The following is a 52,371-nucleotide window of genomic DNA, read 5'->3' on the forward strand; positions in this document are numbered from 1 at the left end:
CAACTTCTTTCTTTTATACTCTTCGAAAATCTCTTCAAACCACGTCAACTCTATCTGCAACCTCAAAACAGTGTTTTGAGCTGACTTCGTCAGTTCTATCTACAACCTCAAAGCAGTGCTTTGAGCAACCTGCGGCTAGTTTCCTAGTTTGCTTTTTGATTTTCATTGAGTATAAGATAAAAGCAAAGGGCTATCAAGTGATGTAGCCCTTTTGAGTTATACAAGCAAATTACCATGCAAAAGCTGTCGTTGGAGCATTGAGCGCTTCTAACCATTGCTTATTTTTTACAGGGCAAAGAGTTACGGATATACCTGCCATATCTAGACTGGTCATAAATGTTCCTGATTTTATAAAGGTAATAGTGACTCCTTCAATTTCTAAGAGTTGAAGGATGTCATTGATAAATATGCCCATTTCTAGGTTGGTAGTAGTACCTAGATTATTTACAAGCAATATAAATTGATCACCCTTTTTCCAATGATAGTGCAATCTTAATTTACTTATAATTTCATTTGCAAGGATTTCCGATGATTGGAATGGGACGATACGATAGCCTTCTTCGCCATGTATCCCAATACCATAAGAAATATTTCCTTCTTCCAAGTTAAATAGTGGAAGGGGGGCTTGGGGGAGACTAGCAGCTTTCGTTGCAAAGCCAATTGTTGCGATTTCGGGAGCAAGTTCATGACCTAAATCAGTTAGTTGCTCTATGTCGGCACCATTTTGAGCTGCATATCCTAGGATTTTATGAAGTAAGATTGTCCCTGCAAGTCCCCTTCCTCTAATTTGAAATCTATTGTGAGGTTCAATAGAAATATCGTCGTGTGCTAGACTATAGCCGACTTTAATTCCTTCTTGTCTAGCGGTGTTAATGGCCCAGCTAAATTCTTTGATGTCTGCTTCGAAATTTTTTACAATGATGAAGACACCGTGACCATTGTTTAAAAAACGAATGGACTCTAAGATTTCAGTTCTTGTAGGTGGAGTAAATAATTGGCCATAGATAGCAGCAGTAAGCATTCCTTCTCCCACATATCCAATATGCGCAGGTTCGTGACCGGAACCTCCACCCGACAAGATTGGAACCTGATGAGGATTTCGATTTTTTTGATAGACTAATGGTAAAGTAGGGTGTTTTTCTAATTCGGGATGACTGCTAACAGTTGCTGAAATGTAACTTGAAATAATTTTCTGTTTATGATTTGAAATAAATGTCATTGTGGTCTCTTTCCAATAATTGTCATGATTAGAAAGTCTGGTTGTGGAACTGGACTTTTTTTATTGACGTAAGCCTTCACGATTTCTGCTAGAGCATGTGAATGATAGTCTAACAAAAAACAAGTATAAGCAGATGAATCGATATCAATCTGACCGTATTCTCTTAAAATTTTTGATACAAGCAAGCGACAGTAGCTGATAAAGTGGTCATAGAAGTTATTTTGCCCTTGAATATCAAAAAGTTGAATATAAAAGTCACGCTCTTGTTCGAAATAAAAAAATAATTCTTGTAATAGTTTTTGGCCTGAAATAAAGTCCAAGTTATTGGTGATATACTCGGTTAAGTCATTTTCAAATATCCAGTCGAGCAGTTCATATTTGTCAAGAAAGTGATTATAAAAGGTCTGTCTACGAATGCCAGCTGATTCCATAATATCTACAATAGAGATTTTGTCAAATTCTCTAGTAGCTAATAGATCTCTAAATGCCTTGGCAATCCGTTTTTTTGTAATAAGTGATGATGCCATAGGAAACCTTTCTTTTACTTCCTTCATTTTACCAAAAAAATGTTTGAAACGGGTTTAAAAGGGGACAAATAATAGAATCTGTCCCTTATCAGCCAGCGATAAAAAATATATAATGAAAGCGAAAATAAAGGTAGATGCCGAAAGGAGTTTCTCATGAAAAAAATTATAAATGAACCGACACAGGTTGTTGATGAAATGTTGCAGGGGTTGTCATTCATGCATGATGACTTGGTTCAACGCTTAGATGGTTTTGATGTTATCGTTAGAAAGGCAGAAAAGACAGGAAAAGTTGGACTCATTTCTGGTGGAGGTTCAGGACATGAACCAAGTCACGCTGGATTTGTAGGAGATGGAATGTTGTCTGCTGCTATTTGTGGAGCAGTCTTTACCTCACCTACTCCCGACCAAATTTTAGAAGCCATTAAGGCAGCTGATGAAGGTGCTGGGGTCTTTATGGTCATCAAGAACTATTCTGGTGATATTATGAACTTTGAAATTGCACAAGAACTTGCTGAAATGGAAGGTATTGACGTAGCAAGCGTTGTGGTTGATGATGATATCGCTGTTGAAAATAGTCTCTATACCCAAGGTCGTCGAGGTGTTGCGGGTACTATTTTAGTCCATAAAATTTTGGGGGCTGTAGCTCGTTCTGGTAAATCATTAGCTGAAATAAAGGATTTGGCAGATAAACTTGTGTTAGAAATTAAAACAATTGGTCTTGCCTTGTCTGGAGCAACTGTTCCTGAAGTTGGCAAACCAGGATTTGTTTTAGAAGATGATGAATTTGAATATGGAGTTGGTATTCACGGTGAGCCAGGGTATAAGAAAGAGAAAATGCAGCCTTCCGCACAATTGGCATCAGAATTAGTTGAAAAATTATCTGAAGGTTTCCAACTTAAAACTGGTGAACGATATGGGCTTCTCATCAATGGTTTAGGAAGCACGCCTCTTATGGAACAATATGTATTTGCAAATGATGTGGTAAAATTGCTCCATGAAAAAGGTGTTGAGTTGGCATTTAAGAAAATTGGAAACTACATGACTTCAATCGATATGGCTGGATTGTCATTAACATTGATTCGATTGGCAGATGATGAGTGGTTGGATGCTCTAAATGCACCTGTTACTACACCAGCTTGGTAAAACTCAAGGAGGAAATATCGAATGAATGCTGAACAAGCTCTTGAATGGATGAAGCTTTTTAATGAAAAGATTCAAGAACAGAAAGATTATCTTAGTGAGCTAGACACTCCTATAGGAGATGGAGACCACGGTGGAAATATGGCGCGTGGAATGGCTGCAGTTATGGAAAACTTAGAAGGAAAGCAATTTGAGACCAGCAGTGATGTGTTTAAACTTGTCTCAATGCAACTACTGAGTAAGGTAGGCGGTGCTTCTGGTCCCTTGTATGGCTCTGCTTTTATGGGCATGGCCAAGGCTGATTCAAATTCGAAATTAGAAGAAATCTTACAAAGTGGTTTGGATATGATTGTCAAACGCGGGAAAGCAGAAGTTGGAGAAAAGACAATGGTTGACGTTTGGACTCCTGTTATTGCTGCCTTGTCTGATGGCCAGTTGACTCAAGAGGTTATTGATCAGGTAGTGAATGCTACCAAAGATTTACTTGCAACTAAAGGAAGAGCATCTTATGTAGGAGAACGATCTCTCGGACATATTGACCCTGGATCATTTTCATCAGGATTACTCTTTACTGCTCTATTAGAAACTGGGGTGGTTTAATGGGAAGCATTGGTCTTGTTATCGTTTCACATTCCAAACACATTGCACAAGGTCTTGTTGAACTGATTAGTGAAGTAGCTAAAGATGTTCCGATTACTTATGTAGGAGGAACCGAAGATGGAGGAATTGGAACGAGTTTTGATCAGGTAGATAGGGTTGTTTCTGAAAATCAAGCAGATACTTTACTAGCCTTTTTTGACCTAGGTTCTGCTAAAATGAATTTAGAAATGGTGGCTGATTTCAGTGATAAGAGTATCATCATCAACAGTGTTCCAATTGTAGAAGGCGCCTATACTGCAGCTGCTCTTCTACAGGCTGGGGCAGAACTATCGGTTATTCAAACACAGTTGGCGGAGCTTGAAATCAATAAATAAGGAATCTTCCTATTATTCCTTTTTAGGTGAGTTATTACTTATCTCTACTATCAAAGTTTAAGTAGATTATTACAAAATCAGAAAGGGATTGCTTGGGCAGTTCCTTTTTAATTTAACAGAAGTAAAGCCATAGAGTTTCTAAATTGTGAACCATTCAAAACTAATTGTAATGGGATTATTCTAGCTTTAGAATCCTTCAAAAATTTAGATTTAAAGCAATCAATGACTTAGAAGAGTACGAAAACATTTAGTTTATAGGAATTTTAGTCCTAGAATTACATGGATATTTATGAAGTTGAGTTGTTCGATAGCTAGAATTGTTCTATTCTGAAAGATTTGGGCTGTCAATTGTATAGGATAGTGTTATTCTATGTTAGATTCCAGTAAAAATGATTGGATAAATAATATTAAAGAAAAATCAAAATCATAATTTTGTTTAATATGGTATAATATTTCTAATAATTTAAATATAATGAGGTAGTAATTTATGGATGAAGTTTTATTTTTTGGAGAAGATGACTTCGATATTCTTGATATTGATGGTTATGAACTAAAACCCTCATCGTTTTTTAATAAGTTACCAGAAATAGCCAAACCATTAGTCAAAAATGCAAATAAAATCTTATCTGAAGTAGAAAAAATGTTATATTCTGCTCCAGCCTTTATCAATGTTGTCCAATCTAGTATACCTGAAGAGGTTTTTCAGGCAATTCTTTCTCCAGAACAACGGGAACAAATTGCTCAAGGAGTGTTAAAATTAATGACCAAGAAAGATGGCTCTCTTTTGGCGGTATTAGTAGATACTAATACTAATAAAGTCGTTGGAAATGTACCATTGAAATCTGTTAAGTTGGCACCAGAATTAAATAAAGCGCTAGCCGATTATTCGTCACAAATTCAAATGGCTCAGATTGCAGAGGAGATTCAGAATGTACAATATGCTATCGAGGACGTCAGAAAAGGACAGGAGTCAGATAGACTCGCAATAGCCTATAGTTGTCAACAGAAACTCTTGCAAGCTAGAGAGATATCAGATTCAAACATTAGAACAATGATGTTACTGCAAGTTATTTCAGATGCAGAAGATAGTAGAAATCTCTTAATACTTAGTCAAAAATCAAATGTAAATTTTATCAAAGAACAACCAGATTCTACTTGGGGTAAGTTATTAAAAGGGGATAAACCAGATAAAATTGAAGCTCGTATGAATGAGATTAGAGATGGATTAGCAGCTGTAAATATCGTTTCACTATCAGCAGCAATAGCTTATAATGAGTTGGGCGAGAAAAAAGCTGCTCAAAAAAGTTTGGATTACTTTGGGAAATTTATTAACGAAACTTATCTCAGTTCTCAGAAATTAGTAGAGAGACTTGATTTACTTGATCCTTCGCCTACAAATTACTGGACAAAAGAATTGCCAAAAATTGAAACTTCGATAATGAAATTGCCAAATAAAACAGATTCTATTGAGACAGAGGTGCTAGAATGAAAGAAATAAAAAAATGCAAGACATGTACTAGGGATTTACCATCAAGTTATAAGCACAATAAGTGCGAATCGTGTAGAAACAAAAAAATAGATGAAGCAAAAAAGATACTTAAAGTTGTTGGACAAGTTGGAAGTGTGGTTACTCCAGTTGTAGTTGGTATGTTGATGAATAAAACTAAGAAAAAGAAGAAATAAACTAATCTATTAAATACCTAGAAAGGAAAACTCTCAAATTGTCCCACAAATTTCTACTTTTCGACCTTGACCACACTCTTCTTGATTTTGATGCTGCTGAGGATGTGGCTTTGACGCAACTCCTAAAAGAAGAAGGAGTTGCAGATATTCAGGCATACAAAGATTTTTACGTTCCCATGAACAAGGCTCTATGGAAGGACTTGGAGCAAAAGAAAATTAGTAAACAAGAGCTGGTTAACACGCGCTTTTCTCGTTTATTTGCTCATTTTGGACAGGAAAAAGACGGTAGTTTTCTAGCCCAGCGTTACCAATTTTACCTTGCCCAGCAGGGACAAACTTTTTCAGGCGCTCATGAACTCTTAGACAGCCTCATTGAGCGAGATTATGAGCTGTATGCTGCGACAAATGGAATTACTGCCATTCAGACAGGGCGTTTGGCTCAATCTGGTCTAGCACCTTATTTCAATCAAGTCTTTATCTCTGAACAGTTGCAAACACAAAAGCCTGATGCTCTCTTTTATGAAAAAATCGGTCAACAGATTGCAGGTTTTAGCAAAGAAGAGACGCTGATGATTGGAGATTCCCTAACCGCCGACATTCAAGGTGGCAATAATGCTGGGATTGACACGATTTGGTACAACCCTCATCACCTCGAAAATCATACACAAGCCCAGCCAACTTATGAGGTCCATTCTTACCAAGACTTGCTGGATTGCTTAGATAAACTGTAAAAAGTGGTTTCCATAGCCACTTTTTGCTATAATAGAGGCAGTAAAAATGAAGGAGTTGGCTATGGAACACTCGTCTTGGCATGCTTTGATTAAGGCGCAATTACCTGAGGGTTATTTTGGGAAAATCAATCAGTTTATGGAGCAGGTCTATTCTCAGGAGACTGTTTATCCGCCCAAGGAAAAGGTTTTTCAGGCTCTCTTGACAACACCGCTTGAAGAAGTTAAGGTGGTGATTTTAGGGCAAGATCCCTATCACGGGCCAGGTCAAGCGCAGGGCCTGAGTTTTTCTGTACCGGACTCTATCCCAGCTCCGCCTTCCTTGCAAAATATCTTGAAAGAATTGTCAGATGATATCGGGGTTAAGAAATCTCATGATTTGACAGCTTGGGCTGAGCAAGGAGTCTTGCTTCTTAATGCTTGTTTGACGGTTCCTGCTGGGCAGGCCAATGGTCATGCTGGGCAGATATGGGAGCCTTTTACGGATGCTGTGATTCAGGTGGTTAATCATTTAGATAGACCAGTTGTTTTTGTACTCTGGGGAGCTTATGCACGCAAGAAGAAGACCTTGGTTACCAATCCTCATCACCTGGTTATCGAATCAGCCCATCCCAGTCCTTTGTCGGTTTATAGAGGATTTTGGGGTTCCAAGCCTTTTTCCAAGGCCAATGCATTCTTAAAAGAGATAGGACAAGAGCCAATCGATTGGCTTAGATAAGGAGAAAATATGCCTCAGTTAGCGACGATTTGCTACATTGATAACGGGAAAGAACTGCTTATGCTCCACCGCAATAAGAAACCCAATGATGTCCATGAAGGCAAATGGATTGGTGTGGGTGGCAAGCTAGAGCGAGGTGAGACCCCTCAGGAATGCGCGGCGCGTGAAATCCTCGAAGAGACGGGACTGAAAGCCAAGCCAGTTCTAAAAGGTGTTATCACTTTTCCAGAATTTACGCCAGATTTAGACTGGTACACCTATGTTTTTAAGGTGACAGAGTTTGAAGGGGACTTGATTGACTGCAACGAGGGAACGTTAGAATGGGTTCCCTATGATGAGGTTTTGAGCAAGCCGACTTGGGAAGGTGACCATACCTTTGTTGGGTGGCTTTTAGAGGATAAACCCTTCTTTTCAGCCAAGTTTGTTTATGATGGGGATAAATTGTTGGATACCCAAGTCGATTTCTATGAATAAAGGAGAAAGTAGATGCTACTAATCAAAAATGGTCGTGTAATGGATCCCAAGTCTGGTTTGGATCAAGTGTGTGATGTCTTAGTTCAAGATGGGGAAATTATCAAAATTGCACCTGAGATTAAAGAAGAAGGAGCAGAGATGCTTGATGCTAGTGGTCTTGTAGTTGCTCCTGGCTTGGTCGATATTCATGTTCATTTCCGTGAACCTGGACAAACCCACAAGGAAGATATTCATACAGGTGCCTTAGCAGCTGCGGCAGGTGGTTTTACAACGGTTGTCATGATGGCTAATACTAGTCCAACCATTTCAGACGTGGAGACTTTGCAAGAGGTTCTCCAGTCAGCTGCCAAAGAGAAGATTAATGTTAAGACGGTTGCGACCATTACTAAGAATTTTAATGGGCAAGATTTGACTGACTTTAAGGCACTTTTAGAAGCTGGTGCGGTTGGTTTTTCTGATGACGGTATTCCGCTTGAAAGCAGTAAGGTTGTAAAGGAAGCCATGGAGGAAGCCAAAAAACTCAATACCTTTATTAGTCTCCATGAGGAAGATCCAGGATTGAACGGTGTTCTTGGGTTTAATGAAAATATTGCTAAAGAACATTTCCATATCTGCGGTGCGACTGGGGTGGCTGAGTACGCTATGATGGCGCGTGATGTCATGATTGCCTATGCAACTAAGGCCCATGTTCACATCCAGCATTTGTCTAAGGAAGAAAGTGTTAAAGTAGTTGAGTTTGCTCAAGGTTTGGGTGCGCAAGTCACAGCAGAAGTAGCGCCACAGCATTTTTCTAAGACCGAAGCTCTCCTTTTGACACAAGGAAGTAATGCCAAGATGAATCCGCCGCTTCGTTTGGAATCAGACCGTCGTGCCGTGATTGAAGGTCTCAAGTCAGGTGTCATCACAGTTATTGCGACTGACCATGCGCCTCATCATGTAGATGAAAAAAATGTTGAGGATATTACCAAAGCGCCATCTGGTATGACTGGCTTAGAAACCTCTCTGTCTCTCGGATTGACTTATTTGGTCGAAGCTGGTGAGTTAAGCTTGATGGAATTACTCGAAAAGATGACATACAACCCAGCCAAGCTTTACAACTTTGAAGCAGGTTACTTGGCTGAGAATGGTCCAGCGGACATCACTATTTTTGATGCTAAAGCTGACCGCCTTGTGGACTCCCATTTTGCTTCCAAAGCAGCTAATTCACCATTCATCGGTGAAACCTTAAAAGGGCAGGTTAAATATACCATCTGTAAAGGACGAATTATCTATCAAGCTTGATAGGAGTTGGAATATGAATTATTTTCGAAAACGTAGGGAGAGAAAAGCAAAATCTAATAGCGGAATTTACTGTCCCGCATCTAATCGTTCTAAAATTCAATATGAAACTAAAGAAAAAGCTGATCATGCGGTTCAATATGATAATGGAGGTTTAGTTAGAAGCTATTATTGTCGAACATGTGCGTGTTGGCATACTACTTCAAAATCTAATAACCCTCCGCTAAGTTTGAAAAACTATGGTCTGAAACTCTTTGGTTTAGATAAATCAGAATAGAAAGAGAAGTATGTATAAGACAAAGTGTTTACGAGAGAAGTTAGTATTATTTTTAAAAATTTTCTTCCCAATCCTGATCTACCAATTTGCCAATTATTCTGCCTCTTTTGTTGACACTGCAATGACAGGTCAATACAATACTATGGACTTGGCTGGTGTGTCTATGGCAACCAGTATCTGGAATCCTTTCTTTACATTCCTAACAGGGATTGTGTCAGCCCTGGTGCCTATCATTGGTCACCATCTTGGTCGAGGCAAAAAGGAAGAGGTTGCGTCTGATTTTTACCAATTCATCTATCTGGCCTTGGGTCTATCTGTGGTCTTACTGGGACTGGTACTTTTCTTGGCACCTCCTGTCTTGAATCATATAGGACTAGAAGCTCCTGTAGCAGCAGTAGCGGTTCGCTATCTTTGGTTTTTATCTATCGGGATTATCCCCTTGTTGCTCTTTAGTGTCATTCGTTCCTTGCTGGATTCGCTGGGCTTGACCAAACTGTCCATGTACCTCATGCTTTTGTTACTTCCTCTCAATAGTGGATTTAACTACCTCTTGATTTACGGGGTCTTTGGTGTTCCAGAACTGGGAGGTGCTGGTGCTGGTTTAGGAACATCCTTGGCCTACTGGGTCTTGCTGGGGATTTCTGTTCTGGTTTTATTTAAACAGGAGAAGCTCAAAGCCTTACACCTTGAGAAACGCATTCCGCTTAATATGGATAAAATCAAGGAAGGAGTTCGTTTAGGTCTGCCTATTGGGGGAACTGTCTTTGCGGAAGTAGCTATTTTCTCCGTGGTTGGCTTGATTATGGCTAAGTTCTCATCCTTGATTATTGCTAGTCACCAGTCAGCAATGAACTTTTCAAGTCTCATGTACGCCTTTCCTATGAGTATCTCATCTGCTATGGCTATTGTTGTTTCCTATGAAGTGGGAGCCAAGCGATTTGATGATGCGAAAACCTATATTGGTCTAGGAAGATGGACTGCCCTTATTTTTGCGGCCTTCACCTTATCTTTCCTTTACATTTTTAGGGGAAATGTGGCCGGTCTTTATGGGAACAACCCAGAATTTATCGATTTGACAGCACGTTTTTTGACTTACAGTCTTTTCTTCCAGTTAGCAGATACCTTTGCGGCACCGCTTCAAGGAATTTTACGGGGGTATAAGGATACCGTTATTCCTTTTTACCTTGGTTTGGTTGGTTACTGGGGGGTGACACTTCCAGTAGCTATGGTATTCGACTCTCTAACAGATTTTGGAGCTTATTCTTACTGGATCGGTTTGATTATTAGTCTAATCGTGAGTGGGGCTTTCTACCGTTGGCGTCTAACTGTTATTATGAAGAGATTTGAATCCAGAAAAGCTTGATTTTTAGGATTCATACAAGTAAAAAGATCCTTCCTTATCTGCATTATTTTTGCTATAGTTAAATTAGTAGTAGGCAAATGAGAATTTCAAAAATATAGAAACAATTGATATTCCACGCTACTTTACTAGTATCAGATATAAAGAAAAAGAAGTTGCTTATTTTTAGCAGCTTCTTTTTTTGATAAATATTTTACATAAGTTATATTACGTAAAATTATAAACTATCCAAGGCATTTTTTTGTTCATCATTGACGATATGGGTATAGAGGTCAGTGACTTGTGTGCTGGCATGTCCTAGCTGGTGACTGACCAAAACTTGCGATTTAGTGGCATCATAGAGTCTAGTTGCTAGGGTATGGCGCAGTTTATGGGGTGTTACACGGACTTTGAAGTCCTCTGAGTATTTAGCAACCATTTTCTCAACGCTGGAAGCGTCAATACGATTGGGAACACCTCTATAGAGTGTCAAAAAGAGGGCTGTGTCTGTTTTTTCCGTCTTATAGCGTTGATTTCGAATGGCCAGATAATTCTCTAAATAAGGCTTAGCAAAGGCAGCAACATTGACCGAATCGCGTTTGCCACCTTTTCGAGTGACATCAATAACCATCATTTTTAGATTGAGATCTCTTAAATCCAGATTAACAGCTTCAGATAAGCGAACACCCGATGCCAAGAGAAGGGCAATAATGGCTAAATCTCGTTCTTTATTTTTGTTGAATGATGAGAGAGCTCGATTTGAAAGCTCTTGTGGGTAATCTTGGTCGATATAAGTTAGAAAACCTTCTGTTTCATCACCTAGAAAGAGTTTTTGCTTGATGTTTTCAGCTCTGGCAGCAAGGGTTTCTTTCTTTTTCTTGGTTGAAACTTTTTTCATTACATTACGATAGAAATAAGGTTCTCCCTGATCGTTTTCAACTTCCTCAGTCAAATACTTATAAAGACTAGAAAGTGCTGACAAAGTCCGATTGATGGTTGTCTGAGAAACTCCTTGCTTGGTTGTATTAGCATTCAGCAAGGGACGTTCACGTAGATAAATGATAAAAGATTCCATGTCTTTCTTTGACATATTTTCCAAGACAGATAAGGGAATATCGGACATTTTATCAGCATTTGAAATCCCAGACTCTAAAACCCAGCTGAAAAATCGATCGTATTCCTTAAGGTATTCGTACAGGGTTGTAAAACTGTAGGGCACAGCCAGCTTAGATTGGTAGTATTCCAGTACATACCAGGGCATGATTTGTTTTAGTTTGTCAATTCGTTCCAGTAAAATCTCACGTTTCATGTATTTTCTCCATAAATAAGTCTACTAGTAGTATAGCATAGACCTATTTATTTTTCAAGAAAATTATAGTTTTTCGGAAAGATGTTATAGAGATTTTTAAAAAAGACTTAGACCTGAGTAAAACAGATCTAAGTCTTTGGAGTTTCTATTGAGAATCATTAGCTAGTGTTTTTTCTAGTTTCCAAATACTAAACCAGAATGAAATAGTCAACAGAATAAGGAAAATAATAAGGAGTTATGAGATACAAAATACATTGTATAATCGCTATCGTTTTCTTTTTCATGATTTTAATCTTACTGTACAGATTTGATACAGTAAACTCCTTTCTAGCTTTATGCTTTTTTATGCTTTATCGTTCAATTATTTGTATGAGAAATATCTTATCTGTAAAAAATAACCGATCTCATTGCTGAGAATCGGTTATTTAAATAAATTAAGTTGATATTTACATAATATAAATTATGTAACAATTATACTACAACAACAAATCTTTGACTTTCCCAATTTCGCTTTTTGGAATAACCAGGTGAATCATATCACCCAGATACATTCTGGTTGAGCCGTTAACTGTTTGGCTCTTTCCATTATGCACTTGGGTAGTGATGAGGACGTTGTGTGGTAAGTTGAGTTCATGAACTTGTTTCCCAGCAATTTTATCAGAAACTGGTATTTCGATAAGTGTAACTTCTCCTTCGCTGGATACTTCTTCTGGAAGCATTTTTTCCAGCATGGCTTCATAGACTGGTGCACCTTTGAGTAGGTCCATAATGATGTAGGAGACCAAGGTTACTAAACCAAGTGGCATGAGGTTGCGAATATCTCCTACCATCTCAGTCACGAGTATCATAGCAGTTAAGGGAGCTTTTGATATGGCTCCAAAATAGCCACTCATTCCTAGAATGACAAATATAGGGAATTGCTCTTGACTGACAAGTCCAAGATTGACACAGATAACACCAACTAGGGCACCAAGCAAGGAACCGAGAGCCAAAATAGGTAGGAAAATCCCTCCTGGAAGACCACTTCCATAGCTAATCATGCTCCAAACAAAGCGAATCAAAAAGTAAACTAATAGAACTTGGAAACTAAAATCTTGCTCAGTTAAGGAAAGAACCAGCTGATTTCCACCACCAAGGATTTGGGGTAAGAAGATCCCGACTGGTATGATGAGAATGAAAGCCAGAATTGGATAATAAGCTCTATTCAAACGGATTTTTTGACCTATCCAGTCATAAACTCTACCGACATTGAGTACAGCTTTTTCATAGAGAAAACCAGAAAGTCCAAGAAAAACTCCCATAAGGAGGTAAATCCAATACTGATCTAGGGTCATGAGTGGGATGTTGTCTGGCATATCCAGTACGGGTGTTAGACCAAATATAAGCAGAGAAACAAAGTTTGCTACGAGACTAGCTGCTAGAGTTGAGACCCAGAAAAAGCGCGAAAAATGGTGATAGACTTCTTCTACAACAAAGAGAAGTCCTGCAATCGGTGCATTAAAGGCTGCAGCTAGACCAGCGGCAGCTCCACTCGCAATCAAGGATCGTTCCTCTACTGGACTGGATTTAAGCCATTTGGCAATACCTTTACCACCAACTGCTCCTAGTTGAATACTTGGCCCTTCACGCCCCAGCATAAGTCCGCTGGCAATAGCCAAAATTCCTAGAATATATTTTTTCCAAAGTACGCCCCACCAGTTGAGGGTCATGAGTCCTTTCAGTTCGGCTTCGACTTGAGGAATTCCTGAACCTTTGATATCTTTTTCTGATCGAGTTAATTTCGCACTGAGCCAGCAAACCATTAAATAAAATAGACCAATGATAAAAAGATTGCGCAATAGGTGCGCTTGATCTTGATAAAGTCCTTGTATCAGGTGGAAGCCTTTTTCGATTGAAAACCGAAAGGAGCCGACGATGAGTCCGACGACGAGACCAACAATGATTCCTCGTCCAACTTGGGATAATATGGTGCTTGAGGCAAAGGCAAATTCTTTCTTGGAACTGAGTGTTTCTGACTGTTCCTCCATAATCATTCCTTCTAACTTAACTTTCTTTTTCTACTGAAACCAGTGATTTAACAGGTTCAAAGCTGGTTCGGTGAATTGGGGTAACTCCTAGTTTTTCAAGTCCTTCTAGGTGTTTAGCAGTTCCATAACCTGCATTAGTAGCGAAATCATAGCCAGGAAATTGCTGGTCGTATTCCTTCATCAATTCATCACGTGTCACCTTAGCTACTATAGATGCTGCTGCAATCGAGAGGGAATTGGCATCTCCTTTGATGATGGAAGTTTGTGAAATGGGCAAATCCAGTTTCATGGCATCGATCAAGAGATGTTCGGGTTGCGGACTGAGCTGGGAGATAGCTTCCTGCATGGCCAGTTTGGTTGCTTCATAGATATTGACTTGGTCGATGACCTGATTATCCATGATACCAATCCTGATTGACAAGGCTTTGTCTTGAACTTCTTGAAAAATCTCCAGATGTTTCTTTTTTGGAATTTTCTTGCTGTCGTTGAGACCTTTAATCTTACAATTTTTAGGTAAAATAACGGCTGCAGCGACTACAGGTCCAGCCAGAGGACCACGGCCGACCTCATCAACACCAGCAATTAAGGTCAATCCTTGCTTATAAAGTTCTTTTTCATAGGAAAGCATAGATTCCAAACGAAGATCCTCATCCAATTCAGCTTGAATGGCTTTCTTACGCTTGCTGATTTCCTTTTGAACTCCAGAGCGAGTATCCTTTTCAAGTTCTAAAAAAATAGGGCTTTCTAAATCCTTGACTGTTGCAAGGAGTTCTTTTATTTCTTTAATCGTCGTCATCGAGGTCTTCCAATGTATCTAAGGTATAGTTACCGAGTTTGCCATCGCGGACTTCCTTCACGAAGAGACTGTAAAAACGATCATAGTCATCACGGAAACCGAGGGCACGGGTCATATCCATAATAATAACAGGAGCTTCTTCTTCAATTTTCATTTGTTTGAAGCGTTCAGCTAGCTTTTCTGGATAATGTTTTTTGAAATAATTAAGACCAAAAATTGTCACCTCGTCCATAGGAAGCAACTGGTCCTTAATAGCTCCAGTCAAGGCTAGTTTAAGAGCAACAGTTTCGTCTTCGAATTTAGGCCAGAGAATCCCCGGTGTATCCAAGATTTCCAGGTCTTTATTGGTTTTAAGCCATTGTTGTCCCTTGGTCACACCTGGTTTGTTACCGACAACGGCAATCTTCTTACCAGCCAAACGGTTCATCAGAGTTGATTTACCAGCGTTTGGAATCCCGATAATCATGGTACGCAAGGTTTCAATCTTGATACCACGTTCCTTTTGGCGAGCAATTTTATCAGCCATGAGCTTCTTGGCCGCATCTGTTACAACTTTTACAGTTACTTGTTCTTTGGAATTGATAGCCAGCGTCTGGATTCCCTGTGATTCAAAATACTGACGCCATTCCTTGGTCATTGTTGGATCAGCCAAGTCCGCCTTGTTTAAAATCAAAAGTTTTGGTTTATCACCAACAATCTTGGTCAACATAGGATTTTGACTAGATAGAGGTAAACGTGCATCCACCAAAATAGTTACAAAATCAACAAATTTTAAATTTTCCTGCACCTGTCGACGCGCTTTAGACATGTGACCAGGAAACCATTGAATAGTAGCCATTGAGTTTTTTTCCTTTCGTAGCAAGGGTTTAGAGACCCTATTTTATTTTACTATCGTTTGAACATAAAGGGTTCTCAAATGAATGATGTTCAAACAGTTTTTTGTTTTATGACATAGAAATCTACCTTATATTATATCATGCCTTCTTTATTTTGTCCGATGATAGCCTTTCAAGTACCCTATATAGAAAAAAGCCATCAAATGATGACTTTTCAGAGGGAGCAAAAAACTGTCCTCTTTATGTTTTAAACATTTAAATGTCTTTTTTAAACAGTTGGTTAAAGAAACCGTCTGTGTTTTTAAGAAGGGCTTTGAAGATCTTAGATTTAAGAGCAACAGTGTGAGAGAAGTCATCTGGTTTCTTCAAATCTTCTTCAACTGCTTTAACAAAGATATCCTTCAATTGTGTATAGTTGGTAATTTGTTTACCGTCAATTTCAATAGCAGTAAATCCTTGTTCTGCTTTAGCTTTAACATCGTGATACCAATGTCTCTTCCACTCTTCAAGTGTCTTGAACTTGTCTCCAGAAACTTTCTTAATAATGAAATCATCACCTAATCTACCCTGATTTTGTTTATCAGCTTCACCTTGATATTTGCTAGATACATAACTAGTGAAACCTTTGTCATATCCATAATAACCCCACATACGGAAGGCATTATGTTTGAATGATAATGAACCTGGGGCACCTTTACTTGTATTACCACCATAAATACCAGCCATCATTTGAACATTAACATATGCTGAATTAGGCCTAAAGTCCTCTGGTCGGAATATACCATTACCTGGATTATTATGTTTGGTCATAAAGTTATTATCAACCAAATCATCGATACTTGCTAATGATTTAGCTTTCTCTCCATCATTTAGGTCACGAACTTTATCCCATTGGTGTGGAGCGGTTAATTTATTTAAACCATCAACATGTCTATCGACTCTGTCAATTTTCTTGAACCACTTGCTATTGTTACCATTTAATCGTGGAAGTACGGCGTCTGCTTCTACATGATCTAGCATCATCAGTGCTTCATTATAGTTTTTCATATATCGATCGATGTCTTCACGAGTTTGTAACTTGTCAGGATTATAATTGTACCATTGGTCACCATCATTTTCACGATGATAAGCCATGTTCAAACCTAAAGCACCATATTCACCATTAGTTGTTGATTTATCAGGTGTTTGCAACATACCTTGCGCATAGGCTTCGACGTCTGTACCTTGACGATGCTTATGACCACCGAAGTAAAGCATTCTATCGTTTACGTGTGTTGTTTCGTGAGTAAATGCTGAAATGCCAAACTGACTAATCATATCAGTTACCATGAAATAAACTTGGTCATTAGGGTTAGGATTAGGGAATATTGACGCCATAGCTCCCATATACCAGTTGGTATCATGGAATTTCCAAGTTGGTCCATATAATTCACGAATAGGTGCAATTGGTTTATTATTCTTATCATAACCCATACGATTTATGCCTTTTATACCGCTATAGTTTTGGTTATCCCATACAGGTGTTGGAACCATATTTTGACTCTTAAGTAATCTATCACGAACATTAGATAATGATAAACGTGACCAGAAATCTAAATAAGTTTGTTGTGCGTGAGCAACTTCTTTAATTTTATCTTTAAATGCTTCTCGTTCAGTTTCTGTATACTTACCATATTTCTCAAATGAGCTATAAGCCATTGTATTGTATGTTGAAATTAAGAACATATGAGCATTCTTAAGCGTTAATAAAGGTAGAATCATACGATTATGGACACCGTTGTTCAAACCATCAAATGCGCGATGTCGTTTGTTAACAAAATCTGGGTTCGTTGTTTTAGGCTCCACAACGTATACATTCTTAGCCGCATGGATAAACCAATCATTTAAATCAGTATCGTTAGTGAAGAGACGCATGTTGTAATCTAAGAATCCATGTAATTCAGATTTACCAATAGTTCCACCAATCATATCACGATAAGCATCCAAAGTTCTGTCACCCTTGATATTTCTCTCACTTGATCCAATTCGAATCAAGAAATCAAGAAGGTCAACTGATTTACCATAGAAATCAGGTTTAAACATCATCAAATTCTTGATAGTCATATCCCCATACTTGATATCATAGTAACGATTGAGATAAGTCAGAGCCATCATGATTTTAGCTTTATTTTCATCCACCTTATTAACAAGTGCTTTCATAGCCGCTTCGTCACTATTTAATTGATGGTCAGCATTTTCAATCAAAGATTTGACCAATTTATCAAGATTAGCTTTCGTTTCAGCAAAACTTTCTTCGAGATAAAGGTCTCGGATATAACCGTTTTTACGTTCCTCTGTATTTTCTTCAGCTCTATCCCGATTACCCATCAAGGAACGTACTTCAGGAGAAATTAATTCAACAGTCGCTAACCTATCTTTAATGTCTTTAATCAATTGATCACGATTTTTATCAACCATGTTTGGTGTATAAACAATGTCACCCAATCCATCGATACTATACTCACGAACTTGCGCTACTTTAGACTCTTTTTGATGAACAGCTTTGATTTCTTTAGTCTTATCTGAATAGTGAATCATCACATGATCAATATCTGATAAATCGGTCACGAATTGACCATCCTTCATCCCCGTAACAGAAAGGACTTCTTTCTTAGCTAAGTTTGAATCTTCTGCAAGTTTGTTACCTTGGTTGACAATCCACTCTTTGTTATAAAATGGTTGAAGTTTCTCAATATTACGATAAGCTAAATCACGTTCGGATTTGTAATCTTGCGTTGATTTGTATTCCTCTGATTTTGGTGTTGTAAGGTTAAGCGTATCTTCAGGAAGAGTACTAATTTCAAATCCACTAGCTGTTATATTGTACCCTTCAATTTTCTTATTAGCTTCTTCTAAACTAATTTCTTTAACACGTTTAGAACGTTGATATGAAGAGGCTCCTGTACTCATATCACGAACAACGAAATCTCTATTCAATCGATTTCCTGAAAAATAACCGTCTTCTTCGTCAATGTTCCTAGAACCGTAGAAGATTTCACCTTTGGTAACTTTCATCATAGAAACGTTGTCTTCTAGTAAACCTAGAACCCAGTTCGAACTGATAAATCCACCAACTTCAACAGGATTTTGAATATCAATCGTACCTTTTGCCACAGAATGGCGAATTGAACCTTCTTTACCAACAGTGTTGTTATCCATACCGTTATCGGTTGTTGCTGCAATACCACCAGCTTTAGCTTTATTACCTGTAATATCAGCTTCAACATAGGCTTTATCTACGTTACCTTTCCAGATTTCACCAACAATACCAGCTACTTTCCAACCTTTGTTACCGAATGAATGTATTTTACCAATGAAGGCAACGTCATTTAATTTACCACCTTTATCGAGTTTGTTAATAATACCAGAAACATTGTTATTGCCAACAACAGAACCTGTAACTTTAACTTTTTCAACAGTAGCATTCTTAACCATATTAGCAAGAGGTGCTACATTATCAGCCCAAGGCATATTGACATCAACATTACCCAGATTAATGTTTTTAATTGAACCATTTTCAACACGATCAAACAACGGTCGAGCGATGTTATGAATCGTGTATTGCTTACCATCGACACTTGATAAATGACCTTGGAATGTACCAGGTACATATTGTTTACCAGCAGCAGGAACATTTGTAGCATTCAAATCGGCACCGATTTTAAACGTACCTTTCATGTCCGCTCTCATCGCCTCAACCAACTCTTTAAAGTTGTAGTAAACATTATCCGTTTTTGGTACAGGTTTTTCGAGGTAGTGAATATACTGATTACGAACCTTAGATGGGTCAACATGTTGAATCAAATCTTGAGCAGTTGCTGTAATTTTATAAAGTTCTTTTTCTTTTTCAGTCACCAACTCAATCTTATCAACTGCTAAACGTGTTACTTTATTATCACGACTAGTGATTTTTAAGTACATTTTCTTCACATCTTCATCTGAAGGTTTTTCAGTCATGAAATCACTAGGTGTTTCAGTACCATCGTCATTTACCTTCACTAAATTAGTAGATGAAATATTTTTAATTTCAACTTTTTTCAAATCCAAGCGAAGTGGTTTCTCTTCTAATGTTGCAGTTTCTTCTCCCTTACCACGGTCATAGGTCATAGTGGTTTCTATCTTATAGTCCATGTAGAATTTTAAATCTTCTACCTGCTTATCTAATTGCTCTGAAGTCAAATCTACTGTTTTGACAATTTCATTTCCATCTTTAATTGTCGCAGTAATTTTATTGATCTTGACTCCATCTGTATTAACCAAATGATAAGAAAGATTTGCGGAGCGGTCTAATACATTTGTATCTGTTCGGTCCAAAGTCAAAACAGGAGCCGTTTTTTCTTTAGGCTTTTCTTTTGTACCTTTTACAAGAATTTCAGGCTTCATTTCTTTCAAGATAGTTACTGTTTCAACTGGTTCACTAATTTTTTTGCCATGTAACTCTTCATAGCTAGTAATAATTTGACGTTCGCCATCCTCACCAATTTGTTTAACAGAATCATCGCCTATAAATTTGGTAGGATCAGATTCTTCTATAGTCGTTTTAGAAATAGTCTCGGTCCGGATATCGGTATGTAAAGAAGGCAACTCTTCTCTTTCTGATGCAACTTCTGAAACTGTAGATATTGGTTCAGTATACTCTGGAATGTCGTTAACAGGTGGCTCAATCAAGTTTCCATTTTCATCTACTCCTGTTGCACCTACTGGTTCCGTGTATGCTGGTTTTTCGCTAACAGGTGGTTCAATCAAGTTTCCATTTTCATCCACTCCTGTTGCACCTACAGGTTCAGTATATTCTGGTTTCTCAGTTTTAGGCGCTTCATCTAGAACTGTACCTACAGGAGCTGTGTACTCAGTTTTCTCTACTTTAGGAGCCTCGTCTGGAACAGTACCTATAGGTTTAGTGTATGCTGGTTTTTCATGAACTTCTGGTTCAACTAAATTACCGCCAATTGGAGCTGTATATTCTGGTTGCTCATGAACTTCAGATTCTACCAGATTACCACTAGCTGGTGCTGTATGTTCTGGCTTCTCAGCTTTAGGCGCCTCGTCAGGGACTGTGCCTACCGGTGCAGTGTACTCTGGCTTCTCTGATTTAGTTGTCTCGTTTGGAACGGTGCTTACAGACTCTGGATTTTTAGGTTTTTCTGCTTTAGGCGCTTCATTATGAACACTTTGAATTTCAGACTTTTCTGACTGAGTAAATGATGTGTTTATTTCGCTTTGAATAGAACGAATCATCGTTTTATCTGGCGCTAGAATATCCTTTGTCCCCTCATCCTTATGTTGAATTTCTGAAATTGCATCATCATTAAGGGGTAGGTATCCAATATAACGATATCCAGCAATTTGAACTACTCCTTCATTACTTGGAGCTTTCAAAGGATTGCTTATATCGAGTGCTTGCATGCTAGAAAGACCGATTAGTCCAATCGTAGTAACTAAGAACAGACTAGCAACTTTTTTCTTTTTATGAACTAAAAGAACTAAACTACCAATAGCTAATAGACCTAAAGCTGTAAGCACAGAAGTCGATGAACCTGTTGCAGGAAGAGTTTCCTGCTGATAAATAAGAGCATAAGTTTTCTCATTATCAGTAGGAATTCCTGCCTGAATCTTTGTTTGTTCTTCTTGTGTAAGAGAGCTTTTTTCAATGTAATGATAGGTAGAAGCATGAATGATTGACGGTGCAACCAAGATACTTCCGAGTAAAACAGAACCAACAATCCCACAGATTTTTCGGATTGAAAATCGTTCTTTTTTAAATAATGACAAGCGTAATCACCTTCTTTAATTTTATTTCCTAATAGTAAACACTATTTTTTATTTTCAAAAATTGAACTTCTAAAATCATCAGTTTGGTCAAGATAAGCTTTAAAGATTGCTTTTTTCAGTTTAAGAACTCTACTATATTCAGGATAAATATTTACACGTTCATCCTCTGCATCAGCTTTGACAGCAGCAGTTATCATACTTTGAAGATCTTCTATATTTTTTATTGTCACTCTATCTTTTCTGAACCAATTTCCATTTGGGTTAATGAAGCTAATGCTCATTAATTTATTAAATTTAGCTTTTCGCTCTTCATACATTGCTTTTTTAAATTCTACCCAAGATGAGTAACGATTATTAAATATTTTTTGAAGTACTAACTCATCAGTTACATTACCAACTTCCTTACCATATGACTTAATCACTTTACCTTTAGCTTTTGCTTCTTCTGCGTATTGATTAGAAATATATGGTACCATTCCATCTTTAAATCCTTTTGCAGCTAACAACTCGAACGCCATACGACGTCCCATTAAATCACCCGGAGTTCCTTTATCATTACTTAGAGCAGAATATATTGGTGAAAATAGTTTAATTGTATAATAGCCATTTCGTTTAAAGGTATTATCATTGTCATTTTCATATCCTCTTCTTGTAATAACATCATTTTCAATTAGACTATTAAATGTCGTTAATTTGCTAAGTTCACTTTCATTTAAGTAACGAATAGTATTAGTTGCATATACTTTACTTCCGTCTGGATCCGGTTCAAATTTATTTTCTATTTTTCTCAACAACTCATTTTTCTTAGAAATATCTAAGTTAACAACAGCATTACCTTCTAGATATTCTAGCATATAAATTACATCAAACATATTATGCATATATTTTTGCAAATCTTCTGCATTATTAAATCGTTTTGTAGGATCTTTCACCTGAAGTCTAGTTGGATCTTCTGATTCTTCATACTTCAATATAGAGTTAATCGTAATAGTAGGATCATTTGGATGATCCGGAGCTTGTAATAATCCTTTTGCATAAAATTCTGGTCCAAGTCCATTTCTTCTTCCATAGCCTCCAAGATAAATTTCTCTATCTGAGTTATGTGTCATTTCATGTGTATAAGTTACCGCACCATCTTTATCAAGCATACGATAAGCCATATAATAGAATGCATCCCCTGTAGCGTATGCTCCATTAGAATTATGAACAACATTATTTCCTGCCGGACCGAAGAAATGTTTTATTGCTGGATGATTAGTTTCAAAAGTTGCTTGGTATGTATCTTTTTCGCCTTTATCATCTGTACCAAATCTAAATGCATCATAAACTAGAACACTTCTATATAATTTTTCTTTATTTTCATTATCTAGAATTTTATACCAATAATCGTAGTGATCTCTAAATCTAGCAGCCGCTTCTCTTGCTTTTGTTTCAACATAGTCATTTAAATTAGTTCCTGCTGGATGTTCTTTGCTTCTATATCTATCATAAGCACCGAAACCTATAGTCGAAATGTTGGATATAATAAACACCGATTTTTCAGGTAATGTTAATAGCGGCAACACCATACTTGGGTATTTCCAAGATGGGCTAGTTAATCTATCATATACTCCAATTGAATATGGACTACCAGCTATTGATTGCTTATCACTTACCTCTTTAATTGTAGATTTTTCTTCTACAATATAGGCTTTAGTTTGTTCTTTAAACCACTCGTTATTTGTTTTATCTGGTACAAAAGCTTTTCTATATTTTTCTAATGCATCAAATAAATTATTAGTTTTATAATTTTTTGCTAATAAAACGTTATAAGTTATAACATTATTTTTCGCTAGTAAATTATTAAATCCAGATTTACCTAATTCGATAACATTATCTAACGCTGAACTATTTGATTTACCAAAGAAATCCAAGTGGTACATAACTAAATCTTTCGCTTTTGTTTCACCATATTTGAAATTGTACCAACGCACTAAGTATGTTAATCCTAGAAGTAATGCTTCCTTATTGTTTTTAATTTTTTCAATTACATAATTATCTATTACCTTATTGTTATTTTCTGCTATTGCAGCATCTGCAGTAAGAAGTTTCGTCAAACTATCTTTCAAATTAGTTTTTGTAGTATTGAATTGATCTTCTAAATATAACTCCGTTAAGCTAACATCATTAGAAACATCTAATACTTTTCTAATTGCGTCTGATTTGTATTCTACACTATTTAATGCTGGTAAAACTTCTCCTAAAATATTATTATAATTGCGAAGTAATGTATTCGGTGTGTAAATTAAATTTGTACCGCCTATTCTATACTCTGCTACACTTGAAAAATCACTTTGATATTCTATATTTTTTGTCTCTGATGTATTGTCCGTGTAATATAGTAACAGTTTATTTATACTTTCTTTGTTTTTGTTAATATCACTAATTACTTCATTATCTTTCATAGGAACCACTGACAATAATTCTTTATTATAAAGATTACTACTTGTCTCTACTAAATTCCCGTACTTAACTATCGTTTCTCTATTATAGAATGGTAATAGTTTTTCTATATTTTTATATACTTTTTCTTTTGATGAATCAGCATTCTCAAGACTTCTATAGTCAGTTACATATCTAGAAGAGAAGTTAAAATCTTCTGTTTTAGTAGTATTTTTAGATACAAAAGCAGCTTTTTTCTCTCTAATTTGTGCGTCTTCTAATACTTCTCCTCTTTGAACATCAGAATCCTTAGTTAAGATTTCATCATCTTCTTGTACTACGTTTACAACCTTATTATTTTTGTTGCTATATACATGATTTGCTTTCATGTTAGTGAAATCTTTTCCAGTTATAGCATTACCGTTTGTAACATTAACGTCGCTTAGTACATTAGAAAGTCGACCAGATTTTTCTAATCCTCCAGCTGGATCCCAAAGATTACCAACTACTCCACCAACGTTTGCAAAACGTTGAACATTATTAAGATTTCCTTCAGCATAACTATTACTAATTAGTGCACTATCTTCTACTGCACCAACTATTCCACCAATAGATTGATCACCTTTAGTTGCGTTTGATGCTAAATCAATTGATGCGAACGACTTATCTATTAATCCCCTCGAACCAGAAAGTTTACCTACTAAACCTCCGATTTGATAACTAGCAACTGTTTTATATGTATTAGTTATTCTACCTGTATAGCTACTGTTAGAAATAGTAGAATTATTAACTTGTGATACTAATCCTCCAATTCCATGTTCCCCAGCTATTGCTCCATCAGCATGAACATTATCAATATGGGTATTGCTATTCGCTTCTTTTGCAAGTGTTGCAGCATCTTCTTTTGCTGAAATATTGACATCTTTTAGTGAAAGTTTTTCTACTGTAGCACCATTTAATCCCCCAAATAATGGTTTTTTCAAATTATAAATAGCGTAATATTTCTCATTATTTGTTCCTACTAATGTTCCATGGAATACATTATTCACATAACTTTCTTGACCATCTGGAAGTTCAACTTCACGAGCATCCATAGTTGCACCTAAACGGAATGTGCCATTAGGATTGCTATTCATTGCATCTACTAAATTTTTAAATGATGTATAGACACCAGTTTCACTTTGCTGAGTTTTTGGTAAATAGTAAGTATAATTTTCTAGTACATTATTATTTTCATGATGTATCAGATTATTTGCACTCGCTACTATCTTATAAACATCTCTATTATCTTTAGTATCATTAGTAATGCTTGTAACTGGTAGCATCACATCTTTAAAGTTCTCTGATTTAACTTTCATAAAGTAATTTTCTGCATTACTTGGTAAAGAAGCAAGTGAAGTTACATGTCGATACTTATTACCATCTTTTGAATATAGTTCTACAGAAGATATATTTCTAAGTTCTAATTTCTTAATAACTTCTTTTTCATCTTTAGCGTCATCTTTTTTCTCATCTTTATGACGATAAAGTTTATCGTATACTGGGGTAATCTCATTACCTGCTATAATGCTCTTAATCCAAGCTAATTGTGTAGGAGATAAAATCAATCCGCCTGAGCGATTTTGTGCTCCATTTTGGTGGACACCAATGACTTCACCATTAGCATTAAATATTCCTCCACCACTCATACCAGGATTTCCACCTTGATATTGAACACCGTAGGTGTTATTCGCGTATTCTTGTTCCATTTCTACCGTAGCATCTTTTAAGTGCGTATATTTCCCAGCTGGATATCCATGAACATTTAGTTTGTCATTAAGGTTTACTTTCGAATAATTTTTAACTAATTCTACATGTTCTCTGCCAGTTGTTTCAGGTAGCTTAATCACTGCTAAATCATAGATAAATCCTTTTGGATAATCTTTTTTATTATAAAAATGAATATTGTTAGCAGTAAATGTTCCTTTTTGTCCATCAGGAGTCACCCACTCATATACGTTTTTAGATTTATCACCTCTAAATTCGCCCGTAGTATTATCAGTAGAATTATTAATGAAATTATGTGCTACTGTTAAAAGTACATTTGGTGCAATAAAAGTAGCTGATCCTACTCCAGTAACCTTCGACGAATCTGTAATAAAGTTCATATTAATTAATGCACTAGATTTTTTCTGAATACTCATTTCTTCTGGTGTATTAGTATTTTCATTATTTGGTTTAGTATCTTCTGCACTAGGTTGTTCGATTTTACCAGTATATTCTTTCGGTGCTTCTACTTTCTCTGGCTCGACTATCGCTCCAGACTGTGGACCTGTGTATTCTGGTAGTGGTGCTACCTGCTCTGGTTCAACAATAGCTCCGGCTTGTGGTTCTTTATATTCTGGAAGCGGTGCCACCCGTTCAGGTTCTCCTTTATCACTTACCACAGTATCTGGCAACTCTGGTTGGACTTCTGGTACGCCTTTATCACTTACTACAGCTTCTGGCAATTCTGGTTGGACTTCCGGTTCTCCTTTTTCAGCCACAACAGCTTCGGGTAACTCTGGTTGAACTGCTGAGTCACCTTTGGCGCTTACAACTGCTTCTGGCAATTCTGGTTGGACTTCTGGTTCACCCTTGTCTGTAACAACTTCTTCGGGCAACGCTGGTTGGATTGCAGGTTCACCTTTGTCGGTTACTACAGCTGCTGGTAGTTCAGGCTGAATTGCGGGTTCAACAATAGCTCCAGACTGTACGTCCTTATGTTCTACACCAGTCTCAGGTTGTTCCGTTATAACTTGAGTTTTTTTAGTACCTTTTTCGACTATTCTTGAAACAGGCGCAGTCGTTGAAGTTGAAACAATTTCTCGCGAAACTTCTTCCTTGTTTACAGAGAATATTCTGATGACTTCAACTTTTTTACCTAATGTACCTTCTTGTTTTACTCTTACAGTTCCTTCAGCTAAATCAGGATTCTCCTGAACTTCTTCTTGAAAATCTATTTTTGTCTCTATAGTTTCCTCACGATATAAGAGTTCAGGTTTATTCAACTGGCCTGATAGAACTTCATCCTGCGGATTTAATGTATTTACCCCAGTCTTTTCTTTTGGAGAAACCTTCTCGTCTTTCTTCGTTTCTAGATTCTTATGTTCGGCTAATTGTTCTTGAGAATCTGAAGATTGTTTCTCTTCTTTTCTTGGATTGATTAATTCAGTAGAGAAAGGTTTTTCAACTACTTGAACTTCTGTCGGCTTAGTTGAAGAAGCTGTTTTTTCTTCCTGAATAGCTTGTACCTTTGATGAATTCTCTACAAAATTCGGTGTAACATTATAATCTACCTTTTGTTGTTTTGTAGGAGTAGCTACTGATTTTTCTTGATTATTTACTTTAGACTCAGAAGTTATGTTTCCCTCTTTGATATATCCAATATAAGTGTAGCCTGAAATCTCTTTAGGAAGAGGTAATTTTTCTCCTGTGGTCAATTCATAGTCAGTATTGTAATTCAGTAAGAGATTATTTTCTAAAGCATGAGCCGATACAAGAACACCATTTCCTATCCCTGCAACCAATACTAAATGTAATACTGTTTTATTCTTAACTTTTTTCTTAGAAACGGCAAAAATTAAAATCCCCAGAGCAGCTAAGCTAGCACCAGCAACTAAGGTTTTCATATCATTCTTGCTTCCAGTATTTGGCAATTCTCCCAGTTGATTTTGAGAATTTAATTTATAAACAAGATAATAAGTCTCATCATCATTCTCCATGCATGTCGGAATATCATAGACAAGCTGCTTCTTTTCATCTGATGATAGCTCTGACTCTGTCACATATTTATAGTGAACACCTTTAGTCTCTTGAGCCTCTACAGATGAACTACCTAATACAGACATAAAAAATAAACTTGAAATCGTTGTAGATACAAGTCCTACTGATAATTTTCTAAATGAAAAACGCTGCTGTTTTTCACCAAAATACTTTTCCATGATTCCTCCTTGAAATATAATTTATAGATGTTACAAAAACCTTTATTATATTAGTGTGTTATCTATAAAAAAGGCAACATAACTTAATTGTACTATTAATTTACAAAAAAGTCTTAAAATTGAGTTGCGCTTTCATACTTTGTTTTATATATAATACTCAATGAAAATCAAAGAGCAAACTAGCCGCAGGCTATACTTGAGTACGGCAAGGCGACGTTGACGCAGTTTGAAAAGATTTTCGAAGAGTATAAAATACCAAGTAGTAGTTTTGTAATTTCCTATTTTCTTTTTGGATAAAATGTAACCTACCATGGAATTTCCACGGTAGATGTTACTCATATCACTAATCGTTCTAAAAATGGTTTGATGCAGTTGAGGAGAATTCCTTCTATCCAGCTTTCTTGTGCTGATGATAGATTCTCTGCTTGAAGGCTTTCTTTTAGAAAATCTCGAACTTGTTCTGGTGCGATTTCAAACTCAAAGGCTTTCATTTTATAGAAAAAGTCGAGCAGATGGTCTGATAAGTATTCAGTTGAAAAAGGCACTTCTCCACTTTTTCGATATTCTAATAAGAGCCGAGCAAATCGGGCTTTTTCTTCAGGAAGCTCACGGAAATAGGAATTGAGGAGCCAGGTCTGCTTCTGCTTTCTTTCAATTGGATCCTGACTAGCAATTCGTTGGTCTTTTTCCAGCTCTTTTTGGTATTGTTTGGCCTTGATAGCCCGTTCTGTCCGATTTTTACCAAAAAGAATTTTCTCCCACTTGCGTTCTTCTTGAGTCAGTGTCTCTGTAAAGCCAAAGTAATCTTGATAGGCACGCTCTGCTGGACCCATGGCTAGAACCAGATTGTCTGCATATTGCTTGGCGATTTTATCCCTCTTCTTGCGCTCTTTCTCTGCCTGAATACGGAGTTCTTGTTCGTAGTCAATTTTCTCCTTACCTAGCTTGACAAGGTAGAGTTGGTCATCTGGTTTTCCAAGTAAGAAGGGTTTGATACATTTTTCAAGAACTTCTTCCATACGAGCCTTTTTCTTGGGCTCTGCCTTGGTCCAACTTCCTCCTTGAAAGACTTCTAGGAAGAGCTGGTAGTCTCTATCAGGGGAGAACTGATTGCCACGATTAGGTTTAAAAACACCTTTTTCCCAGAGCCACTTTAGAAGACGCTCGTCAAAGTCACTTTTATTGACCTTGATTTTCTCCTTTTTCTGGGCTTTTCTGGTCAGATTTTCAATCTTTCTTAGCAGTTTTTCTTCCTCTTCCAATTGCTGGTCAAGGGATAATCGATGAAAATGACGAACACAGTCGCTACCAATTGGAAAGAGGCGTTGGCCTGTGACACCGTTAAAGAGTTCATAAGCGTATTTGATGGCATTTCCACAGACACAATTGCTACGGCCAATACCGTTAAAAATCAAGGAAACTTCATTCCATTCCTTGGTAGCTTGTTCCCAAGTATCCGCTTTTGAAGCCTGTAAAACCGCATCATGCAGGGATTTTCTAACTGGAAGTGTCATGAGGTCTCCTTTCTATATTATACTTTTACAACTTGAACATCGTCTTTACCTAGTAAAATCAAGTATTTTTCAATATTTTCAATCGAATAGGCTCGAGATAAAGCCTCTCCGTATAGGGCTAGCTGACCACGATAGCGGTCTATGAGTTGACTTGGATCATCATAGCGGTCTGTCTTATAGTCGAACAGAACAATTTTGTCTTCGTAAAGCAGATATCCATCAAGGATACCACGGACAACAAAGTCTTCCTGACTCTTTTGGTCTCGTTTGAGCATGGAGAAGGGTTGCTCGCGATAAAGATGATCGGTATTAGCAAGAATTTCCTGACCGAGTGCTGTGTCAAAGAATGCAAGAATTTTAGCAAGCTTGATCTTGTCTCTGACAGCTGGTCTGGTTTGAACTTGTTTGAGAGTTTCTGTCAGGCTAGCAAGCGTTGGTCGTTGGCTGAGATCCATTCTCTGCATGAGTTCGTGGGTAGCACTACCAATCTCAGCTCCAGTTACCTTTTCTTTGGTTGAAAAATCTGGCAAATTAAAGCTAATTTTCTTGTCTACTGACTGGCCTTGACCAGCAATTTCGACACCTTCCATATCCATAACTGGTTCGTAGAATTTCTTGATTTGACTTGGAGTTTGAACACTAGGAAGTTCAATGGCTGCACGGTGAAGAGTATTATAAACTTCCACTTCTTTCAGCATTTCAAGAGCTTCTTTAATGGTTTCTGACTGACGATTGTCTGCTTGGGAGCTATCTTGGAGAGGGCTTTTGTTTTCCAACTCTCCGATAGATTCTCTAGTCAGCTGATTTTCACCAACGAAACGATAACTAAAGTTGAGAGTGTCCTTAGAAAATACTTTGCTGATAGCCCAGATCCAATCTTGAAAATTCTTGGCTTGAAGTCTAGTGTTGCTATTTAGTTTCCCATTTTTAGCTGCTGGGTATTCCTTGGCTTCCAGCTTTTCACGAGAACCCTTGCCGACAAGATAGAGCTTTTTCTCAGCCCGCGTCATGGCAACATACAGCAGACGCATCTGTTCTGAATAGCTTGCCAGCTGCAATTCTTCTTCATTCTGCCTATAGGTCAGGCTAGGAATGGAGAGTTTGATGGTTTTAGGATAGTGATCTTCCACTGCTCCTGTCTCCATTTTGGCAATATATTTGACACCAAGTCCATTTTTACGGCTGAGAATGACCTCTGACATAGAGTCTTGCTTGTTGAAATCTTGATCCATATTGAGGATAAAGACGTAAGGAAACTCCAGTCCTTTACTCTTGTGGATGGTCATGAGTTCTACAGCATCCTTGGGCGGTGCGACTGCCACACTTGCAAGATCGTGCTGGGCTTCTAGGACCTTGTCAATCATGCTAATAAAACGTGACAAGCCCTTGAAATTGCTCTTTTCAAACTGGTCAGCTCGCAGTGCTAGGGCATAGAGATTAGCTTGTCTAGCAGGCCCATTTGGCAAAGCCCCAACGTAATCATAATAAAAACGGTCGTTATAAATTTTCCAAATCAAGTCATAGAGAGAGTGCGTTTTGGCATACAGGCGCCAAGAAGCCAAGATTTCCATGAATTGGTTTAGTTTCTCAGCTAGAGCTGTGTGGATCAATTTTTTCTGGCTTGTTACCATTTTTTGAGCATTGACCAGTTTCTCATAGAGATTTTCTTGGATTTTATCCTCTGCTTTCTGAAGGGACAAACGTGCTAACTCATCCTCATCAAAACCAAACATTGGAGACTTCATAAGGGCAACCAAAGCGTAGTCTTGCAGGGGATTGTGAATGACACGAAGGGTGTCTAGCATGACTTGTACTTCTAGGGATTGGAGATAATTGTTTTGCTCTCCGTCAGTTTTAACAGGAATCCCGTACTCAGACAGGGCGAGAAGAATCTGGTCATTACGACTGCGGCTGGAGGTCAAAAGGGCAATTTCTTTAAAGGAAACACCTTTCTCCTGATGAAGTTTCAGAATCTCCTTGATAACTAAGCGCATTTCACCTGTTAGTTTCGTTCCTGCCGGGCTTTCTTCTTCCTCATTTGTGTCGTCCTTGTCGTAGAGGAGAAATTCTGCCTTGTTCTCAGGGTTAGGAGTTAGTTTGGTATTGGCAAAAACAAGCTGGTGCATGTTATCATAGTTGATTTCACCGACCTCTTGATCCATAAGGCATTCAAAAACATCATTGGTTGCTGATAGCACTTCGGAACTACTACGGAAATTTTCCTTGAGGAGAATGAGCTTGCCCTCTTTTGGATTTTGCGCATAGCGTTGGAACTTTTCATTGAAAATCTGCGGGTCTGCCTGACGGAAACGATAGATAGATTGCTTGATATCTCCCACCATAAAGCGGTTGTGGCCATTAGAAAGTAATTCCAGCATCCGTTCTTGAATATGGTTGGTATCTTGATACTCGTCTACCATGACTTCATGGAAGCGCTCCTGATAAGCCTCACGGACTTGCGGAAAATTCTCCAAAATCTCAATGGTATAATGGCTAATATCAGCGAATTCAAAGGCGTTTTCCTGGCGCTTACGCTGACGATAAGCTTCCACAAAATCACTCATGAAAGTTTGGAAAGTCTTAGCTAGTTCCCAGGTCTCTCCATGATAACGTTCTTGATAGTCGAGAATGGTTATCTGGTCTGACAGTTGTCCTAGTTTAGCAAACTGGGTCTTTCTCTCTTCGTTGTAGGCATCGACCAGCGGCTTCAAATCAGCCTTACGGCTGGCATTAGTCAGAGCTCGGCCGTTTTTCTCTTTCGAAATTGCGACAACACGCGCAAGCGCCGTTTGATAAGCCTGACTATCGGACTCTTGATTCAAGGAACTAATTTCATCCAGAATCAACTGGACATTTTCTAAATAGGGAGCCTTAGGAAACTCCTTGGCATCATTATCCAGATGATAACGGAAGAAACTTTCCAAGTCCCAAAGGGCTTGCTGGATTTGCTCAGTCAGTTTTTCTTTTTCACTGGTAAAATCAGCCTCTTCAAAACCTTTGAGGAAAGATTCACTCAGCCACTTTTGAGGGTTGCTGGTTGATTGGAGGAAGTCATAAATTTTATAGACTTGCTGGCGCAGCCCCCGTTCATCCTTGCCACGTCCAGCAAAGTTTTTCAGCAAATGACTAAACTTCTCTTTCTGTTTGCCTTGGTAATGGGCTTCAAAGACCTCATGAAAGACTTCATTTTTTAGAAGGAGTTGCTCGCTTTGGTTTTGTAAAATACGGAAATTAGGTGCAATATCAATCAGATAGCCATGTTTACCAAGGAATTTTTGTGTGAAAGAGTCCATGGTTCCGATGGCAGCATTGGGTAGGTCTGCCAACTGGCGACCCAAGTGTTGTTTGAGGTCGACATCGCTGCTTTCTTGGATTTGCTTGCTGATTTTTTTCTCTAAACGTTCTTTGAGTTCGGTCGCAGCCTTGACAGTAAAGGTGGAGATAAAGAGTTGACTGATTTCCACACCACGCGCTAACTGATCCAGAATACGCTCCGCCATGACAAAGGTCTTCCCAGAACCAGCAGACGCTGAAACGAGGATATTCTGACCAGAAGTGTAGATGGCTTCAATTTGCTCGGCAGTTTTCTTCTGTTCCTTACCCGAATGCGCTTCTGCTTCTTGCAGTTTTTGAATTTCCTCCTCAGTTAAAAAGGGAATAGGCTTCATCGATTCAACTCCTCTCTTATTTTTTCAAACCAAGCTTGCTTGAGTTTTTCTCCGACCAGACGCTTGTCGTCAGCTAAATCTAACTTTTCTAGGAAACGGGCTTGACCCAAGTGGTAATTAGCTTCAAATCCGGTGATGGCTTGATGTTGCTGAACATATGGAGCAATACTTCTGCCATTTTCAGTATAGGGATTGATGGCGAATTGGCCTGCTAAAATCTTCTCAGCTGCTTTCTTGTAAAGATGGGCATTGTAGTCCAGTAGGAGCTGGAATTCCTCATCCGTCAACTGGTTAGCCTTGTTTTTATTGTAAAATTCGCCCAAATGACTGCTTTCTTTTTCCAAAAAGAGGCCTTGGTATTTCATAGACTTGCTGGCTTCCGCAACTGCTCCTGCCAGATTTTTAACGGCCATCAGAGATTGGACTGGTTCAGCCATTTCCAAGTACATGGCTCCGAAAAAGTTCTGCTCCCCTTCTCTTTTTAGGGCAGCTAGATAGGTTGGTAACTGGGAATTGAGTCCATTAAAGAAATGAGGAAACTGGAACTGAGTAAGACTGGATTTGTAGTCTACCACTCCTATCGCCCCATCAGCTTTCAAACGGTCAATGCGGTCAACCTTACCTCGTACAAAGACACTGCGTCCATTGTCCAATTGAATAAAGGCTTGCTCTTTCCCACCGAAATTCGCTTCCTCTTTGATGATTTCGATGGCTGGATTGTGTCGGAGAATATGTCCAGTTGTCCGTGCAACATCAAGCAAAACTTCCTTGGTAAACTGGGCTTCCAAACTTTCCTGATAAATAGCCTCAAATTCCCGCTCTTGACTGGTTTCTTGAATAGCCTGTTCTAGACGTTTGTCAAAGGAATCTTCGTTAGGCAACTGCAAGGTACGTTCAAAAATGCGGTGTAAGAAATTTCCGTGACTGCGGGCATCAGGACGCAGGCGTAATTCTTCTTGCAAGCCTAAAACGTAGCGAAGAAAATAACTGTATTCATTGCGATAAAACTCCGTCAAACCAGAGGTAGACAGGTAAAACTCCTGATCAGTAGGATAGAGAGCTTGCAAGGTATCCTTGGTCAACTGCTTACTGCTTGGACTGGTTGGAAGGGCTGGATTTTCCAAACCTTGCTTGTCTAGTTTTTTACCCATGACACGCGCCAGAACCTTGACAAAGGTCAAATCTTGCTCAGTATCACTCGTCTGGCCCTGCTGGTGATAGGCAACCAGACTGGACAAAAGACTGTGATATGACCCCATATCTTCCTTAGACAACCTTTTGTGATTCATCCTCTTCTCTTTCCTGCTAAATCCAAAATGGACCAGTTCTTGAAGATAGGCAGATTCCTTGCTTTCACTTTCGTTAAAAAGGCTTGGAGCTGACAAGACCAACTGCTTACGAGCAGAATTGACTAAGGAAAGCATAGTATAGCGATTTTTCTTGAGATTTTCACTGCTGGCAATCAGCAATTGACTCCCCTCTTCTGTCGCTTGGTTTAGGTTTTGCCTTTCTTCATCTGTCAAAAGACTGGTATTTTGCGCGATTTTTGGTAAATTGTCCTGAGTCAGCCCAATGGCATAGACAAAGTCAGCCGTTAAGGGCGCAATCAAATCGTAACTCTGCACCAGAACGGTGTCCACTGTTGCTGGAATGGTGCGATACTGAGATAGACTCATCCCAGAATAAAGCAAGGCTAGGAAGTCCTCTAGACTAACCTGTGAACCAGCAAAAACAGTCGCAAATTGTTCTAAAACATGACAGAAAGCCTTCCAAACTTCGGCTTGTCTTTCCTGTTCTACAGCTTCCATAGTGGCTGTCAAATCTTGTAACTGCTTGGTCACAGATCCTTCTTTTAGAAAAGAGTTCCACTTTTGCAAGAGATTTTCAGCCTTCTGTTTTCGACTGGCAAAGAGAGTTTCAAGAGGTGTTAAAACACGCAGACGAAGAGCATTTAAACGTTCCAGATTAAATTTTCCATGGTGGGATTTGGTAAAGGTTTGCTGAAAGGCTTGCAAGCCATTGATACCAAGATAACGGATATATTGCTCAAAAGCATCAATATCCGCTTGGCTAAGATCAGTATACAAACCTGTTCTGAGAAGATTTATCAAATCTTCTTGACGGAAACGATAGCGTTTTAAAGCTAAAATAGACTCAACAAACTGTGTCAAAGGGTGGTGCGCCATGGATTCGCTTTTGCCTAGATAGAAAGGAATCTGATACTGGTCAAAAATCGTTTTTAGAGATAACTGATAAGAAGCTACATCCCCCAAGAGAATACGAAAATGCTTGTAGCTCAGGTCTGAGTTCTCATGCAATTTCTGACGAATGCTACGGGCTACTAGCTCCAACTCTTCCTTTTGCGTCAAGCAAGACCAGATTTGTAAGTTTTCACGGTCCTTATCATCAATTTCCAAGGAAAGTTCTGAAAAGTCATAGGACGATTCCAATAAACGAGAGACCTTGTCAAAACTATCCATCTTCTCATGAGTCTGAGAACGGTCTTGAGCAGGCGTTTGGTATTTAGAAGCTAGATGATGGAGAAACTCCACACTGGCTTGGTAGAGATTGCCTTCGGCGAATGGGCTAGTATAGGCTTTCTTACTAGCATAAGCCCCAATAACAATCTCAACACCCTTAGCATAAACTAAGTCCACAATCCGCTCCTCCTCAGCAGAAAAACGGGTAAATCCATCAATAACCAAGGCGATTTGAGTAAAATCACTACTAACTTTGTCATTCTCAATAGCCTCAATCAAATGGGATAACTGACTTCCCTGAGCTAACTGGCCTTGATTGAGATAGGCCGTTACTTTCTCAAAAATCAAGAGTAAATCGGCTCTCTTATCCTCATCCGTCAAATTCTCCAAGTCCAAAAAAGTCATCTGAGCTTTGCTCATCTCGTGGTAAAGCTCAATCAACTGCTGGATAAACTGAGGATCCTGCTTAATCGCACCATAAACACGTAAATCCTTGGGATCGAGTGCCGCAAGACACTTATAAAAAGCCATCCCAAGACCGATATCATCAAGAGTAGTTTTAGCTGGTAAATCATTCAAGACCAGATAACGAGCCATTTGAGTAAAGCGCGTGACGGTAATCGCAAAAGAAGCCTGCTGGGGTAAACATTCCAGTACAGATCGTTCCTTTTCAAAAGAAAGAGAGTTGGGGGCGATGTAAAAGACCCGCTTGCCCGTAGCAACTAGCTCTTCTGCCTCTCTAGTTAGAACCTCTGTCAAAGAAGTCCGAATATCAGTATAAAGTAATTTCATCTCAGCCTCGTTGGAATTTTTCATTGCCTTTTATTATACCATGATTAGCCTCGTAAATCTGTTAAAATATTTAGGCCATCCTTTCTTTTATTCATCATTTGCTAAATCTGCTAGATCTTAAATACTGAATTTTACTTGTATTATAGATAGAATAAATCTGCCTACTGAAAATCACATAATGAAAAAAGCCTCGGTAACAAGGCTTTGAGTTTTATGATTGTTTCTTAGGTACGGAATACACTTCAATGTGTTGTCCTAGTACCTTGATGTCGACTGGTAGATTATCTGATTTATCGCCATCAACATCCGACTCTAATTCGATATCAGAAGAAATTTTAATAGTACGTGCCTTTATATATTCAATATTTTCATTCTCTACAAGATCTCCTTTTAACAAATCCGGAATCAAAGATAATTTAGAGAATATAGAAGCATCTTTCAAAATTAGAATATTTGCATATCCATCCTTGTTTTCTTCAAAGATTTTTTTATCGGCAAAATAATTTGTTAGAAGTACTAAAACATGACTTGCTTCCCCAAGGTAATTTCCATTTTCGGTTTCAACTTTAATGTTAAATACTTGATCTGTCATGACAGACTTCATGGTATTAACTGCATAAGCCAAGATACCAAATTTCGTTTTATCTTCAATTTCAACATTATGAATGGCTTCAGGGAGAGACCCGATACTAAAGATATATCCAAAATAGTGACCATTTGCTTTTCCGATATCAATCTTATCAGTTAAATTGAAATCTAGTTCTTCAATAGCTCCGTCAATATCTTGATTGATTTCTAAAAGTTTTGTAATCAGGTTACCAGTACCACCTGGTATAATTCCCAGTTTAGGAATATAGTCCCTTTCAGCAATCCCTGAAATAACTTCATTGACTGTACCATCTCCACCAAAAACTAGAATTGATTCATATCTTTCTCTAGCAGCTTCTTCTGCGAAATTTGTAGCATCTTTGGCTTTTTGAGTAATTTTAGTTTCCACATCATCAAAATACTCTCTTGCTTTATTCTCCAGCTTCTCTTTGTAATCTAAAGCTTTTTCTCCTCCAGAAGTTGGATTGATAATTAGCATTATTTTTTTCACTCTGTATTTTCTCCTTAAAATCGAAATAGAAAGGTTATTCTCGATGAAAATCAAGGCGTAAACTAGGGAACTAGCCGTAGACTACTCACGACACTGTTTTGAGTCTGTATATTAGCCTGACGTAGTTTAAAAAGATTTTCTAAGAGTATTAACCTGATGACACATGATATTTGCATATATTGCTATTATACAATGAAATGTTAAAAAATAGAAATAAATTGCTTTTAATATCAGTTTTTATCTCATATTAAAAAATGATCTATTTTTTACTAGTAGGTTGTTCTTAATCATCCAAACTAGTCTCTCTCCTCCCCACGATGGAATATAGTTTGTAGATATTATTGCTATTTTCTAGTTCCGGATAAAGATAAAGCTCACTTGAAAGCAGATTTTCCCCATACATAAGTCAGTCTTTGTCTGACTAGCTACTAGCAGATAGACGAGTTAATGTTCATTGTCTACTAATCTGAAAATGAAAATACTTCAAAAGTCAGTTCAGCTAAGGATGGAAAAAACTCAATTTTTAAGAGAATATGAAATAATACTCAATTAAAATCAAATAGCAAACTAGAAAGCTAGCTACAGCTTGCTTAAAGCAGGACTTTGAGGTTACAGATCAAACTAACGGGTTAGCTCAAGACACTGTTTTGAATTTGTAGATTAGACTGACATGGTTTGAAGAAATTTTTGAAGAGGATGAATATCTCTATAATAAAAGGCATCTTATCAAGTGTTTTTGACACCTGATAACATGCACTTTTCTGATTTTAAAGATTTTGCCAGTTTTATTATCATTTAAGATAAGACATTTTCATTATGCTCTGTATTATCATCAACAAACTGTTCTTTTACCAAATCCTTTATATCACTTTTGATACTCTTAGTATCTATAATAGAATCTTCACCTAGTTGGTGAAATGTCGCTTTATCTCTAATAGTATATTCTTGTTCATCGTCATATTTTTTGGTTATCAATCGAATCATCTTTCGTCTTAAAGATTTTTCCCCTTTGATGTTTCCTCTTTCTTTTATCCATGCCACTGCTAAAATGACCAGCATTAGACAACCGACATAACCTAAAAGAGGATACATAATGGAGACTAATTCTTTAAATCCCATAAAAGATAAACCATATCCTATAGCGACCGTAGCAATTAGAATAGGGTAAAAGCGCTTAGGTTTATTTGAAGAGAAACGTTTTGCCAAGGCATAAAATAAACTGAAAGCTGTATTAAAAATAAGTCCAAAAATAATTAGAGCATACAGCAAAGAAAATAGAGGATGAATCTGCTCCGCAATTGTTAACATAGGAATATCAACAGTTGAAACAAGTTTTATATTGGCGTATAAAATACCAGTTGCTACAGTAATAATTAAACTAACTACAAGTCCACCTAAGAGACCACTTTTTTCCGCAACACCAATTCTCATGACAGAACCTCCTAAGACAAATGCCATGGATACACCAGTCATAACAGTTAGTGCGAAATAATTTAGTAAAGAAACCCAGACATTGGGCATCGGAGAAGAAAGTGTAGCTGTGATTGCTTCTAATTCTTCAAAATCAAAACTTTTCCCTACGAACGTATGGACTGCCATAATGATAATCATGACAAAGACCAAAGGAGTAAATATCCCAAGAACGCTGGTAATCTTTTCAAAATTAAGAAAACTGACAATAATGACCAAGATAGCACAAATCAATCCTCCCAACCAAAATGGCAAACCAAATTGTTGGTTAAGGTTTGAACCAGCCCCAGCAATCATAACAAAACCAATTACAAAGCAGGAAACAATTAAAGCAAAATCAAGAATCTTATTAGTAATAGGCCCGGCAATTTGGGAAAGAACTTCAAAATGATCATTTGAACGGAAATAGCTTCCTAAGGTAATGATAATTTTACCAAAAATAATACTTATGATTCCAAGAACAATCGTTCCAATGATACCCCATTTACCAAAACTAACAAAGTATTGCATTAAATCTTGGCCGGAAGATAATCCAGCACCAATAACAACACCGACATAAGCTAATGCTATATTTAAAATACGTTTTAACACTATTTTCTCCTAACCGTTATCACTACAATAAATGACTGTCTATTTAGTATACTATTTTCTTATATTATTGTCAAAAATATAGGTATTAGAACCATGTACATAGAAATATTTCTGTACGATATAGCAAGATAACACAAGGACTAGTCAGCTACTAATCAAACTTCTATCCTCCTAAATTGTTTGGAGATATTAGCTGCTCTTACGTCAGACAAATATCACAAAGATAGCAAGACATTAGACATCCACACAACATTCAACCGATACATTCCAGATGATGACGGTACTAAGACTTTTGCAAGATTTCGAACTACCCACTTAACTAAAAGAGAAATTGAGATACTAGACAAAATGATTGAACTGAACCAGCTCAGTGAAAATACTGACCTAAATTGGTACAAAAGCACTCGTATATTCGTCACAAACACTGGTAGGCCAATCCATAGTTCTATTCTAAGTAAATCTCTCCATCGAACAAACGAACGCCTTAAAAAACCAATCCCCAAACATCTGTCCCCTCACATCTTCAGACATACAACTATTAGCATTTTAGCTGAAAATAAAATTCCGCTAAAAACAATCATGGACAGGGTTGGTCATTCCGACTCTGAAGTCACTACTTCCATCTACACCCACGTCACAAAGAACATGAAAGATGAAGCAATCAATGTACTGGATAAAGTTATGAAAAAGATTTTTTCAAAAGTTTTGTCTCTCAAATACAAAAATAGCCCTTCGGAAAAAATCCGAGGGGCTAGAAACGTTGTTAAATCAACGGCCGAACTTTTAAATTTCAAGGTTCGAGATAAAATAGTTCACTGAACTATTTTATTTTTTCAAGTTATCTTCCTATTATTAGATACTAAAAAATAGGCCTAAGCCTACTCAATATCTAACTTGATTTTCTCAAAAACTATTAAATTCAAATAAGTTGAGATAACTTAAAGGGTAACAAAAAGGAACTTAAAATGATGAGTTCAGCAGGCAAGGAACTAGCACGGTCAAACGTGCTTTTTTATTGCTGATAGGTTCATTATATCACGTAGAAAATAACTCATATCAAAAAAGCACTTAGATTTCTCTAGGTGCTGGAATAGGCGGGACGGGAATTCCCCGCTTTTCAGATACCCCAAGGGTGCGTAGTTCCCGATATTTCTCTACTTCTATTCTTTATCTATATTATACACCTTTTCTAACACTTTTCAACCACAAAAGCCCCTAGATTCGTTTCTAAGGGCTTTTAGTTTATCCATGGTGTTTTTAATCGTCCAGTACGAAACAGAGCAAAATAGGGGGGCAAATATGAAGCCTCAGCCTACTTATACACTTCTAACTCTCCGTTCTGGTGGAATATGTACATACTTTTCCATATCTGCTAACTTAATTCTCAATATTTCTCAACAAAACACCACCCACTACTCTTTAGCGCTTAGATTGTTCTAGGCGTTTGTTGATAGATATTCTTCATATTCTTTACGTGCATAGTCAGGCATCTTTCTCTTTGCTCTGACGATAAATTCATCAAGTGGAGTATTATTGTTTGATCTACTAGAATTATAGAAATCACTCCTAAAACGATGAATCCATCTTTTAGAGCGCTCACTTGTAAAAACTGGTGGATAATCTTTAGAAAATTCCTCTAATATTTGCGGATGATTTTTTTCTAAGAATGCTTGACTAAAGAAAATTGCGTTCCCTAAAAAAGCAACCTGTTCATCTGTCGCTTTTTTCAATGGTTCAAACAAGATATGTTCTAAATATTTTGGTTTCAATCCACTACCTCCACTTCAAAAATCCTTCGCTTAGTGTCAAAAGCCATCTCTTGCACCGTTTTAGATAGAACCTCCTTAACTTTAACCTCATTATAAACTTTCCTCTTCTAATATTCAATCAACAAGAGATTATTACGATAGCTTTTTAGCTTCTTTTCTACTTCATCAGTGGTCATTTTAGCGCTCCTTTATTGTGGTGGTATATCCCAAACAATACAAGCCCCTACTGTGGTTTCTATGTAATTACAAGCCTCTTTCTCACTCTTAAAGGTCGTTACTACTTCTTTATTGCCTTTCCCATATTCTGGAACTCTTACTTCATATTCCCCATTCTCAAGAAAGGTCAGCCATACAATCGGTGTTATATCTTTAATAGTGTGTTCTTCCAATCTTTGCAGTCTTATCTTTAAACTTCTAACCATTCTCCTACCTCGTGTGTAATTCTGTCTGACTTATCTAAAAAAGGGGATTGCTCCCCCTCGTAAGATTTTATTGTGCTTCCATATTTTCATCTAAAAAATCTGAGTTTAAGAATAAAATCAATCCATCTACTCGTTGTTTTACAAATTTATCATCATCCATCAAGCGCTGGTAATTGATTTCATCAACCCCACGGCTAAACTTAGCCAACAAATCTTTAGTACGCTCACGGTTATCAATTGGAATATATTGGGCGATTTCAGCATTTTTAGGATTACCATCTCCCCAGATATCCCCCACGGTACTTCTAATAAGTGACAAAGCTGTCCAATCATCCTTGTAGTGGTCTATCAACGCTTTAGCAGTTGAAACTTCTAGCGCTTCTTTTTCCAATAGCTTTAAAGCATTTTGTAGGGCCGCTTGATAGCCGTAGTCAGTTAATTTTTTAACTTCATCCTCAGCACGTTTACCTTCTACTTTTTCTAATAAACCATCTGATAATGCTTTCAACTCATTGTAGTAAGCCCCATACCAGTTTTCCCACTTATATTTCAATTCTTCTAACTCATACGTCTTACCGTCTATACTCAAATAATTGTTATTGCGAATTTCGTCCATTTTCCCAGAAAGGTTATAAATAGCCCCTTTTAGTGATTCTGTTTTGGCTAATACTGTGCTTCTCTTCATCTATTCAGCTCCTTCTACTTACTTATATAGCACCATTACACCAGTGATTGCTTCTGTGTTGTTAGTAGCCTCTGAATATTTCACGTCTACCACTTGGACAGTTGCCATGAAGTCGTTGACCTCTTTCTCAAAGTCTTCTAGTGCAGTAGAGTCCCAGCGATAATAATAAAATAATTTAATTTTCATAGTTCCATTCCTCTTTCTAATTTTTCTATCCGTGTTTGCAAGTCTTCTAATTCCATGCCACGGTATGCCATTTCTAATATTGTTTTAGCTGCCTGTACCCTTGCGTAGGGGCTTTTTTCTGGATCATCTGCCACCTCGTACAAGACTTCAACTGCACGTCCACTGGCCTGTAATAATAGGCTTGTCGTTCGTCCTATCATGTCTTGTCTTAGCTTTTGATATTCGCTAAAAAAATTCCTATCTCTAAGATACCTATACGCCGTATTTTTGGCGATTCCAGATTTTTCAATAGCTTTTGTAATGCTTGGTTCACTAATCAAAGCCATCAAAAAGTATTCTTGTTTTGGTTTTAATTTTGCAATAGCTTTCTACCTCCTGTTAGTTTAAATGCTCACATCATCGATAAAGAAAATAGGATTGATATATTGCGCTTTATACTCTTCTGTAAGCCTAGCAATGTATTCATCGCATTCTGTTGAATCCTTAAAATCCCCACTATTGATAAACACAACCTTTTCACGATTTTTATTCTTTTGAATTCCTTCAAGACGTTTTACTTTACTTCCTAAACTCATATCCATTCTCCTTTCGCCAAAACAAAAAAGGACACCGAAAAGCCATTTAGCTTATTCAGTGCCCTCGGTTGTTCCGATAGACTCTATTTCTTTGTTTCAGTTCGCACCAAGTGGGAAAATCTACCATCTTGAAAATGCAAGGTCACACTCCCAAAAGTTGGGGGGGATTCTACTCCTATTCTACCACTTTTTTGGTATAAAATAAACCCTTTTTGTAGCAAATCATGAAAATCATCCATGTTGTTTTCCTCTTTCTGTTTTAATGGTGTCACTAGTAGTTACACCATTAAAAGGGGGTCGGTACTATCTACCCCATTTTGTTTTAATGTTTTAGCGTTTGTCAGCTACTGCTTTTAGTTCATCAATCTCTTTAAAGACGGTCTCAAAACTCTCCTGAATCAGTTCAATGTTTTTATTGTTTACTATAGCGTTACAGCTCGCATTTTCAATCAAGCCACCTAGCACCTCACTGATCCGCTCAACGGTTTCTTCCAGTCTAGTCACTCTTTGACCAATGTTCATCACCATCTGGTTTGCTCCTTTTTCTCTCAGATTAGGTTTTGATTAGGTTTAAAAAATAACCCTTTAAAAGCCTATTATATAAGCGCTTCAAGGGTGTTAGATTAGGGTTAGGTTTACTTTTCAAGTTCGCGCCTATATAACACGTTATATTTATTTTTTTATATAGAGATATTAGAAATAAAAACTAACCTACTAACCTAAATACTCGCAAAAACTTTTATATCAACGTTTACAAAGGTTAGCGTTTAGGTTATGTTTCTATTTTTTGCATAACCTAAATTGCTATAACCCTTGGTGTAATTGGTTTTTTAGTATTAAATTTCCTAACCTGAATCTTCATCTTCTAAGTGTATTCCCCATACCCCTTTGACAAATCTTTTACGTTGAAAACCTTGTGGGTCAAGTACTTCATAAAACTTAGGGCTAACCGTTCCATTTTTGGCTGAGTACTTATATGACGTTGTTTTTTCCAATTCGGCCATTACTGCATTGCCAAATTGTCCAAGTTTAGGTTTATCTATCCCTATATCCTCAGCAAATTCTTTTAGTTTGTTTCTTGCTATAAACATTGGAACGTGATTTACTTTGTGCCAACCATTAGGGATATAGAAATTCTCTACCCAAACTTTGATATAATCGTTATCGTTTTTGTACTTGCTAAGCATTTCTTTTACCGCTTTAGGTTCTATAAAGCTATCAAAATCTGGCATATTTAAAACTTTAAACAAAACCCACTCTAGTAGTTCTTTGTTCTTTATAAATCGGTCTTTGATTTCATGACGTTCTTTCTGACCGTTAAAATCTGCACGGAAAGGAATGATACAAAGCCGTCTATACCACCCCATGGTCTTATTTCTAGCTCTGGGCAAATCATTGCCCGAAAAGATACACAATAGTCTGAAACGTGCTTCCACGGGTTGCAAGCTTTTTTTATTAACCTGCACTGGATCTCCACTAATTACACTCATAAGGTCAGAAACCTCATCCAGGTACTTGTTAGAAATATCATCTCCAATATTACAAACCTTTCCTTCCAAAGCGCCCAAATAGAACTCTTTTCCAAACTGGTCAGGTTTCAAATTACTAATATTTGACCGTCCTATTAAATTCTCCAGCAAGGCTTGGAAAGTCCCCTTCCCATTATTACCATCTCCAACCATTAGCACCATTTTCTTACGTGTTCGGTTGGGATTGATAGCCTCATTTATGACTTGCCACAATAAAGCTACAACTTCTTTATCGTTAACTGCTAATGTCTCTAGCCATCTATCAAAATCAAACCAACCGTCTAAAATAGGCTTTCTGGCGCATGGATTGTACTCCGTTTGTATCTTACTGGTAATGACAAAATTAGGACTAAATTCCTCTAGTCTATGAGTTTTAATATTATAAACTCCATTCGCTACTGGAATATATCGATAATCGTCCAGCGGTTTTTTCATTTTTGTTTCTGTACGGATAAAAGATATAAGTTCCGTGAAGAACTTGTTAGAGGTCAAACGTGAGTCATATTTTAAAAGTAATTTTCGGAAAATATCGTTACTTGATACATAATGGCCTAAATCCAAGTGGTAAAGATATAGCTTACTAATATCACTTATTGCACCCTCGCCTATAAAGGTAAAATGGCAAATTTCCTGTAACGCTTTGGCTACTATTGCGACGCTAGGCACTGGAATCTCTACTCTCTCATTTTTCTTTCCTTCATTGACGATATAGGAGTTTTCTTTCCGCCAGTGATCTCCAAGTTCCCAAATCCTACTATAAAGTTCCCACATTGTTTTTGGAGGTTGTTCTTGCTCTCTGACCTCCATGATTTCACTTTCTAGGTTTCCTAATTCTTCTAGTTCTATGGTTCTAACCTCTCTTTCTATATTCAGCCCGTGCTATACTGCTAAAAGTGCGGTCTAGCTCTTCAATAGGCAATGGTTCAACTGTCACGCTATTAGCTATCTTTGTCAGCTCGTAGGCGGTCTCTAGGTCACAATCAACCCACTTATTAAAGAGTAAACCTACAAAGCGTGTCAGCGCTACGTTTCGCCCTCCCTCGTCTCCAAATCCGTTGAAAAGCGTGTCAATGATCCTCATGGTCATAGATTTCTGACCGCTTGGTCTTGGAGTGTATGGAAGGCTTGTAGCATTCTGTTTAACTGGTTCAGCCGTTGTCTGTGGTACTGGATAATCAAGTCCATGCTCTACAATCTTTTGATAACTTGCTGGGTCGCCTGTTGTTACTGGTAGCCCTTGAAGTTGTGACCATGTTAAACTGGCCATGTCAAAGGGTAGCCCAATCTTATCAGCAATCTCTTTCACTACCTGCTTATAGGTTGCCTCGTTCATCACGTTGTCAGGCTTCACTACAAGGCGAAAACGGGACTTTTCTAATCTGTGTTTGATAGTCGGGTATAAGATATAGGAGTAGCCAAATAAAGCGCTAGAAATGGCTTTTATAAAACCCTCAGTCGTCCCCTGTATATCGTCATAATCAAGGAAAATCAAATCCCGATAGATTAGACTGGAGTTGTTTCGCTTGTAACTGCCATTCTTTTCTGGTGTCACTTTCCCACTGATACAGTACGGGGCTTGTGTACGTTTGAAGTCTTCAATATTTACCCCTTCAGGGACTACCAAAGGCTTAAAACGTTCAATATACTCAAACGGCTCAATCTTATCAAATGGATAGACTAGATTGTTTTGAAATCCTTTAGCCTCATAAATTGTCATACTATCGCCCCTTTTTGCGTTTCTTTTTTAACTTCTTCAGTAGCTTTTGTTCTTGGAACTGTTCCAAAGATCTGCCACGGTGCTTATACAATTTAACGTCATGATAATGCCCACCACCTTGCGCTGGATGTGTGTTATACCTAGCCATTCTCTGCCTCCTAATCTACTGCAAGAAAATTGTAAATATCACTCTTACGGTAATAGATTTTCTTACTGTTTTCAAAAGGCGACTGGAACGATTTTAGACCATGGTCCTGCCAATTATTTAACGTGGTTCCACTAATACCTAACTTCTCTAATACCTCAGGCCTAGAAATCAAGTCCCAGTTGTCATCACGTTGCTTTTCCAGTTCCATCCTTTTAGCTAAGTGATCTCCCACTTTCTCCAGTAATTCAAGTTCTGCTTCTCTTGATAATAGTTGCATATTACACCCCTTTCTAATTATGAATCTTACCAGCAAGCTGGATATAACGTCCGTAGTAAGGGTTTAAATCCTCACTAGGTGTTTCTATCGTCTGTTTGCTTTCTCGCTCAAATTGGGCGCCTTTTTTGCGGTCTCGGTGGTTTAGATAGACCAGTAAGCCAATCAGTACCACGGTAATAAAAACCGCCTGTGTATTGGTTAAATCTAGTTCGTTCATGTTATGCCCTCGCCTTATAGTTCTTGATAAATTCCGCTTGTTTAGGTTGTTCCATATTCAAAAACTCGTCCACCTCTTCGGGTGTTACCTTTCTATCTAAAAAATCAGTGATGAACTGAAAGAGGTTCGGATTTCTATCCTTGATTTCAGCAATTGCTTCATCAAATTCTGCTTGTGTCATGTTGTCTAGGTCTAGTGTCATTTTAATAGCCCTCTTTTCTCTAAATCATCAATTACTAAATCCCGTAAATATGTCCATGTTGAAGCGGTCTTGTGAATGATACCATTGCTTAGATTATTCTCTTTTACAACTTGGTCTAAGAAATTGAATAGCAACCAGTCAGGGGCTTTACCGTATCTGTTTACGCATTCATCGTCATATTTTTTTAATTCTCCAAGTAAGTTCTCAACATTCGCATTGAAAAACTCTTTATGGCTCGCTTCTTGCTTCTTGTACGATTCAGATAATTTATAAAACTTTACCCATAGCTGACTGATTACTGAATTACAATCTTCAGCAATTTCCGTTGCTCCAATATGATTCTTAGACTTATGCCACTCTGATAAAATTTCCAGTTTTTCCTCAATGAGTTGCAACTCATTTCCAAAATCTTTTAAAAATGTGTCCATGTTTTTTACCTCTGTTTCTATGTTGTGTAATTGACCTGATGGCCTTTTTATTGTCGTTTACTATACAGGATATCCTCACACTCAAAATTGGGCGAAGGCGAGTGTGGGGATTTTTAACGGTTGTTTCTTATACAGTTTTTCTTGCAATGAAGTTCCTCACGCTCAGAGTGGCCAAACTTTGAGAGCGTGGGGCTTTTTGAGTTGTTTCTTATACAGGATATCCTCACGCTCAGAGTCGCCAAATTGAAAGCGTGAGAAAGTACCAGTTTTAAGAGTTGGCGCTCTATGCTTTTCAAAACCTTTTCTAATTGCTTGCCTACCATTAGTTGTTATTGATTGAATAGTTGATTTTTGTTATAATCAAGGTATAGAAAAAATATCTATATTCTTGATCCAGTCGCTTGCTTCAGTCGCCAAACGTTCAGCAAGTGACTTTTTTTGTTGTCAATCCCCAGTGGTAAAGCACCACATGAGAAACTTGTAAATGTAAAGTAGTATTGCGATTGGGTCGCTCCTTTCTAATAATCTTCAGCAAGCCACTGCATGGCCTTTTGATAAATGCTAGGCTTTACTTCGCCACCGTCTCGGATTTTTCGATAGGTAACTTGTGTAACTCCGATTTCTTCGCCTGCTTGCTTTGCAGTCAATTTCTTATCTGCTTGCTTTCGGCGGATTGCTTTTGCTTGTGTTGAGGTAATAAGCAATGAAGTTCCTCCTTTCTACAGTTATCATAATTGATAACTTTTATCTAGATTGTAACATCATAAATGATACTTGTCAAGCAACAAATGATATTTATTGTTATCTTTTTTGATATTTTTTTATTTTATGATATAATCACAATGAGGTAATAATATTTATGAAAAATCGTATTAAACTACTTAGACAAGAACAAGGGAAAACACAAAAAGAATTGGCCGATGAAATAGGTGTAAAAAAGCTAACAATATCTAGATGGGAAAACGCTGAGGATGTTTCCCTTAAGCAAGATAAAGCCCAGCTACTAGCAGATATATTCGGAGTTAGTGTTAGTTATCTGTTAGGGTATAGCGAGTATAGAGATAGCCAAGAAGCAAACTTTCATCTCAACAAAATCAATCCTGATGATCCATATAATTTAGTTAGAGCTAGGATATGCTCTATCCTTGGTGATGACTTAATGGAAGAACTTGAAAGGCAATATGTGACTGGTTATGATGATCCTGATTACTCTAATCTTATTTCATTCTTATCTGCAGTAAATCAGCTTTCATATACTGATGAAGAAGAGTTATTACTAAATTATGGAATACTCCCTAAGGAAGATAAAAAGATAATAAAGAATCTGGTTTCTGATATGGCTGAAAAAGTAAAAATAGCCAATAAAAAAGAACCTTGGGAAAAAGGATTCTAAACCAATGAACCACAATATCCAACAATCATGAATACTCCCCCTTTTTTCAATATCTATCGTGCAAAAACAGGGGAAATTGAAGAATAGAAAGCCAATTTTACAGACTAAAGCGCAAAAATAAGCGAAATTGACAAATAGAAAGGAGAATCATTTGAGATTTAACTTTGACGAATCTGGTAGCATTACCACTAGCGATAAGCTTAATAATCGATTTTTTATAGTTGCTGGTTGCCAAACGAATGACCCCAACAAAGTAAAAAGAGTTTTTAGGAAAGCAAAGGTAAACTACTTAAAACACCATCCTGAACTAGAATTGGATATAAAAAAAGAAATCAAAGGGTCACAAATGCCACTTGATTTCAAAGACTATATTTTTACGGAATTGATGAAAAAAACAGATATCCGATTTAACTTCATTGTATTTGATAATCACAATGCCGAGGAACATCTTCGGAAAAAGCCAAATATAACGTTTAACTATATTATGTTTCTGCAAGTAAATAAACTGATAGAAAATTATGAGCATATATATTTAGATTTAGACGACAGAAATAAAGCAGTTGAAAACCTTAAAGCTTTAGAAGAATACTTACAAACTAAACTTTGTGCTGAATTAAATAAAATCCCAGATATAAACGTCCAGTTTTTCGATTCTTCACAACATACACTAATCCAAATTGCTGACGTATTTTCAAATCACTTATTTAGAATATTTAAGTCTGTAGCTTATAACCAAGAAAGATTAGGAGATATCAAACTACTTAGAAAAATCCATGATCATAATGTTCAATATTGCCAATACTTCCCAGCAAATAAATGTCAATGCCTACACTTATTTTCAAAATAAAAATAAAAAAGTACAAAAAAAGCGACAAAATTGTTGATTTTTAATAAAAAAAGCGATATAGTGATATTAGAAAGTCGCTTGTAATTCTGATATGTCTGCGTATTTTTCGTAAGTTGCCTATGTAGGTAACCAGCTATCAGTTAAGGGCTTTTATATTTTACAAAAGAAAATCAGTGTATCGGCTTGTGATGTTGGTACACTTTTTCTATTGCCCATATAAGCCCCATATCCGCCTTGTTTTTCTGGTACAATTTACCGTCCGACTGCTTAAAATCGAAAATAAGGGGGTTCTCGTAGCCCCTCGCATGGTATAAACTCAAAATCTTTTCTAATTGCTTGCCTGCTGATGGAAAAGGAGTAAACCATGAATATTACAGAATACAAAAAGAAAAACGGGACTATCGTATACCGCTCAAGCGTGTATCTTGGAGTTGATAAACTTACTGGAAAGAAGGCTAGAACTACAGTAACTGCCAACACTAAAAAGGGGATTAGAATAAAGGCAAGAGAGGCTGTCAATGCTTTTGCTTCAAACGGCTATACAGTTAAAGACAAGCCAACAATCACAACATACAAAGAACTGGTAAAAGTTTGGTGGGATAGTTACAAGAATACAGTTAAACCCAATACTCGTCAATCTATGGATGGATTGGTTAGAGTTCATTTATTGCCTGTATTTGGCGATTACAAGCTAGATAAGCTGACCACGCCTATTCTTCAACAGCAAGTAAATAAGTGGGCTGACAAAGCCAATAAGGGCGAAAAAGGGGCGTTTGCTAACTACTCCTTACTCCACAACATGAATAAGCGTATTTTGAAATATGGTGTAGCTATCCAGGTAATACAATACAATCCAGCTAACGATGTCATCGTTCCACGCAAACAGCAAAAAGAAAAGTCTACTGTAAAATACTTAGACAACAAAGAATTAAAACAGTTTCTGAATTATTTAGATACTCTGGATCAATCGAATTATGAAAACCTATTTGATGTTGTCTTGTATAAGACTTTATTGGCCACTGGTTGCCGTATTAGTGAGGCGCTGGCTCTTGAATGGGCTGATATTGACCTAGAAAACGGTGTTATCAGTATCAATAAGACACTAAACCGCTATCAAGAAATAAACTCACCTAAATCAAACGCTGGTTATCGTGATATACCAATAGACAAAGCCACCTTGCTTTTACTAAAACAATACAAGAATCGTCAACAAATTCAGTCTTGGAAATTAGGTCGTACTGAAACGGTCGTATTCTCTGTATTTACAGAAAAATATGCTTATGCTTGCAACCTACGCAAACGCCTAAATAAGCATTTTGAGAACGCTGGTGTAACGAATGTATCATTCCACGGCTTCCGACATACACATACCACTATGATGTTGTACGCTCAGACTAGCCCTAAAGATGTCCAATATAGATTGGGACACTCTAACTTATTAGTGACTGAAAATGTTTACTGGCATACAAACCAAGAAAACGCAAAAAAAGCTGTCTCAAATTATGAAACAGCCATCAATAATTTATAAAGGGTGTCATATTTAGTGACTACCCTCTTACTATACCTTAAATCAGTTAAGGGTAACTAAAAGGGTAGTAAAATTAGAAAAAGCACTAAGGGAAAGCGCCCCAAAGTGCTTATTTCAAAGGCTTTATAGCCCCTCATCTCATAAAGAGATTATTTTTTCAAGTTGTAGAATGATTTCAATCCACGGTATTCTATTTTAGAGCTTTTATATAAAACTACATGAGTGCAAACCCTTGTAAAATAAGGGTTTATACGTCATAAACTACATATATTTTTTACCGTAAAAATACAAAAGTTTACACCTTATGCCCCTTTTTTGCCCCCTGTTTTTATTATTGACAAAACACCGTTTTTGACAATAATACACCACGATTTTCTATTCCTATTCTTCAAGAAAACGATTTTTTGAACAATAGGATTGTAATTTTGCTTTCTAATCGTTCAAAATGCGCGTTTTTGCAAAATAGAAATACAAACTCTAATTTTGTTAACGTCAACAAAATTGGCAACCAAGCACTTTATAATACTATTTGTTGATGTCAACAAGTCAATTTCAGAGCAAACAAAAAAACCGCAAGCCTGAGCCTGCGGTGAAAGAACATTTTAGAAAGTTTCCTTTCTATTTATTTAACTGTAATCAAGCCTTCTGGCTCTACTGTGAATTCTGGCTTATCTGCCAGTGTTCCATCTGGTTTAATGTAGTACCAGCCTTTTTTATCAGCTGATTGGATAAAGGAATTTGATACCATGGCGCCTTCTTTAGCGTCTAGGTAGTACCATGTGTCCTTGTATTTGACCCAACCTGTCTTCATGGCACCCTCTACGTCGAAATAATACCACTTCTCAGCGATTTTCTTCCAGCCTATCGCCATTTCGCCTGAGTTGTCAAAGTAGTACCAGTTGCCGTCAGTGTGCTGCTTCCAGCGATCCGCAAGCATGTAGCCTGAGCCGTCGAAGTAATACCAGGTTCCGTTGATTTTCTCAAACTTATCTTTTGGATAAGAGCCGTCTGAGTGTACGTACCAATAGCCTGTATCGTTCTGTTGCCATCCTGCTTCAATCGTCAAGCCGTTTTCAATATCCTGCTTAAACTGCTCACGGCTAATACCCCATTTGGCAAGATAAGGATAGGGGTCAATGTGATCTGAGTTGTTGTCAGGCTGGTTATTGGTACAGTATTCATGCGTTTTGATACCTGCCAAGTAGTCTGTATCAAGAGTTTTTGGCAAACCTGCTTCATCTGCTAGATTACGTAAGAGTTCGATATAGAGGCGATAGTCTGTCATGAACTCTTCTCTAGTTGAATGGCTTTCAAT

At 37.5% G+C, this 52,371-nt stretch carries 43 protein-coding genes and 1 pseudogene; 15 read left to right on the forward strand and 29 right to left on the reverse strand.

Features of this window, described 5'->3' with window-relative positions; translation table 11 throughout:
• Window positions 1-229: 229 nt before the first annotated feature.
• Window positions 230-1,219, reverse strand: a complete 990-nt coding sequence (gene dhaQ / locus HT728_RS09650; protein ID WP_023936903.1) for a DhaKLM operon coactivator DhaQ — start codon at window positions 1,217-1,219, stop codon at window positions 230-232.
• Window positions 1,216-1,746, reverse strand: a complete 531-nt coding sequence (dhaS, locus tag HT728_RS09655) for a dihydroxyacetone kinase transcriptional activator DhaS (protein ID WP_000168606.1) — start codon at window positions 1,744-1,746, stop codon at window positions 1,216-1,218. Before dhaS ends, dhaQ begins: the two co-directional genes overlap by 4 nt.
• 153 nt (window positions 1,747-1,899) lie before the next feature.
• Here dhaS and dhaK point away from each other — a divergent pair, with 153 nt between their 5' ends.
• The 11 genes from dhaK (at window position 1,900) to pdrM (ending at window position 10,381) form a co-directional block, all read left to right on the forward strand.
• On the forward strand, window positions 1,900-2,889 hold the full coding sequence (gene dhaK, locus HT728_RS09660) for a dihydroxyacetone kinase subunit DhaK (protein ID WP_173234975.1): 990 nt from the start codon (window positions 1,900-1,902) through the stop codon (window positions 2,887-2,889).
• A 21-nt stretch (window positions 2,890-2,910) separates the two neighbouring features.
• The gene (gene dhaL, locus HT728_RS09665; protein WP_024057029.1) at window positions 2,911-3,486 is read left to right on the forward strand and encodes a dihydroxyacetone kinase subunit DhaL; all 576 of its coding nucleotides are present in this window, start codon (window positions 2,911-2,913) and stop codon (window positions 3,484-3,486) included.
• A complete protein-coding gene (gene dhaM / locus HT728_RS09670; protein WP_173234977.1) occupies window positions 3,486-3,860 on the forward strand; it encodes a dihydroxyacetone kinase phosphoryl donor subunit DhaM in 375 nt (124 codons plus the stop codon). The genes dhaL and dhaM overlap by 1 nt, the downstream gene beginning before the upstream one ends.
• 487 nt (window positions 3,861-4,347) lie before the next feature.
• The gene (locus HT728_RS09675; RefSeq protein ID WP_173234979.1) at window positions 4,348-5,349 is read left to right on the forward strand and encodes a hypothetical protein; all 1,002 of its coding nucleotides are present in this window, start codon (window positions 4,348-4,350) and stop codon (window positions 5,347-5,349) included.
• On the forward strand, window positions 5,346-5,543 hold the full coding sequence (locus HT728_RS09680) for a hypothetical protein (RefSeq protein ID WP_000658758.1): 198 nt from the start codon (window positions 5,346-5,348) through the stop codon (window positions 5,541-5,543). Before HT728_RS09675 ends, HT728_RS09680 begins: the two co-directional genes overlap by 4 nt.
• Window positions 5,544-5,581: 38 nt before the next feature.
• On the forward strand, window positions 5,582-6,274 hold the full coding sequence (locus HT728_RS09685) for a YjjG family noncanonical pyrimidine nucleotidase (protein ID WP_173234981.1): 693 nt from the start codon (window positions 5,582-5,584) through the stop codon (window positions 6,272-6,274).
• 61 nt (window positions 6,275-6,335) lie between these two features.
• The gene (locus HT728_RS09690) at window positions 6,336-6,989 is read left to right on the forward strand and encodes a uracil-DNA glycosylase (protein WP_138700500.1); all 654 of its coding nucleotides are present in this window, start codon (window positions 6,336-6,338) and stop codon (window positions 6,987-6,989) included.
• 9 nt (window positions 6,990-6,998) lie between these two features.
• Complete coding sequence (locus HT728_RS09695) at window positions 6,999-7,463, forward strand: 8-oxo-dGTP diphosphatase (protein WP_001135770.1); 465 nt, start codon at window positions 6,999-7,001, stop codon at window positions 7,461-7,463.
• A 12-nt stretch (window positions 7,464-7,475) separates the two neighbouring features.
• Entirely contained in the window at window positions 7,476-8,744 is a 1,269-nt protein-coding gene (locus HT728_RS09700; RefSeq protein ID WP_138700496.1) for a dihydroorotase, read from the forward strand.
• Between the two features lie 13 nt (window positions 8,745-8,757).
• Window positions 8,758-9,018: a hypothetical protein gene (locus tag HT728_RS09705; protein ID WP_001105920.1), complete on the forward strand. Its 261-nt coding sequence runs from the start codon at window positions 8,758-8,760 to the stop codon at window positions 9,016-9,018.
• 10 nt (window positions 9,019-9,028) lie between these two features.
• Entirely contained in the window at window positions 9,029-10,381 is a 1,353-nt protein-coding gene (gene pdrM / locus HT728_RS09710) for a sodium-coupled multidrug efflux MATE transporter PdrM (protein ID WP_173234983.1), read from the forward strand.
• A gap of 214 nt (window positions 10,382-10,595) precedes the next feature.
• Here pdrM and xerS read toward each other — a convergent pair whose 3' ends face one another.
• The 11 genes from xerS to HT728_RS09765 form a co-directional block, all read right to left on the reverse strand.
• The gene (xerS, locus tag HT728_RS09715) at window positions 10,596-11,666 is read right to left on the reverse strand and encodes a tyrosine recombinase XerS (protein ID WP_173234985.1); all 1,071 of its coding nucleotides are present in this window, start codon (window positions 11,664-11,666) and stop codon (window positions 10,596-10,598) included.
• A gap of 476 nt (window positions 11,667-12,142) precedes the next feature.
• Window positions 12,143-13,693: a ClC family H(+)/Cl(-) exchange transporter gene (locus tag HT728_RS09720; RefSeq protein WP_173234987.1), complete on the reverse strand. Its 1,551-nt coding sequence runs from the start codon at window positions 13,691-13,693 to the stop codon at window positions 12,143-12,145.
• Between the two features lie 16 nt (window positions 13,694-13,709).
• On the reverse strand, window positions 13,710-14,489 hold the full coding sequence (locus HT728_RS09725; protein WP_173234989.1) for a ribonuclease HII: 780 nt from the start codon (window positions 14,487-14,489) through the stop codon (window positions 13,710-13,712).
• On the reverse strand, window positions 14,476-15,327 hold the full coding sequence (gene ylqF / locus HT728_RS09730; protein ID WP_173234991.1) for a ribosome biogenesis GTPase YlqF: 852 nt from the start codon (window positions 15,325-15,327) through the stop codon (window positions 14,476-14,478). Before ylqF ends, HT728_RS09725 begins: the two co-directional genes overlap by 14 nt.
• Before the next feature lie 253 nt (window positions 15,328-15,580).
• Window positions 15,581-21,136 (reverse strand): SIALI-17 repeat-containing surface protein, encoded by a 5,556-nt coding sequence (locus HT728_RS09735; protein ID WP_173234993.1) that lies wholly within the window; start codon window positions 21,134-21,136, stop codon window positions 15,581-15,583.
• A 41-nt stretch (window positions 21,137-21,177) separates the two neighbouring features.
• Window positions 21,178-27,519 (reverse strand): ZmpA/ZmpB/ZmpC family metallo-endopeptidase, encoded by a 6,342-nt coding sequence (locus HT728_RS09740; RefSeq protein ID WP_173234995.1) that lies wholly within the window; start codon window positions 27,517-27,519, stop codon window positions 21,178-21,180.
• Between the two features lie 335 nt (window positions 27,520-27,854).
• Complete coding sequence (locus HT728_RS09745) at window positions 27,855-29,033, reverse strand: hypothetical protein (RefSeq protein ID WP_173234997.1); 1,179 nt, start codon at window positions 29,031-29,033, stop codon at window positions 27,855-27,857.
• Window positions 29,034-29,050: 17 nt separating this feature from the next.
• On the reverse strand, window positions 29,051-32,701 hold the full coding sequence (gene addA, locus HT728_RS09750; RefSeq protein ID WP_173234998.1) for a helicase-exonuclease AddAB subunit AddA: 3,651 nt from the start codon (window positions 32,699-32,701) through the stop codon (window positions 29,051-29,053).
• Window positions 32,698-35,973 (reverse strand): ATP-dependent nuclease subunit B, encoded by a 3,276-nt coding sequence (gene rexB, locus HT728_RS09755; protein ID WP_173234999.1) that lies wholly within the window; start codon window positions 35,971-35,973, stop codon window positions 32,698-32,700. The genes addA and rexB overlap by 4 nt, the downstream gene beginning before the upstream one ends.
• A 211-nt stretch (window positions 35,974-36,184) precedes the next feature.
• Entirely contained in the window at window positions 36,185-37,072 is an 888-nt protein-coding gene (locus tag HT728_RS09760; protein WP_050253051.1) for a diacylglycerol kinase family protein, read from the reverse strand.
• Window positions 37,073-37,867: 795 nt separating this feature from the next.
• On the reverse strand, window positions 37,868-39,133 hold the full coding sequence (locus HT728_RS09765) for a hypothetical protein (protein WP_173235000.1): 1,266 nt from the start codon (window positions 39,131-39,133) through the stop codon (window positions 37,868-37,870).
• Window positions 39,134-39,481: 348 nt separating this feature from the next.
• On the opposite strand from HT728_RS09765, the pseudogene HT728_RS10525 reads away from it, so the two are divergent.
• Window positions 39,482-39,829 (forward strand): annotated as a pseudogene (locus HT728_RS10525) (tyrosine-type recombinase/integrase); the annotation flags it as partial.
• Between the two features lie 740 nt (window positions 39,830-40,569).
• Here the strand turns inward: HT728_RS10525 and HT728_RS09775 are convergent.
• From HT728_RS09775 to HT728_RS09845, 15 genes are all read right to left on the reverse strand, one after another.
• On the reverse strand, window positions 40,570-40,902 hold the full coding sequence (locus tag HT728_RS09775) for a hypothetical protein (protein ID WP_173235001.1): 333 nt from the start codon (window positions 40,900-40,902) through the stop codon (window positions 40,570-40,572).
• 188 nt (window positions 40,903-41,090) lie between these two features.
• A complete protein-coding gene (locus HT728_RS09780) occupies window positions 41,091-41,324 on the reverse strand; it encodes a hypothetical protein (protein WP_173235002.1) in 234 nt (77 codons plus the stop codon).
• Window positions 41,325-41,391: 67 nt separating this feature from the next.
• A complete protein-coding gene (locus tag HT728_RS09785; protein ID WP_173235003.1) occupies window positions 41,392-42,009 on the reverse strand; it encodes a hypothetical protein in 618 nt (205 codons plus the stop codon).
• 18 nt (window positions 42,010-42,027) lie between these two features.
• Window positions 42,028-42,195, reverse strand: coding sequence for a hypothetical protein (locus HT728_RS09790; protein WP_173235004.1), 168 nt, complete (start codon window positions 42,193-42,195; stop codon window positions 42,028-42,030).
• Entirely contained in the window at window positions 42,192-42,521 is a 330-nt protein-coding gene (locus HT728_RS09795; protein WP_173235005.1) for a phage replication protein, read from the reverse strand. The genes HT728_RS09790 and HT728_RS09795 overlap by 4 nt, the downstream gene beginning before the upstream one ends.
• A gap of 57 nt (window positions 42,522-42,578) precedes the next feature.
• Window positions 42,579-42,770, reverse strand: coding sequence for a hypothetical protein (locus HT728_RS09800; protein WP_000052052.1), 192 nt, complete (start codon window positions 42,768-42,770; stop codon window positions 42,579-42,581).
• 83 nt (window positions 42,771-42,853) lie between these two features.
• Window positions 42,854-43,009: a hypothetical protein gene (locus tag HT728_RS09805; RefSeq protein WP_173235006.1), complete on the reverse strand. Its 156-nt coding sequence runs from the start codon at window positions 43,007-43,009 to the stop codon at window positions 42,854-42,856.
• Window positions 43,010-43,100: 91 nt separating this feature from the next.
• Window positions 43,101-43,298, reverse strand: a complete 198-nt coding sequence (locus HT728_RS09810; protein ID WP_125422189.1) for a hypothetical protein — start codon at window positions 43,296-43,298, stop codon at window positions 43,101-43,103.
• Between the two features lie 317 nt (window positions 43,299-43,615).
• Entirely contained in the window at window positions 43,616-45,106 is a 1,491-nt protein-coding gene (locus HT728_RS09815; RefSeq protein ID WP_173235007.1) for a DNA primase family protein, read from the reverse strand.
• Between the two features lie 43 nt (window positions 45,107-45,149).
• A complete protein-coding gene (locus tag HT728_RS09820; RefSeq protein ID WP_173235008.1) occupies window positions 45,150-46,016 on the reverse strand; it encodes a primase alpha helix C-terminal domain-containing protein in 867 nt (288 codons plus the stop codon).
• A gap of 158 nt (window positions 46,017-46,174) precedes the next feature.
• Window positions 46,175-46,441, reverse strand: a complete 267-nt coding sequence (locus HT728_RS09825; RefSeq protein ID WP_173235009.1) for a DNA-binding protein — start codon at window positions 46,439-46,441, stop codon at window positions 46,175-46,177.
• 13 nt (window positions 46,442-46,454) lie between these two features.
• Window positions 46,455-46,658, reverse strand: a complete 204-nt coding sequence (locus HT728_RS09830) for a hypothetical protein (protein ID WP_173235010.1) — start codon at window positions 46,656-46,658, stop codon at window positions 46,455-46,457.
• Between the two features lies 1 nt (window position 46,659).
• Window positions 46,660-46,860 carry a hypothetical protein gene (locus tag HT728_RS09835; RefSeq protein WP_173235012.1) on the reverse strand — a complete coding sequence of 67 codons (201 nt, stop codon included), beginning with the start codon at window positions 46,858-46,860 and terminating at the stop codon, window positions 46,660-46,662.
• Window positions 46,857-47,288, reverse strand: a complete 432-nt coding sequence (locus HT728_RS09840; RefSeq protein ID WP_173235014.1) for a hypothetical protein — start codon at window positions 47,286-47,288, stop codon at window positions 46,857-46,859. Before HT728_RS09840 ends, HT728_RS09835 begins: the two co-directional genes overlap by 4 nt.
• 518 nt (window positions 47,289-47,806) lie before the next feature.
• Window positions 47,807-47,992 (reverse strand): hypothetical protein, encoded by a 186-nt coding sequence (locus tag HT728_RS09845; RefSeq protein ID WP_000909283.1) that lies wholly within the window; start codon window positions 47,990-47,992, stop codon window positions 47,807-47,809.
• A 155-nt stretch (window positions 47,993-48,147) separates the two neighbouring features.
• Here HT728_RS09845 and HT728_RS09850 point away from each other — a divergent pair, with 155 nt between their 5' ends.
• The 3 genes from HT728_RS09850 (at window position 48,148) to HT728_RS09860 (ending at window position 51,056) form a co-directional block, all read left to right on the forward strand.
• Window positions 48,148-48,681, forward strand: a complete 534-nt coding sequence (locus HT728_RS09850; RefSeq protein ID WP_042900705.1) for a helix-turn-helix transcriptional regulator — start codon at window positions 48,148-48,150, stop codon at window positions 48,679-48,681.
• Between the two features lie 151 nt (window positions 48,682-48,832).
• The gene (locus HT728_RS09855; protein WP_173235016.1) at window positions 48,833-49,528 is read left to right on the forward strand and encodes a DUF3800 domain-containing protein; all 696 of its coding nucleotides are present in this window, start codon (window positions 48,833-48,835) and stop codon (window positions 49,526-49,528) included.
• A 364-nt stretch (window positions 49,529-49,892) separates the two neighbouring features.
• A complete protein-coding gene (locus HT728_RS09860) occupies window positions 49,893-51,056 on the forward strand; it encodes a site-specific integrase (protein ID WP_173235018.1) in 1,164 nt (387 codons plus the stop codon).
• A 622-nt stretch (window positions 51,057-51,678) separates the two neighbouring features.
• On the opposite strand, the gene HT728_RS09865 is transcribed toward HT728_RS09860, so the two are convergent.
• The coding region (locus tag HT728_RS09865) for an N-acetylmuramoyl-L-alanine amidase family protein (protein WP_173235020.1) at window positions 51,679-52,371 on the reverse strand (693 nt) is incomplete at its 5' end.

The organism is Streptococcus sp. 544, assembly GCF_013277385.1.
Taxonomy (GTDB): domain Bacteria; phylum Bacillota; class Bacilli; order Lactobacillales; family Streptococcaceae; genus Streptococcus; species Streptococcus mitis_BA.

What these genes read in the sequence shown, in the direction of transcription:
- dhaQ (WP_023936903.1), bottom strand. Translation starts at nt 1,219, where the DNA reads ATGACATTTATTTCAAATCATAAACAGAAAATTATTTCAAGTTACATT.
- dhaS (WP_000168606.1), bottom strand. Translation starts at nt 1,746, where the DNA reads ATGGCATCATCACTTATTACAAAAAAACGGATTGCCAAGGCATTTAGA.
- dhaK (WP_173234975.1), top strand. Translation starts at nt 1,900, where the DNA reads ATGAAAAAAATTATAAATGAACCGACACAGGTTGTTGATGAAATGTTG.
- dhaL (WP_024057029.1), top strand. Translation starts at nt 2,911, where the DNA reads ATGAATGCTGAACAAGCTCTTGAATGGATGAAGCTTTTTAATGAAAAG.
- dhaM (WP_173234977.1), top strand. Translation starts at nt 3,486, where the DNA reads ATGGGAAGCATTGGTCTTGTTATCGTTTCACATTCCAAACACATTGCA.
- HT728_RS09675 (WP_173234979.1), top strand. Translation starts at nt 4,348, where the DNA reads ATGGATGAAGTTTTATTTTTTGGAGAAGATGACTTCGATATTCTTGAT.
- HT728_RS09680 (WP_000658758.1), top strand. Translation starts at nt 5,346, where the DNA reads ATGAAAGAAATAAAAAAATGCAAGACATGTACTAGGGATTTACCATCA.
- HT728_RS09690 (WP_138700500.1), top strand. Translation starts at nt 6,336, where the DNA reads ATGGAACACTCGTCTTGGCATGCTTTGATTAAGGCGCAATTACCTGAG.
- HT728_RS09695 (WP_001135770.1), top strand. Translation starts at nt 6,999, where the DNA reads ATGCCTCAGTTAGCGACGATTTGCTACATTGATAACGGGAAAGAACTG.
- HT728_RS09700 (WP_138700496.1), top strand. Translation starts at nt 7,476, where the DNA reads ATGCTACTAATCAAAAATGGTCGTGTAATGGATCCCAAGTCTGGTTTG.
- HT728_RS09705 (WP_001105920.1), top strand. Translation starts at nt 8,758, where the DNA reads ATGAATTATTTTCGAAAACGTAGGGAGAGAAAAGCAAAATCTAATAGC.
- pdrM (WP_173234983.1), top strand. Translation starts at nt 9,029, where the DNA reads ATGTATAAGACAAAGTGTTTACGAGAGAAGTTAGTATTATTTTTAAAA.
- xerS (WP_173234985.1), bottom strand. Translation starts at nt 11,666, where the DNA reads ATGAAACGTGAGATTTTACTGGAACGAATTGACAAACTAAAACAAATC.
- HT728_RS09720 (WP_173234987.1), bottom strand. Translation starts at nt 13,693, where the DNA reads ATGGAGGAACAGTCAGAAACACTCAGTTCCAAGAAAGAATTTGCCTTT.
- HT728_RS09725 (WP_173234989.1), bottom strand. Translation starts at nt 14,489, where the DNA reads ATGACGACGATTAAAGAAATAAAAGAACTCCTTGCAACAGTCAAGGAT.
- ylqF (WP_173234991.1), bottom strand. Translation starts at nt 15,327, where the DNA reads ATGGCTACTATTCAATGGTTTCCTGGTCACATGTCTAAAGCGCGTCGA.
- HT728_RS09740 (WP_173234995.1), bottom strand. Translation starts at nt 27,519, where the DNA reads ATGGAAAAGTATTTTGGTGAAAAACAGCAGCGTTTTTCATTTAGAAAA.
- HT728_RS09745 (WP_173234997.1), bottom strand. Translation starts at nt 29,033, where the DNA reads ATGACACTTCCAGTTAGAAAATCCCTGCATGATGCGGTTTTACAGGCT.
- addA (WP_173234998.1), bottom strand. Translation starts at nt 32,701, where the DNA reads ATGAAGCCTATTCCCTTTTTAACTGAGGAGGAAATTCAAAAACTGCAA.
- rexB (WP_173234999.1), bottom strand. Translation starts at nt 35,973, where the DNA reads ATGAAATTACTTTATACTGATATTCGGACTTCTTTGACAGAGGTTCTA.
- HT728_RS09780 (WP_173235002.1), bottom strand. Translation starts at nt 41,324, where the DNA reads ATGGTTAGAAGTTTAAAGATAAGACTGCAAAGATTGGAAGAACACACT.
- HT728_RS09785 (WP_173235003.1), bottom strand. Translation starts at nt 42,009, where the DNA reads ATGAAGAGAAGCACAGTATTAGCCAAAACAGAATCACTAAAAGGGGCT.
- HT728_RS09790 (WP_173235004.1), bottom strand. Translation starts at nt 42,195, where the DNA reads ATGAAAATTAAATTATTTTATTATTATCGCTGGGACTCTACTGCACTA.
- HT728_RS09795 (WP_173235005.1), bottom strand. Translation starts at nt 42,521, where the DNA reads ATGGCTTTGATTAGTGAACCAAGCATTACAAAAGCTATTGAAAAATCT.
- HT728_RS09800 (WP_000052052.1), bottom strand. Translation starts at nt 42,770, where the DNA reads ATGAGTTTAGGAAGTAAAGTAAAACGTCTTGAAGGAATTCAAAAGAAT.
- HT728_RS09805 (WP_173235006.1), bottom strand. Translation starts at nt 43,009, where the DNA reads ATGGATGATTTTCATGATTTGCTACAAAAAGGGTTTATTTTATACCAA.
- HT728_RS09810 (WP_125422189.1), bottom strand. Translation starts at nt 43,298, where the DNA reads ATGGTGATGAACATTGGTCAAAGAGTGACTAGACTGGAAGAAACCGTT.
- HT728_RS09815 (WP_173235007.1), bottom strand. Translation starts at nt 45,106, where the DNA reads ATGGAGGTCAGAGAGCAAGAACAACCTCCAAAAACAATGTGGGAACTT.
- HT728_RS09820 (WP_173235008.1), bottom strand. Translation starts at nt 46,016, where the DNA reads ATGACAATTTATGAGGCTAAAGGATTTCAAAACAATCTAGTCTATCCA.
- HT728_RS09825 (WP_173235009.1), bottom strand. Translation starts at nt 46,441, where the DNA reads ATGCAACTATTATCAAGAGAAGCAGAACTTGAATTACTGGAGAAAGTG.
- HT728_RS09830 (WP_173235010.1), bottom strand. Translation starts at nt 46,658, where the DNA reads ATGAACGAACTAGATTTAACCAATACACAGGCGGTTTTTATTACCGTG.
- HT728_RS09835 (WP_173235012.1), bottom strand. Translation starts at nt 46,860, where the DNA reads ATGACACTAGACCTAGACAACATGACACAAGCAGAATTTGATGAAGCA.
- HT728_RS09840 (WP_173235014.1), bottom strand. Translation starts at nt 47,288, where the DNA reads ATGGACACATTTTTAAAAGATTTTGGAAATGAGTTGCAACTCATTGAG.
- HT728_RS09850 (WP_042900705.1), top strand. Translation starts at nt 48,148, where the DNA reads ATGAAAAATCGTATTAAACTACTTAGACAAGAACAAGGGAAAACACAA.
- HT728_RS09860 (WP_173235018.1), top strand. Translation starts at nt 49,893, where the DNA reads ATGAATATTACAGAATACAAAAAGAAAAACGGGACTATCGTATACCGC.